The following is a 41,762-nucleotide window of genomic DNA, read 5'->3' as shown; positions in this document are numbered from 1 at the left end:
TGATTATATTAAAAAGCTTAGCGAGTATATTACAGCCGAAATGAAAAGACAGAATGAGAAAGGTGAAAATACCTATTGGGTAGATGATCCAACATTCGGACCATTTAAAGGCATTAAAGAAAACCAGAATTTTTATATCAATAATGACGGCAGGATAGTAATCTGCTTTGATAAATATGAGGTTGCTCCTGGATCATCCGGAAGCCCTGAGTTTGTGATTCCTGAAGAAGTAGTTAAGGATATATTAAAGTAATATGTAGCATATGATACCAAAGCGGAATTTGCTTTAAGACGTGGCTCGAACTTGGATGGGTGGCTATTTTCACCTGAGAGATGTTCATAATCATTACAGGAATACTGGCTTTGTCACAAAATAATATCCACCCTGAAGAGGGTTAGGAGAAGGACAAACAAATAATCAATCACTCAAAAAAATATACATTTGGTCTCTTTTTATCAGATACTAGGTACCTTATCCGTCAATGGATTGGACTTTAAGGAATAGTAACAAACAATTTATGCAACAGATGATAAAAGTGTTCCATAATGGTGAAAAATTGAGATTGGTCTATTTTGATAGCTGCCGCCCAAGCCGCGATAAAAAATAAAGACCAATCAAAATAAGGCTTTAAACGATATGGTCGAAACTCTGAAAACATTATGTACCAAAGCTTTGAAAGACTTTGAATAAAATAAAAGCAAGGGTATTGTCTCTTAGTGATTCTAAGAGACAATACCCTGTTTTTGTTGCTCGTCAAATTTTTAGTGAGTCTACTAATAACCAATGTCCACTGAATGATGTAAGATTAATTTTTCGATAAAATATGTCACTGTACTTAAAAGCAGATGGGAATTTATGGGTGAAAGAAGTCTAATGGTTGTAATTATTTACTGATATATTTTAGTAAAACTTTTTACTCATCCAATAATAATTTCATTTTTGTAGCAGTATCCGTTCCTGATAAAGGGGTATGTACAATCAATTTTAAGCCGGAATTATCAGAAACATCAAAATTACTAACTTCAAAATCTAATATTCCCGCAATAGGATGGTTCAATTGTTTGTATTTTTCACCATTACTTTGGATTTCATGTAAAGGCCACCATAAATTAAATTCTGTGCTTTGCATTTTAAGATCATCAATAAACTGAGCAAGCCAAGAATCTTCAATATATTGCCCACATGTTGAACGGAATCTACCCAGTAAACCCTTGGCATGCAGATTCCAGTCGACAAATAACTGTTTATATTTATTATCTGTGAACATCGCCCAAACTATATTTCGTTCGCGAACATTCATTTCACTAAAATCACCAAATATTAAGAATGCTGCTTTGTTCCAGGCAATGACGTTCCACCGCTGATCCGTGACTAGAGATGGACAGAATATTAAACTATCCAGAACATGTTGAAGTATTGGACTTACTGTTCCTTGGTATCCCGGTATATCTGCTGGAAGCGGTTGGTTTGCTAAACGGTAAAGATGAATACGTTCTTGTTTATCAAGCAATAAAACTTTAGATAGGCTTTCTATTACTTGAGTTGAAACATGAATAGTTCTTCCTTGCTCAAGCCATGTATACCAAGTTATACCAATTCCAGCTAATTGTGCTACTTCCTCTCTTCTTAAGCCAGGAGTACGTCGACGCGTTGCTGATGAAAGTCCTACCTGCGATGGTAAAATTTTTGCTCTTCGCGTTTTAAAAAAATCGGCTAGTTCTTTATATCGATGCTTCTCATTAGTCAAAATCATCATCAATCCTGTCTATTACAATTTATACTAGTATAATTTCGCTCCTATTAACATTATGAGTCTTGTATTATTATAATTCTAGAAAAACTTGTAAGGTAAACAAAAAATGTATTATTAACTGTAGAAGGTTACAGATTCGAGGAGGAAATCTAATGAAAATACAATTACTGAAACTTGTTTGTTTTTCACCTACTGGGACAACAAAGGCGATTATTCAAGGTGTTGCGCGTGGAATAAATCAAAGTACTGTGGAGTTAATTGATATTACCAGACCAGATGCTAGAATACAACCATTGCAAACATCGGAAAATGAATTACTTGTTGTAGCAGTGCCAGTTTATATGGGAAGAGTGCCTGCGCTTTTAAATGATTGGCTGCATGTGATTAAAGCTCGAAATACACCTGCAGTATGTATCGTCGTTTATGGTAATCGTGTGTATGACGATGCACTACTTGAGCTTAAAGATATTCTGATAAAATGTGGATGTAAACCGATTGCCAGTGCAGCATATATTGGAGAACACTCCTTCTCTAGTTCCGAAACGCCAACAGCCGAAGGTCGTCCTGATGCAAGTGACTTAAATCACGCAGAATTATTTGGGCGTAAAATAAACGAAAAACTACTATCTATTTCATCAGTCAATCACATTTCTGATATAAATATACCTGGCAACTATCCCTATGGAGGAGTTACGGAGCTATGGAGTGTTGATTTTATAGCAATTAGTAACGAGTGTACGCAATGCGGAATTTGTGCGGAAGGCTGTCCTGTTGGTGCTATCGATTCAGAAAATAATAATTTGATTGATATGGAAAAATGCATCACGTGTTGTGCCTGCATCAAGAACTGTCCACAAAACGCCCGAACGATGAAAAACGGTCTGGTCAAAGACGCTGCAATACGACTAAATAAACTGTATAAAGAACGAAAGGAACCGGTCTTCTTTCTTTAAATAGTAAACAACAAAGAAACCCGCAATGTGCTTAACCATGCCAAGACCAAGGGCAGTTGGCTCATAATCAGCCGGAGTATGGATGCCCTGGTGTGGCATATACCTGCTTACCTCGGTAAGCGTCGCGCCCAAGGCTGCGTGAGAATGGGAAATCCCTATGATTTTAGACAGACCCGCAATGATCCACATAACCGGCTAATGTCTATGGCGGAGGCAGGGGTAATAACCCAGAAGGGCGACCGCAGAAATAAGGGTAAATCAAAATAAGGCTTAAAATGATATAGTAAAAGCTCGAAACTATATATCAAGGGCTTGAGAGACTTAGTACAAAATAAAGCAAGGGTAGTATTTCTATCAAAAATGCATGCCAAATAATAAAGGACTCGTTTAAGGATTTAATTAAACTACAAGATTAGAACTTAATAACTGAAGAACTGTTCGGTTATAAACAATTCATAGGAGTAACCGAATTCTATTAATGTAGATAATACTTAAAAAATTTATATAAAAAGGTAGGAAAATTTTTTAAGACTCTTTAAAAGTAATGTTGAATAACAGAAGTGTTCCATAATAGTGAAAAATGGTGATTGGTCTATTTTGATAGCTGCAGCTCAGGCGGCGATTAGCAACAGGGGGGAATAAATTAAAGCAACAAATTGGTTGGAAATATCTCCTGGAGCCTTATGCACCAAGGATTTGAGGGTTTAGGCACAAAAATAGTGGGGGTATTGTCTTTTATGATTTAAAGAGACAATACCCTATTTTTATTTATTTCTTGTATTCTGGTGCAAAATATCGATAGGAAAATAGTACACCCGCCAAATGGATATCTGTCGGTATTATTCCGGTGGGACCTTCGCCACTACCTTATCCCCGATCGGCTTAGAATTAAGACCTTTAATTAATTTCGCAACATAATAAGTACATCCAACAATTAAACCGCTTAAGACAACTATTCCTAAATATATTGGATGATAGTAAGAATCTGGACCTCCACGATTCAGAAAAATAGCACCATTGTCATCCCCCTAGGTTAGAATAGGATATAAAGGGTGAAGAGTAGTTGTCTTAATACCTTTTTTTGGTATAATTAAATTGTATAGTGTATGATGTACGTACTGATAAGGCCTAACTAATGAGGAAAATGAGGTTCAAAGTGATGGATAAGTTAATGGAAAAATGCAAAGGGGCGATTGCAGCCTTTCCAGAGATTGAGTTGGTGTACTGGTTCGGATCACGCGCACAGGGAAAAGGGACCCCTCTAAGCGATTGGGATTTCGCAGTTAAATATAATAAAGAAATGACATGGAAAGAACAATTAAATATTCGTTCCATAATTGCTGATACTCTTGAAACGGATGCCATCGATTTAGTGGATTGGGATCAGGCAAACCTACCTTTGCGTTACGCTGTCGTGCAGGAAGGTGTCTTGCTCATTAGTCGTAATGAGTGCCTAAGAGTGGAGTTAGAGACACAAACACGGTCCCGTTATTGGGACTTTGAACCTTGTTTAAAAGAGCATCAGGAAGCATTTTTCCGACGCATTGTTGATAGGGGGTTATGAGTTGGTTAATCGCACAAAGGTTGAACGGCAATTAGAGCTTATCAAAGAATATTTGGATTTCTTACAAGAGCTTCAATCGCTTACTGAAGGAGAGTTTACTGGATCCAAAAGGGATTTTCATAGTGCTGAGCGTTGTTTGCAGTTAGCCATCGAATGCTTGATTAATATTGGAAATCATATTATTTCTGATAAAGGCTTGCGAGCTCCGAAAGATTATGCGGATATCTTTAAGGTGCTTGCGGAAAATAGTATCTTATTAACGGAGGATGGGCTGACCCTAAAACAAATGGTACAGTTTCGTAACCGGCTCGTCCATGTTTATTGGGATATTGAGCCTAAGGTATTGTGGCAGATTATTCAGGAAGAATTAGGAGGAATCGAACGGTGCGCACGAAACTTGGCTAAATATGCCCAAAATCACTGACCTACGAGGAGTAATTTCGTATAGAAATAGCTTTTGAAGCCTTATACACATCCGTCTGGTTTCTTCTCAAATTCGGATTCGAATCCGAATTTAAATTACCGTGGTCGGGTTTTAATCCATAAGAGCGGCCCTTGGGCCGCAAAATCAATGCCATGGGCTGGGAGTGCATTTCCCTCATCGGACACGTCCATTTTCATCCCGGAAAAGCCTTTTTGCCGGAACACCGGGGAACCGTTGACCATATCGATCTGATAACGGACAACCTTTATTATGGATTTTGACTGGCCAAGCTTGGTCTGTCTTTTTATCTTATGCACCTTGTCCGGCAGGGGTTACCCTTGTCTAGGGTATTTATGACAATAATAGCAGGACCGCAAAGTGCCTATGCTTTTTACGGTCCTGCTATTATTTTGTCACCAGTGCGGGCACTTGACAATTGAACTGATAAATTCCAAAAACCTGCAGCACAACATTTTACTGGAGGGAGTGGAACGTGTATATCGAGCGGAGCCTCATTTTAAGAAAGTACTTCCGGAAGTAGAAAAGCCTTCTCCTTGAGATATGTGTGGCTGAGGAGAAAATACCTTTTATCTTAAACCAACTAAAACAATGGGTCAATGCGATAAAAGAGGGCTATACTAAATTCACAAGTCCAACAATTCCAGTAGAACATCATATCGTAAAATTGGACTTAAAGATGAACAAGCCAGTTGCAGGGTTAACAAGACGCCGATTTTCATGTCGTCCTCACATTCTTAAAGCAAGTGTCCGCCAGACACTTCAATGTCCTGGGCTGTGACCCAGCCGAAATCATCGGACAATAAGTTCACAATGACCTTGGAAAGATCTTCGGGTTGGCCGATTCTGCCGAATGCAGATTGCTCAGCCAGCGGCTTGATGAATTCAGGATGTTTATCGAATACTCCATCGCCAAAATTGCTGTAAGTGGGACCAGGAGAAACTGCGTTGACCCGAATTTTACGCGGCGCAAGTTCTTTGGCGACGTAGCGAGTCCAAGATGACAACGCTGCTTTTAACGAGCCGTAGGCGGAGTAACCTGGAAATGATTGGTTCTTGGATGTGCTCGAGGTATTTACAATGGCTCCAGCATCCTCCATGAATCGGACGAGGTGTTGTGTTAAGAAAACGGGTCCTTTGAAGTTCGTATTAAGAATCTTGTCGAAGTACTCTTCGCTCATCTCAATGAACATCATTGGCCCACCGACACCGCCGTTATTGACCAAGTAATCAAAAGTCGTTCTGTTCCAAACTTCTTTGAGGTTCTTTTTCACTTCCTGAACGAAACCTTCGAATGTTGATCTTTGAGTCAGATCCAACTTCAGTGTTACAGCCCGAACTCCCTTATTCTTCTCAATTTCCTTAACAACAGCTTCTGCTCTATCTTTATAGGAATTGTATGTGAGAATGACGCTAATTCCCCGCTTGCCAAGCTCAAGCGCGGTTGCTTTTCCAATGCCATTACTTCCACCTGTTACGATTGCGATTTTCATAAGATCCTCCTTGTTTTTGTTGTTCAATCTTGATTCTATTTTAGCCTTTTCTGATAAAACAAACTAGATCTAAAAGTTCCATTTAATTGCCTAAAAATATCACTAGTTCCTAAAACAACTTGAATTATCCCAAGTCTTTATCTTTTAAAGAGCCTAAAAATGCCTTGGAGTTCGGAATTGTGTTGGAAAATAGGAAGTCAATATGATAGAATATGTGTATGAATAAAGTTTTAGATGAAATTATCGATCTAATGAAAAGAGCAGGCACTCGACCAATCGAAACCGGAGTACCTGGGCTAAGCATGATTATGGGAGACATTCCCACACATCAGCTCGCAGCGCTCTACAAGCCGATGATTGGTTTTACGATTCAAGGAACAAAGATTCTTTTAATTGGGGAACGTAGTACTGCCATGAAAGGGCCTTCATATTACGTGTTACCGGTACATGTTCCTGCAATGGCGAGTGTACATCCAAGCCGTGATGGACGTCCTTACATGTCCCTCGGTCTTGAGTTAAATCAGAATGTTCTTCAGAATTTGCTAAGAGATCTTCCTGAAGATCTAATGCCAACTGCTTCTGAGCATTTCGTAGCTTGTGAAATAGACATCGAACTCATGGAGGCATGGCTGAGGTTATTGCGATTAACAAAAAATCCAAGAGATATTCCAGCGCTTGCACCGGCTTATGAACGCGAAATCCTTTATCGTGTTCTGATGGGATCGCAAGGATGGTATCTGAGACAACTTGGCTTGAGAGAAAGTAATTTTTCTAAGATTTCTCAGACTGTAAAATGGCTTCGCGATAACTATACGAAGCCAATTGACATCGGTGAGATCGCATCAAAATCAGGTATGGCTATCAATACCTTTCACCGTCAGTTTAAACGGGCAACGGGTTTAAGCCCGATTCAATTTCAAAAGCAGTTAAGGCTTTTGGAGGCCAGAAACCTCATGGCATTTGAGGGTTATGCAGTAGCCAGTGCTGCATATCAAGTTGGCTATCAGAGTCCCTCACAGTTTAATCGAGAGTACTCCCGCTTCTTCGGTGCACCTCCAGCTAGGGACACTGAGAAGCTAAGACGAATCGAAAGCACGAGGGATTAGCGATTAGCCAGTCGCTTCTATTAAAGTAATCTAATATTAAAGTGATTTGAGAGAAGAGGGATTACAGATTAAGTGAAGAAACACTTAGTGCTTAGTACACCTAGTGTTCCTAATAATACTGCACTTACTAATTAAGCGCAGCAATATCGGATAGCATGCAGATCGTTCTGACGATGAGTGGAGCATTGACTTGTGTTTTAGGTGATCAAAGAGCCTAATAGTGATGGTCTAATAGGTTAACGTTGTACGAAAGCCCTGCGTCATCCTTGCGCGGGAAATATGATACATTCCTTCGTGTTTAATAAGAAGCCATAATCTCACTGGAAATCACAGCGAGATTATGGCTTCTTAATGCTGAAGAGATGCCTTATTTTGACCACAAAACAACACTTACAGGTTCAACTGGTTTCCAACCCGCTTAAGACCTTAACTTTCTAGGCAAAAGTGAACTCGTTCAACTAAAGTTGAACATCGAGTCTTCGGTGGGGGACTCTACCCCCACCGAAGCGGAGCCGGGGGTACCACTCCCACTTGTAGAAGTGGGAGTCTGACGATTGGATCAAAAGTATGGAATTAGTTCTTTCCCTACTCCCGCATATTGGAATAAGCTCTTATTTTTCCATGTTCACCACCATAATAGGTTTTTCCCAATCCTATTGGTTTGTTCTCATAATCATACAGACTTTGCTCTACGACTAACAAAGGTTCTGATTCATGCAAACATAACGATTTATTAATTTCCGGATTAGACTTTTCAATATAAATACACAATTCTTTTTTTATGGCAAATGGAGAACTTTTCTTGGCAACCATGTCTGGTAAAGCTGCATATTCGATCGCTTTTTCGACAATAGGCCGACCCCGATCATACGGAATATATTTAATATCATAGGCAATTGGTCCTTCATTGGAATACAACAACCTGAGAATAACCACAACTTTATGATCACAAGATATTTGCAGTTTTTGGCATATTGTCGCATCTGGGTCTGTGGCATCTACTCCTAAAAGTTTGCTATAAAGGGTATTTTTACTTCCACTGTTCAGCTCATTAAAAAGTAAAGTGTATTTACTGTGATCTGGTTCAATAATATAATAACCTTTCCCCGGGAATGAAGTAATGAATCCCTCATTATCAAGCATAGATAAGCTTTTTCTGACAGTTAAACGACTGGTACTATATTGTTGAGCCAGTTCGTTTTCAGATTGAAGCATATCACCCGGCTTCAATTCGCCCCGAAGAATTTTATCTTTCAGTTGATTAAAAAGGTACCGATAGATAGGCAAGTTCATACAAATATTTACTCCTTAAACTACGATGCGTTAAACCTCTAAGATTATACCCAGGACAAACATATTTTAACTCCTTCAGGGAGATCTGTTGTATAAGCGTCTACTCCGATGATATTACAAGCGCTAGGACTGACACATTTCCCCCCTAAAATAACCTTTACGTTATCCCTCATCCCGACTTGCCTTAATAGCTCAATCGTTGCGTTAATGCTCTCTAAAGCTATAGTCAACACTCCACTAATCGCCACGATATCCGGCTTCACAGCCAAAATTGCTCGACAAAAGTCTTCAGGTGAAACGTCAACCCCTAAATCCACGACGTTAAATCCTGCCGATTTGAGCATACTGCCAAAAATATTTTTGCCGATGTCATGTAAATCACCAGCTGCTGTTCCAATAATAACAGTGCCAATTTTTTCACTAGGCACAGAAAAACCAGATTTCATTTCATCAAGTTCTAAAATATCCTTAAAGATAACACCTGCCATAATTAAATCTGCGATAAAGTACTCACCCTGCTCGTATAGAATCCCTACCTTGTCCATTCCCAATGATACTTGTTCCTGTATATATAAAGGCCCAAATCCGGCCTGAAGTCTGTCTATGACTACTTCCTTCACCGTTTTTTCATCTAGCTCTTCTACGGCATGAACCAGTATCTCATCCAACTTACTCGCCTCCTAAGATTATTATTAATTTTCTAGAAGCACAGTAATTGCTTATCATTACTTGTAATAATAAGTTCAATAGAATAATACTAACGCTCTTCCTACTTCTTGTCAATTTGAAATAGCTCTCCCTCAATGACAAGTAGAGATAAGTGAAATATGACAAGCTTAATTGTATCAGAAAATAGCATTAATTCCATCTTGACAAATCATAAAAGTCAGAATAATATAATTACATAACTTGTAATAACAAGTTATCATAAGATATTACAGGTGGCTTAGTAATTGAAATTGGAGGTGATTTTTCACTTTAAAGGCACAATTACGATGAGCACATATAGGTAAGAGTTAAGGAAATTAGGACAAATGCATCGTGCCGCAATTTGAGAAAGAGGGGAAATTTTATGTTAGATTTAAAAAAAATAACCCAAGCTTTGGGAGACCTGGACGAAAAAAACCTGCTCGATATGCTTAATGAGTTTATAGCTTCAGGACCAACAGTAGAGGAGGCACGAGAAGTAGTTGCTGCTTGTCAGGAAGGGATGACACTGGTAGGGGATTTATACGAGAAAGGCATATATTTTGTTGGAGATTTAATTTTTTCCGGAGAAATATTAACAGCTGCCTTAGCTTTAATAAAACCTGTCATTGGTGCAGTGAACGGGCCTAAAGTAGGTACTATGGTCATTGGAACAGTTCATGGAGATCTGCATGATATGGGCAAACAAATATTTAAGAATATGGCGGAAGCAGCGGGATTTGAGGTGTTCGATTTAGGGATTGATCAACCTGTAAGTGCTTTTATAGAAAAAGTAAAAGAAGTAAACCCTGATGTTGTGGGCATGAGCGGCGTACTTACCTTGTCCTTGGATTCCATGAAAGATACAGTAGAAGGCCTAAAAGAAGCTGGGCTAAGAGATGATATCAAAATTATTATTGGTGGCAGTCCGGTAACAGAAGCTGCCTGTAAGCGAATAGGCGCTGATGCCTGGACAATCAATGCCGCGGAAGGTGTAAGAATGATTCAAGGGTGGGTGAGCTAAATGAGTGACCAAAGGCAAACGAAATTATTCAAAGAAAAACAAGAAAGAGTTGCCAAAACTATTCGTAGAGAAGAAGTAGATAAACCGCCTTTTATGTTAAGTGCAGATGATTATTATCCATACTATGCCGGAGTCGAAAAATCCGCAGTCACTTCATATGACATGGCTGCAGACATTATTGCAAAAGTAGCCGACGATTTGCAATTTGATACGTCACTTTTTCCATGGTTGCCCGCAAACCTTTTTTATGGACCGAAGATCAGAATCCTTGGTGGGGGAACTTATACTGTCAGAAATTTTGAGAAAATGCAGGATCCGGAGAAAGTCCGTATTATGGGACCTGAAGAATATCCCGAACTAATAAAAGACCCGAATACTTATCTTTTAGAAACAGTCCTGCCTAGAAGATTTGAGGTACTACAAGATATAAAACCTGAAGAAAAATATAATAGAATGGTGGAAGCGGTCCTTGGTGAGGGACAAAAATTTTCGAATTATATGCAAGCGTGTGAGGAGAAGGGTTGTCACCTTACGCTGACAGGAATTATGGTTAACCCGGTTGATTTCTTATTTGACTTTTTTAGGGAATTTACAGGTATTGTCAGTGATATAAAGCGATGTCCAGAACTAGTTCGGGATGCAGGATTGGCTATATTAGAAGCATATAAGCCAATAATTCGTTCGATGTCGCCTGCGAGTGATAAGGCGATTTTTATCCCAATGCATATACCTGCTTTCTTAAGTCCAAGAGATTTTGAAAAAACTTATTGGCCTTCCTTTAAAGGATTTGCTGAATATATGGTAGAACAAGGCCACAATGTTGTTTATTATTTTGAGAAGAAGTATGGACATTTATTTGATTACTTGCAAGAGTTGCCTAAAAAAGGAATTATAGGTGTATTCCAAGAGGATGATATGAGACTTGTAAAGAAAAAGCTGGGCAGTTCAATGGCGGTGGCAGGAGGATTATCAACAACTTTAATGCAACATGGAACTAAAGAAGAATGCATCGATCATGTAAAGGGCTTAATTCAGGATTTATGCCCTGGTGGCGGATATTTTATCACACCTGATACTCCAATGATGTATCCTGTAGATGGACGTCCTGAAAATTTAAAAGCAGTTGCAGATTATATCAGAGACTGTAGATTGTAATTAATTGGTAAGGGGTGGGAAAAATGAACGAGAAAATCACTAACGTACAGGTAATTGAAAAGATTGCTAAGGAAATACTGCAAGCTAAAAGTCAAGAAGAAATTGATGGTTTTGTAAGTATGGTTATTTATGTAGGATTGTTTATTTAAAAATACAAATTGTGTGTGTACACGTTAAAGAGAAATTTACCTACCGCATTATTGATTTACTGCAAAAAGTTGATTGACTTTTGCAGAAAGTGGCGCTTGTATTCTTTAGAAGCAAGCGCCACCTGCACTAACAAGATTAAATAAGGAGGTAAAAGTAATTTGATTATCATTGGAGAGAAAATCAATGGTACGATACCTAGTGTAAAAAGAGCTATTCAAGAAAGAGATGAACAATTTATTCGCGACTTGGCTGTAAGGCAAACTGAAGCCGGAGCCGATTATTTAGATGTGTGTGCTAGTACCGCGCCGGAGGTTGAGGGCGAAACTTTAGTATGGCTTATGAATATAGTGCAGGATGCGGTGGACACACCGTTGTGTATCGATAGTCCAAATCCAAGGGTGATAGAACAAGTATTTAATCAAGCAAAACGATCCGGCCTGATCAATTCTGTCTCTGCCGAAGGGGATAAGTGTGAGGTGATTTTCCCACTAATTAAAGGAACGGATTGGGGAGTAATTGCCTTAACTTGTGACAACCATGGAATTCCATCGGATATTCAGACTAGGGTAGATATAACTAAACTACTGGTGGAAAAGGCACAAAAATATGATATTACGCCCGATCGACTCCATATTGATCCATTGGTGCTTGCCTTATCTACAGATTCCCAATCGTTATTAACTTTTCTCGAAACGATGAAAACAGTCAAGAACCTGTATCCATCGATCAAGGTAACCTCAGGGTTGAGTAATATTTCCTTTGGGATGCCCCTAAGAAAAATTGTAAACCAGCATTTTCTGACCATTGCGCTGTTCAATGGCATGGATTCGGCAATTATAGATCCGTGCAGCAGAGATATGTATACAACCCTTCTTACAACGGAAGCACTAATGGGACGGGACAGGCTGTGCAGACAATTTTCCAATGCTTACCGGAAAAATAAAATTGGACCGATTAGGACTGAAAACTAAATGGACGAGAAAGGTTTTATTGTACTTTAACTCACTTGTATTATCCGACAAACTGGGTATGGGTCAAGTGATAGTTCTTAGAACAATGAGAATTAAGGTAGTAGCGCTCGTTTGTGGGGTACTACTATCTTTGATTTTTGACATCTGTAAAAAATCTGGGGGTGGAATCGTTGAAGCTTCATAAAATAGTGTTTCTGCCTGCAGAGAGACAAGTGGAAGTTGAAGAAGGCAGCTCTTTAATGCGGATTATGAACGAATTAGGGAAGCGGCCGAAAAAGCCGATATCAATAGAAACCACATTTACTCAGTTTCAATTGCTGCCAATACTAGCATGCACCATTTGTTCCTGGGTATAAATCCGCAGAGTATTGCGGTAGCTCCCTATGTTTCCTGCACAAGTGAACCATTCGCTGCAAACAATTTCCTAAAAAATACTATAAACTACGACGGCCGTACAGCGTTCATGCGGGCAACTGCAGCGGAGACCATTCACGGTCGGCCGATCCTTATTACTCAGGATGATATCAGGCAACTTCAGTTGGCCAAAGGAGCGATGGCAGCTGGTGTACGAGTTCTGATGGAAACATTCGGAGTTGACTCAGATGATATAAAAGGAGTTCTTTTGGCAGGTGCGTTTGGCAATTACCTTACTCCGCATAGTGCATGTGTAATCGGTCTTATTCCCCCGGAACTGGAAGACAAAATTAAAATGATTGGCAATGCAGCGGGGACAGGCTCAAAATTGGCGCTCCTATCTACGAGTGAGTTCCGTAGGGTGGTGGTTATCGCCCGAGCGGTTGAATTTGTCGAATTGGGTAGTTACCCAAAATTCAATAGAATCTTTGCAGAATGCACTTATTTTAACATCAAATAAACGCTAGTTACTGTGGGATCTGAAGTTTTACTAATAATGTTTTGTGTATTTTATATTTCCACAAATGAGCTGGGGGGTTAAAAAGCTTAGTTTAGATAATACGTGAGGTAGCTTTCTCGTTAACTTTAAACAGGGACTTTTGCCAGCCGGTCCATCCAATGGTAAGTTCTCTTGACTGGAAAGGCACTGCAACAGATAATAAAAAGTGTTCCATAATGGTTAAAAATTGAGATTGGTCCTTTATGCTAGTGGCTGCTCAGGCCGCTATAAGCAACAAGGGGCAAAATTTAAATGAAAAATAGTATAGAAATAGCTTTCGAATCCTTATATACCTAGGCTTTAAGGGCTTAGATACAGAAATAAAATCAGGAGGCTGTATCAAAACTCAGCCCAAAAAGTCGCCAAAACCATTGGTTTTAGGCGACTTTTTTATGCAAAGAAGCGAGCGGAAATGGTATAATTAAGGGAAATCTATCACTATACTACATGTTATGGAGGGCTTGCCAGTGTCAAAGAAAGGGCAAAAAGTTCATGATAAAAAAGTATTTATTCCCTATATGCAAAACCAATTAACCCTTCCGATAAGTATTGAGAGCCTAATATCAAAAGATCACGTCGTTCGTGTTGTCAATAAGGCTATTGATCAAATGGACCTAGAGCCAATCCTAGCGAAGTATCCTGGAGGAGGCCGCTCAAGTTATCATCCGATCATGATGATTAAGCTTCTAGTCTATGCGTATACCGATAAGATCTATTCGTGCCGAAGAATTGCTAAAGCAGCTCGTGAAAATATTATGTACATGTGGCTTTGTGGTGGTAATACGCCGGATTTTCTGGCCGTTAATCGTTTCCGCAGTGAGCGTATGAAAGATATAATCTGTGAAGTCTTTGCTGAAGTTGTAGCTCTGTTGGTACGAGAGAATTACATAAAATTAGAGAACTACTTTTTGGATGGCACAAAGATTGAGGCTAATGCCAATAAATATAGCTGGGTCTGGGGTAAAGCAACCAAGCGATATAAAGAAGGCCTCATGGAAAAGTGCCAGGAGTTGTTTAACGAAATTGACAAGATCAACGAGAAAGAAAATAACGAATACGGAGAAACTGATCTAGAAGAACTCGGCAACGGAAAACCCATTGATTCAGGGGCCATTGAGGAAACCGTCCGAAAGATTGACGAAAGGCTTGCTCAAAAGTCCCAAGATCAGAAACCCGATGATGAAACAAAAAAACTAAAGAAGGCCAGAAAAACTCTGACTAAGGATTATCTGCCGAGAATGCAGAAATATGAAAGTCAACAAACAATCTTAGAGGAAAGAAACAGCTATTCCAAAACGGACCATGATGCCACCTTCATGCGGATGAAAGAAGATCATATGAAAAACGGTCAATTAAAACCGGGTTACAATGTTCAAATCGGGACAGAGGATCAATTCATCGTTGGATTTAGCATTCATCAGAAGCCTGGTGATACCACGTGCATGAAAGAGCATCTAGAGACCCTCAAGAGCTTATTGGATGGCAATCTCCCCAAGAATATTATTGCCGATGCCGGTTATGGAAGCGAAGAAAATTATGAGTATTTGAACGAAAGTCAGCTAAATCATTACGTTAAATATAACACGTTTCATAAAGAAGCTAGTTCAAAGTGGAAGGCAGATATCTCAAAAGTACAGAATTTCAGTTACATCGAAGATAAGGACGAATATGTTTGTGGCTACGGCAGACCTCTTGTTTTCCTGTACGAGCACAAACGCAAGAGCGACAATGGGTATGAGAGTGTCCTAAGAGTCTATGAATGTTTAAATTGTTCTGGATGCCCCCACAGAGATAAGTGTGTAAAGTCTGAAAAGCCCTTTGCTAATAGGAGAATTAACATAAATAGGAAATTAAACGCATTTAAGAAACAGGCACGACAGAATTTGTGTTCTGAAGAAGGCCTGAAAATGCGTAGTTTACGTCCTGTCGAGGTAGAAAGTGTCTTTGGTGATATCAAAGGCAACTTTGGCATACGCCGATTTCTCTTGAAAGGGTTAGAAAAGGTTAAGATTGAATGGGGTCTCCACTGTATTGCTCATAACATGAGAAAGATGGCCGTGATGATGGGATAAAAAGTGGTGTCTATATTTATTACAACCTAATAAATAACATAGACACAAAAAGGGGACGTGCCGAAACTAAGTTGAACTTAGTTTCGATATATTGCTTCAAGGTTGTTTTGACTCTGTATTAATTTGTAGTAATGGAGGAAGACAATAGATTTTATTGGTAATATTATATGTAACATATGGGATATTGTAGTTGCATGAAATTTCAAATATACTGTTGCTATGAGTTAATATTATTCTAGAGCCTGAGTCTATTGGTTGCAGGAAGGAGAGCCCGTATGGATCTGCTCAAAATACCAGGTGTTGTTTACTGTGAATTTAAAAATAATGGATATATTATCCGGCAAGGGGAAAAAGTGGATTCCATATATTATTTAGTCAGTGGTACTTGCTATCGGACAAGCATCACAGAAAAAGGCGACGAGATCATTTATGGTGTTAAAGAATCAAATAAAAGCCTAGTTCACTCTTTGTTGGGTGTCTTAGTTTTATATTGCGACGGGATTAGCTCGAATCATTTCATTGCCAGGAGTAAGTGCTGTTGCTATAAGATCCCAAAAGAGATATTTCTCCAGTATGTGCAGGATAAACCAGATCTTTTGACTGAATTGCTATATCTGGCAATGTGGGAACTACGAGAGTTGGCGGGATCGTTTCAAGCTAGGCAAGAAGGCAAGGTCGCCAATCGACTATGTAAGCTTTTGTTAATAAAGGCTCAAACCATACAGGGAAAAAGATTGATAAATAAAGGGTACAGTAATTCGGAAATCAGCCGATTCCTAGGTATTCATAAGGTTACGGTCGCTAGAATATTAAGAGTCCTAAAAGATGAGGGCATCATCGATAAACAAAAAGAAGGTATTATCATACTGGATGAAGATCGATTGGACAACTATGCACAGGCTGAGAAAATGATGGATTACTAGATAGAGTAGGAAGATCGTTAGACGAAAGAGGCTGTAGATTTTATGAAATCTACAGCCTCTTTCATTGTGAAACATCTACATTATGAAATCCATTACTAAGGGCATATTTAAGGATTAAGTTGAAAGGTTAACATATGTTATCCTTTTTCCAGAAGCAAAGCTGCTAAGATAGGCTTAACTAATCGATGAGATTAGGAAAATTAATAGTTGAAGAGGAGGGCTGCTTTTAGGCTGAAAAAAGGATATAAGGAAAACTTAAGAAGGATTTCCACTGTATCAGTAGGCATTGCATATTCGAATAAAAGGATGTGATTAAAATTACTAGCACAAATGTAAAGCCAAAAGAGAAAAGCAATATATTATATTATGTCCACTGTGCTATCGGGATTATGATAATGTTCGGTTTTGGGATGTTAGAGCCCTTTGCTCCGGTGACCGCAATAGGTATGCAAGTTTTAGGAATTTTTATTGGTGTAATTTACTTGTGGTCGTTTGTCGGTATCTTATGGCCCAGCTTATTAGGACTGATTGCATTAGGCATATCTGATTATGCAACTATGCCAGAAGTTCTACTTAAATCCTTTGGTGATACGGTCACTATTTTAGTGTTTTTCGCTATGATCCTATTTGGAGCTATTCAGCACCATGGCATCACAAATTATATTAGCAGATGGTTTTTAACCAGAAAAATTATTAATGGAAGGCCTGTCGTCTTTAGCTTTATCTTTATATATGCTACTTATGTTTTGGCAGCACTTTCAGCAAATATTTTACCAGCCTTGCTTTTGATGTGGGCGATTCTTTATGGCGTTTTGGAGAACGTTGGTTATAAGAAGGGTGACGCATACGCTTCAATTATGGTTATTGGTACAATGTTTGGCGCTATTTCGGGTCAAGCTGCGAAACCATTTACTGGGTCAGCCCTTATGGTTGTAGCCTCTTTCGAAAAAGTATCTAAAATGAAGCTCGATTATTTACCTTATATGCTATTTGGCCTGGTTATGTCCACGTTGGCCATTATAGCATTCAGCTTATTAATTAAGTTTGTTTTCAAACCGGATATGAGCAGAATTGCTAATATTAATACAGAGCAATTTGAGAAAGAAAAGCTACCAGCAATGGATTTACGACAAAAAATATTATTTGCATGTTTGTTTGGATACTTAGGATTAATTCTCTTGCCAAGTATTTTACCCAAGACCATTGGCTTTGTTGCTTTAATCAATAAGATAGGTCCTTGGGGTGTGGTCATTGCGTTTATAGTAGGGTTAAGTCTGTTTAAAATAAATAATAAACCAATTATCGATTTTAAAGAGATCACTGGGCGTTATGTTACTTGGGATGTCTATTTCCTGGTAGCAATGGCTATGGTTATCTCTGGTGCCTTAACTCAAGATGCAACTGGTATTAAACCATTTTTGACCGAAGTGTTAAATCCCTTACTGGGAAATCGGTCACCAATCGTTTTTACTACAATTCTCATCATCTTTTCAATGATAATTACTAATGTTGCCAACAATGGTGTAATGGGTGTCTTATTAATGCCGATTGTATACTCTTTTTCCTTACAAAATGGCACCAATCCGATGGCGATTGCAACTGCAATTACCTTTGCCTTGCATGTGGCAATTTTGACGCCAGCAGCTTCCCCATATGCAGCTATTTTATATGGCAACAAAGATTGGGTGGAAGCGAAGGATATTGGTAAATATGGGGCGATCATTGTTGTCACTATGCTCGTGTTATATGTTATTGTAGGATTTCCGCTGTCAAATTTAATTTTTTAAGATAATTCGTAATAAAATTCAAGGAGCGATTAAACATGACGGTAAAATTTAAAGAATTTGAACATATTATTAGTGAACAGTTTCACTCGGAGGAAGCCTTCTTAGCAGAATATCAAAAAGGAAACTATTCTTTTAGTAAGCCTTACGTAAAGTTAAATCCTTATCTCGTTGCACCATTGACAGCTCTTATTATGTTCAAAACAGCAGAGCCTACAGCCGTAGGCATCTCGGTTAAAGGAAAAGAAACCGCTGGAGATATCAACTTCCAAATCCCCGCAGCCACAGACCATATGATTCCTGTTTATGGTCTTTATGCCGGTTATGTCAATCAAGTGGAGTTAGTTTTGAATAATGGGAAGAAAACCACAGTAACAATACAAACCGAAGTGGCGCCCGATTCCGTCAAACTACCAAGCAAAATAGAGACCACGCCAGAATACTTCGGGGACAATATGATGTTTGTCAGCCCCACCTCTCCTGCAAGTACTGCTGCCTATGACTATAAAGGGGATGCCCGCTGGTACGGTACACTAAATACTGCTTTCGACATTAAGAGGGTAAAAAACGGTCGTTTATTGCTTGGGACGCACCGATTGGTTACCCCTCCCTACCATGTTACAGGTCTCTATGAAATGGGGATGATCGGTAAAATCTATAAAGAATATCGACTCCCAAGTGGTTATCATCATGACCAATTTGAAATGGAGGATGGCAATTTACTCATCTTAAGTCAGTACTTACCGAGGGGTACGGTGGAGGATATGTGTGTCCTAGTTGATCGCAAAACTGGCGAAATCCTAAAAAGCTGGGATTACCAAAAAGTATTGCCGCAAGATGTTGCAGGATCGGGTAGTCATTCCAGCCATGATTGGTTCCACAATAATGCGGTCTGGTATGATAAAAAGACAAACTCCTTAACGTTATCCGGCCGCCATCAAGATGCCATTATCAATTTAGATTATGAGAGTGGTACTTTGAACTGGGTTATCGGTGACCCCCAAGGCTGGCCTCAAGAACTCGTTGATAAATACTTCTTTACCCCAGTAGGGGACGGTGAATTTGACTGGCAATATGAACAGCACGCTTGTGTGGTGTTGCCCGATGGAGATATTTTTGTCTTCGACAATGGACATTGGAGATCCAAGGTTAAAGAAAATTATGTAGCGGCCAAAGACAACTTCTCCCGTGGTGTAAGATATCGAATCGATACCGACAAAATGGAAATTGAGCAAGTTTGGCAGTATGGTAAGGAGAGAGGCGCTGAATTCTTCTCTACGTACATTTGTAACGTGGAGTACTATACTGAAGGTCACTATCTTGTACACTCTGGGGGTATCGGCTACTTCGATGGTGAGCCAAGCAATAGACCTCCCGTACAATATGCAGGCATAGATAAAGAAAAGACGGTATTTAACTCCATTACTGTCGAGCTAAAAGACGATGTGGTAATGTACGAGATGCAAATACCAGCAAACTATTATCGTGCTGAAAAGTTAAAGCTATACACCACAGAGGATATTTTGACTCTAGGCAAAGGAGAATTACTGGGGTCTCTAGGTGTAACCGAAGAGTTCTTAACGATTCCACCCGCTGAGGAAGCAGGCATGGTTCCCCAACAATACAATGTCAAAATCGGTCTAGAAGAAGATCGATTGATATTTAAAGCAACCTTTGAGAAAGGTCAAATGGTTTTGCTTCAGTTCGAAGGAGATACAACTCATAGTTACTTTGTCCCCACAACTAAACGACCATTCTTGGCAATGTGTGTAGGTACGTTCCTCGAAAGCGACGATCGGGCCGTCGAATTCCCAGTCAGTAGAGAAGGGTTAGTTGGGCAATTTAGGGTGTCTTTAATTGTTGATGAGAATAAATACGAAACTGGGGTATCTGTTAAGCTCTAAAAGGAACACGAATATAATTATGAAGTGCCTCTTTCCTTCGTTAATAACCGTAAGGGTTTGAGGCACTTCGAGGGTCCCGAATCTAAGTGCCAGCAGTCTGATGATACCATTCTTGCTGCGCAGAACTTGGCAACCTCTGAGAGACTATTATTTCATTTTTACAAACAGGGATATTCATTTTGGAGGGGAACACATGACACAATATGATGTAGCGATTATTGGTGCGGGTCCGGCTGGGATGACGGCGGCTATTTATGCAGCCAGAGCAAATCTAAAGGTAGTGCTTCTAGATAAATTGGCTCCTGGAGGGCAAATTGTCAATACCTTTGAAATCCAAAACTATACTGGGATGGGAACTATTAATGGCGCGGAATTAGCCATTAAAATGTTTGAACATACTCAGGAGTTGGAGGTTACCTTTGATTATGGCACAGTAATGGAAATCCAATCAGAAGGCAACGTAAATAAAATCCTTTGCGAAGAAGGCCACTCCTATGAAGCAAAAGCCGTCATTATCGCTACCGGCACCAAGCCAAGAACTCTCGGAGTACCTGGCGAAGAAAAGTTTACAGGAACGAGTATTAGCTGGTGCGCTATCTGTGATGGAGCCCAGTATCGAGACAAAAAGGTGATTGTTACCGGTGGTGGTAACTGTGCCGTTGAAGAAGCTATCTATTTAGCAGGTTTGGCGGAGGAAGTGACCATTGTAACGCTCTTCAATTTAACGGCAGACCCATCGGCTTGCTCTAAATTAAGAGCTATGTCCAATGTTAGAATTTATGAATTCTATGATATCTTAGAATTCTTAGGTGGAGACAAATTTGAAGGTTTAAGAGCCATATCGACGATGACCGGAGAAGAGGTCACGGTACAAGCAGACGGCGCCTTTGAATATATCGGGTTAGAACCGAAAGCGGGGGCTTTTGTGGGTTTAGGAATAGTCAATGAGCAGGGGTATATTGAGACGGATGCCTATATGGCGACGAAAGTACCAGGGATCTATAGTGCTGGTGATATAACCAGCAAGCACTTGAGACAAGTTATTACAGCCTGTAGTGATGGAGCGATAGCGGCGCAAGCAGTGGCTAAATATATCGAAGACTTACAATAAAACCAAAGGAGAGAGTAGGAAAATGGCAGTTATAATCAGAGAAATTAATGGAGAAGAATTAGACCAATTAATTAGTAAAGGTAAGGTTTTGGTTGATTTTTATTCAAAGGTTTGTGGACCATGCAAAATGTTAAGCTTTGTATTAAAAGATGTTGCCAAGAATGTAGACGATATAGAAATAGTAACATTAGATTTCGATCAAAATAAAGAAGCGGTAAACAAGTACGGTGTAGTGGGCTATCCTACATTGATTCTTTTTAACGATGGTAAAGAAGTAGACCGGTTAAAAGGATTGCAACAAAAACCAATTATTCAGCGAATGATCGAAGGATAGATGAGTGGGCCACAAATACAGTTGACCGTAAGAGTGACCAGTGTTCTACCCGGATATCACTGAAGTTAGGAACCAAATTAACATTGAAGTTCGAGAGGAAAGCCAGTTGCCTACTGCCACCAGTTCTAATTAGGAAAATCCAAATCAAGCGGTTCAAATTAAAATGCGAGTGCAAATTCGAATAGTAGAATTGCACTCGTATTTTAATTTGAACGGATCATTTCCGCCTTCTGAAGTAACTCCGACCTTGTCACACTTGGCTTGGTCCCCAGTATTAAATAGTACAAGAATAAAGGAGGAAGGCAGATGAATAAATTCCTGAGCAAATAGTGTTATCGAACACCTTTTATCCTTTGCTAATGTTGTGGGTATCGGATATGGCTTCAAAGAGATCAATGGACAATCGACGAATTCAGAGGCCATTATGGTGAAAATAGGTGATCCAATCCTTTAATAGCATTAAATGCTTTTAATAACTCTGCATGGGTTACCTACAGCGATTACATGGTCGGGTATATCCTTAGTCACGACACTTCCTGCACCTATAGTTACGTTATCTCCAATTTTTACTCCTGGGCATATTATTGTTCCACCACCAACCCAAACATTATTTCCTATCACAATTGGTTTAGCGTATTCTTTGCCAGTAAGTCTTTCTGTAGGGTCAATAGGATGTGCAGCTGTATATATTTGAACATTTGGTGCTAAAAGTACATTATCTCCGATTTTAACCTTATTAACATCGAGTATAATACATCCATAGTTGGCATAAAAATTTTCGCCAATTTCTATATTATAACCATAGTCACAATTAAATGGTGCTTCGATATGAAACGAACCTTTAGAATTAAACAGTTGCTTTAGAATTTGCTGTCTTTTTTCTTTTTCATTTGGTCTCGTGTGGTTAAATTCGAAAGTCAGATTCCTTGCATAATTTCTTTCTCTAACTAAGTCTTCATCACCAGCATTATAGTGATCGCCTGATAACATTTTCTCTTTTTCGCTTTTTATCATATGCTTCTCCTCCATTGTTAAGTATTAATGTTATTTTTGCTTAAATATGAAACTTTAAACGAACATGGTCTTGTGTTCATCAATATATATGAATCGGCTTGCGATATTATGGCAACACACCAAATATATCGGTAAATCCAATACTGGAAATAGGTGGCCTATGCCCAGATTCCAAAAACGTTTGACAAATAGGTTTTACAATTGTAAAATAATAATGAATTCGACAATTGTAAAATGAGGAGCACTGGAAATGGCAGGTATACAAAAAATCCCCGACAGTGAGCTGGAAATCATGATGACTATTTGGGATGCGGATGAAAAAGTAACATCCGATTATATCATGGATCACCTGGATAAGGCTTGGCAGAAAACAACTGTGCTTAATTTCTTAAGTCGGCTTTGTGACCGCGGCTTTTTATCGTGCCACAAGGAAGGCCGGTTTAATATTTATGAGGTCTTGGTAAAAAAAGACGATTATTTGCAAAAGGAAAGCAAGACATTTTTGCGGAAAATGCACCACAACTCCCTGACCAGTTTAGTTGCGGCCCTTTACGACGGAGAAAGCGTTTCCAAGGAAGATTTGAAGGAGCTGAAAAAGTATATAGAGGAGGCGGAATAAATGCTGAATAATATTTTTCTGATTTCCCTCACCATGTCGGCAGTCATTGTCTTACTGCTCATAATTTCGCCATTTTTACTTAAAAGGTACAGTGCCAAATGGTGTTATTTTGTGTGGCTGTTATTAGCGCTCCGCCTAATAATACCTTGGAGGCTTGAATTGCCTCAGGCGCCTGTCCATCTACCCGCGCCGTCCAACCAAACCATTATTCTTAATCAAGATGGAATGCCCGGTCTGATTATGGGCGACAGTTACCTGGAAAAAGGCAATAACCCTTCTGCTCCTGTTTCTGCATCTACATCTGCATCTGCATTCGTTTCTGAATCAGCTTCTGCCGATTATACCTCTGTCATCACCCTGCAGGAATTATTGCTTGTCATTTGGGCCTTAGGCGCCATGTCCTTCTTCCTGTTCCATATGATCAGTTATGTAATATTCCAGAGAAAAATCAAGCCGTATTGCAGCGAGACTGATCGTACGGTGCTGGACAGTGTTTTAAATTCTATGAAAATAAAAGGGAGGCCACAGCTTTTTAGATGTTCTAAAATAGCAAGCCCCATGCTGACAGGCTTTTTTCAGGCGGCGATTTTATTGCCTGACTTGGATTATACCCGGGAGGAATTGTCTGTCGTCTTACAGCATGAGCTTATCCACTACAAAAGGGGCGATATTTGGTATAAACTGTTTTTGCTTACAGCCAATTCCGTACACTGGTTTAATCCCTTCGTCTATTTCATGATCAAGGCGGCCAACCGGGATTTGGAGTATTCCTGTGATGACATCGTAGTCAGAAACAGCGATCTGAATTTTAGGAAAGAATATTCGTTGACCATCCTGAAATCGATGCAAAACAGCCGGACAACACACTCCATGGCGCTTTCAACGGGCTTTTCAGAGAGCGGCAAGAGTGCCAAGAAAAGATTTGCCAATATTTTTGACAGGAACAACAAAAAAAGAGGCATTTGGGCGCTGGTGTTTGTCCTGGCCCTGGCAGGTGTTACCGGCACAATGGTTGCTTGCAGCAGTGGACAGGTAAGCGTCGATACGCAAGAAAGTAGCGACAATCAAAAGAAAGGAACCCTTGGCCAGCCGGACGGCTATGCCGAAAAATTATATCAATATCAAGGAACTTATACCGGTGATAACTCAACGGTAGCCGCAATTATCCACGCACTTAGCTTTACGGATTTGCCTCTAAAATCCATCGAGCTACAAACGGATAGCGAGCCTTATGGAATTACGGTCAATTATCAGGTTGACAGCCGGGCCAATTATCGTTCTCTCGGAGATATTGAGACCAGTTGGAACAAAAACGCGGCCGTGATGTTCAGCTTGATTCCTAATGCCGGCGAGACTTCGTTCAGACTTTATGATCAATACGGCGATTTTGCTGGGTCTTATTATAACCGGGAAAACTTAAGCGAACGTTACGGAATGGAATATTTTACGGACGATACGGTGAAAGAGGCCGCGGGCAGCCTGGATTCCTTCACCAATTACCTGAACAACGTTTCCACTATAAAAAATGCGGAGGATTTTTACAGCGAAGGACAAAAGCAAAGTATAGAGAGAGAGAAGCAGATCTATTCCGTGATCGGGGATGACCGTCAAATTACTGTAAACAGCGGTACGGGATTTCCGGTTACGGTAACAGATGCTTTTGCCGCCGATCCTCCCATCAAAGAACTAGCAGCTCAAAAAGAAATTTTGGCACAATATACAGGCAAAAAGATCAAGTTTTTAACCTATCAGATCAACAATTTTAAAACAAACGACGTGACATTTTACCTGTTTGCTTTTGACGGGGAGAAAATGATTGCTTATGCCGATTTAAAAACAGCCGCCTCCGAGCAGAATGTCATCAGGATATTAAACGCTTTACAGTAGAGAGACGATGAAGAATCATTATGTAAATTATGTCTAGCAATTTATTCGAAGTGTATCGACGGATTCGAAATCCTCCTTCATACACTGGTGGGCGGCTAATAGCAGTTTGGATTGGGATTGGCAAAAGCAAAGCGTTTTGAACCAGGACAATTATGTAGAACAAATGGCGTGCCGGTGGCACGCCATTTGTTCTACTAGTCAGAAAGTATAACCTTCAGTTGGATACTTTCTGGAAGCATAAGTGCAACTAAGGCGGCCGGCTTCGCTGAGGCTTGGCGCCAGCCAAGTTTTCTTTATTCCATTACAGATTTATGCAATTTTCAAGCAAACAGTGAAAGTTGTTCCATATCCTATTTTGCTGTCTACAGTTATCCCGCCGCCGATAATTTCAATGACTTTCTTAACAAGGGCAAGCCCCAACCCGTTTCCTTCCTGTGAATGTGAGGTGTCTCCCTGATAGAACTTATCAAAAACATGTTTTCTTACGGCTTCATCCATACCGCAGCCACTGTCCTTCACCGAAACCACAGCTAAGCCATTTTCGATTTTCAGTGTCAATGCGATGGAACCGCCCGGATTGGTAAATTTGATGGCGTTGGAAAGCAGATTGTTCCACACAAGCTCCAGCATACTTTCGTCATAGCTTACGATTGTCTCATCTAAATCGGCTGTAAATGTGATGCCTTTACTTTCCCATAAATCCTCAAAAGCAAGGGCACAGCAACGCAGCTGCTCACTTAGGTCATAGGGTGCAGATCCCGGCATGATCGCCTGATTTTCCAGCTTGTTCAGCTTCAGGATATTGGTGACCAGCGCAGACAGCTTCTGCGCTGCAGTCACGACGGTTTTGGCATATTCCCTGCGCTCCTCCGGTGATAGAGTTTCGTGCTGCAGCGCCATAGCGTAGCTCTGGATGACAGAAAGGGGCGTCTTGATCTCATGAGAGACATTGGCAATGTAATCACTTTTCAAGGTTTCGATGCTGGCAAGCTCCTCTGCCATTTTATTAAAGTCATTGAACATCACTTCAATGTAGTCTTTTTTTCCGTCCTTACGCAATGGGGCAACACGAACCGAAAAATCACCTTCTGCGATCTTCCTTGCAGCTTCACTGAGCCGCCGCATGGGGCGGCTGAAAGAGTAGTGGCGCATGATGCCAGTGATCACAGTTAAAATCAGGGCCATCAAAATTAAATAGCCAAATATGGAGTAGGTAGTCCAGAAATCTTCTTTTACAGTGGCAAGGTAAATCAAGAGACCGCCTACGATGAAGATGATGAGCACCAGGAGTATGCCTGCGAAGTCTTTAAAGGATATAAAACTCGTATCGATTCGTTTATCTTCTTTTTTTCGCCTCATTTCAGCACTGCCTTATACCCAAGTCCATGAACAGTAACTATTTCAAAGTCCTTGCAACATGAAAATTTATCCCGCAGCTTGGTGATATAAACGTCCACCGTGCGGGGATTGCTTTCGCTGTCCATTACCCAGAACTCATCCATCAGCTGATTACGAGTAAATGTCCGTTTGGGATAAGACAAAAGTTTGAAAAGGATATTGAATTCCTTAACAGTAAGCCGAATCTCTTCCTCATCTATATATGTCGTCATTTCATCTGCATTCATCAGTAGACTGCCAATAATCAGCTTCTTTTCATTGGCAATGTTGGCTCTGCGTAGCAAAGCACCTACCCGTAGTACCAGTTCATCCATATCAATTGGCTTAACCATATAATCGTCAATGCCAATCCGGAACCCCTTTTGCTTGGCAGATATATCATCACGGGCAGTAATGAACAAAATCGGTATGGTTTTATCCTGATCTCTTACCAAAGATGCAAATTCAAATCCGTCCATCTGAGGCATCATAATATCCGAAGTGATAAGATCTATCATATTGTTCATCATTTTGTCAAATGCCTCCATAGCAGTTTTACACCCGATTGCATGATAGCCATTATCGTTCAGATAGGCACATATGATGTGATTCAATTTTAAGTCATCTTCGACAACGAGAATATTAATCATAACTTTGCTCCTTTAATTAGTTTATCACTTTGAAAAACTCTATTGATTTTAGAAATCTTATTCTATTATAGATCTGAGTTGTTAAAATAATGTTAACAATCCTATCAGATTAGAATTAGCAAGATTCAACATATCCAAATAATCGCATTCATCATCCACAATTAAAATTTTATGATTCATATTCCTGCATCTCATCTCATTCTTAATACACGATAGCAGCCAATTCTAACATAAATCTAACAGATTCTATTTTCTTCATATTAATATTTCTTTAACAATAGTTTACATTTCACAAACATCTATTTTATATCGTAATGTCAATTACACAAAAGTAATTTAGCCAAAAAAAGATATAAGGAAGGTTTATAATGAAAGCAGCTATTTATAAAGGCATTAAAAACGTAACTATTAATGAACTTGCAAAAATGGAAAATATACGTTAAGGTCAGGCATTTTTATATAGAGAAGAAGGAATACGGAGTACGGTGATTGATATACGTATGAAAGATAATATGCAATCAGGCAAATAAATGCTTTTTCAAAAAGTCTGCCATTCGATTACATGCTTTATCAATTTTTTTGGAACGGTAGAAATGGAACCCGTGCCGTTCATTGTCATAATCATGCAATTCTACAGAGACACCAGCTTGCTCCAACAAATGAGCATACCGCACACCCTCATCGTGAAGAGAATCACGCCCTGCCAGAATCATAAGCGCATCAGGCATGCCAGCCAGCTCTTCATTAGATGCATATATGGGGGAAACCAATGGATTTTTCGCATCCTTCTGTTCTATATAACAAGCGTCATATATGCTGGCCTGTTTTGGCTTGATTGCACCATTTGGACATGGCTTGTCATAAGGACTTGTAGATAAATCTAGTGGCGGATAATTCAACGCCTGACATACAAAAGAGAATTCCTTTTTACGTGTAGCCTGCAGGCAGGTAACTGTTGACAGATTACCGCCAGCACTGTAGCCGCCAATTGCCATGTGGTCGGGGTCTATACCATATTTTTCGGCATTCTGGTGTACGTGTTTGACCACAGCATAAGTCTGGTTCACTGCTATGGGGAACGGATTTTCCGGTGCTTTGCCATAATCTATAGAAATTATTTTGCATCCAACCTTCTTCAGATAAATCAAGTTCATAGGCTCATCACTGTCTGCATCCATCAAAATAAAACCGCCACCATGCAAATCGAAAAAGATTGGTTTTACTGTTTTGTCCTCGAATCCGTACCACAAAGTACGCACCGGGCCCACTTCGGTCTCAAGAATAACTTCTTTTCCTGCGTGGGTGGATTTGGGGCCAAATATTTTCATCAGGAAATTGGTGAAATCCCGGGACTTTTTCACTTTATTAATTATTTTTTCTCTTGAACTTTCTTTACGCATGATTGTATATCCTTCCTTTTTCACAGGATAAATTCCGATTTATCGGGTTGTTAACTAAATAATTTATATGTCACATTATCCTACCAATCCGACATAGCTCTTAGGAATATTATACCTATTTGACAACGAGAATATTAATCATAACTTTGCTTCTTAGTAGTTTATGACTTTAGAAAACTCTATTGATTTTTGGAATTTATTCTATTATAAATCTAAGTTGTCAAAATAATGTTAAACAATCCTATTAGATTAATATTTCTTTAACAATAGTTTAACATTTTACAAACACCTATTTTATATCATGATGTCAAATGAATTACACAAAAGTAATTCAGGCAAAAAAGATATAAGGAAGGTGTTTTATAATGAAAGCAGCTATTTATAACGGTATTAAAGACGTAACTATTAATGAACTTGCAATGCCGGTATGTGGAGAAAATGACATAATCGTTAGAAATCTGTATGCGAGCATTTGCGGCTCGGATATTAGCGCTTATTATCACGGAGGTGATTCTGTTCGCATTTTTAAAGGCTTTGAATTTGGCCACGAAATGGTTTCCGAAGTTGTCGAAGTTGGACAAAATGTCAAGGGGATTGAAATTGGACAAAGAGTCTATCCTTATCCTTTAGAAGCCAAAAATGATAGATCAAGAGCAGCAACTGTAGGCGGATTCTCTGAATATGTTCAAATACCTAATTGCGAACTAGGAAAATCCGTATATCTTGTGAACGACAAGATTTCTTCCAAAGTTGCGGCACTCATTGAACCATTTACAGTGGGAACCTGTGCTGCGAGAAAAGCAAATCCACAGCCTGGTCAAAAGGCTATTGTGTTTGGTGCTGGAGCAATCGGAGTAGCTGCCGCCATTGCCCTGAAACATTATGGCGTTGAGAAAGTAATGATTGCAGATCTGTCTGATTTCCGCTTGGATAAAGTAAAGAATCTTGGTTTTGAAGTTTGTAACAGTGCAAAGGAGGACATCATAACGAAAGCAAAGACTGTTTTCGGAGAAGTTCCTGGATACCCTTCGTCATGTGCAGATGTAGATATTTACATTGATGCTGTTGGCGCAAGTGTCGTCATTGAACAATGGCAAAACATGGCAAAGTATGGTAATAAGCTGGTGGTAGTAGGCGTTCATCATAAACCAGTACCGATTGACTTTACACTGATAACTTATAAAGATGCTCAGATATTGGGATCAGGCGGCTACCATCCTCAAGATGTTGCAACTGTGTTTGAAATTATGGAAAGCGGGAAATTTAACTTGGAGTCTCTTGTTACCCATGAATTCAATCTGAAAGATATTGTGGAAGCGATAGAAACAGCAAGCAAAACAGAAGAAGCATTTAAAGTTGAAATCAAGTATTGAATTGACTATGACCTTATTATTCTTTAAGTATCAAGTAACGTGCATGATTAAACATTATAGATAAAGTGAGGGGTAAATATTATGAAAAATGTATGTGTAATCACTGGTGGCGGAAGTGGAATGGGATTTGCAGCTGCTAAACTGGCGGGAAAAGATCATTATATAATTATTTCAGGAAGAAATGTTGAAAAATTACAATCAGCAATTGATGAGTTAAAAGCAGAAGGAATTGAGGCAGAAGCTTTTGCTTGTGATGTTTCAGATTTTGAATCGGTTACCAGATTGGCTGAGCGTGCGGCTGAAGTTGGAAAAATTGATGCTGTCATTCATTCAGCAGGGTTATCACCGCATATGGGTGAGGCACAAAAAATTATGGAAGTTAATGCACTTGGAACTATTAATGTGAATGAGGTTTTTAGTGCTAAAATGGGAAAAGGAACCTGTATTCTGGATGTTGCATCTACTTCGGCATACATGTTGCCAGATGAGGCTTTACCTGTATCGAATTATGAATTAAGTTTTACAGATAAAGAGCAATTTATAAAAAAGATGGTAGACGCAGTAAAGCATTTTCCAGAACATATGCATTCCAGTATGGCCTATCCCATATCTAAAAATTTCGTAATCTGGTATGCAAAGAAATGCGCAGCGTTATATGGAGACAAAGGAATCCGTGTAGTATCAGTATCTCCAGGAAATATTGAAACACCGATGGGAAAATTAGAATCTGAAGAAGGAGATAAATTTACAAAATGTTGTGCAATTAAGCGATTTGGCTATGCCGAAGAAGTTGCATATCTGTTGACTTCTTGTATTGATAAAAGAAATGGATTTTTAACAGGTACGGACATACTTTGTGATGGAGGATTAGTATCTGGTATGAAATCAATGAAAAAGTAACTCTCAAGAAAGAAAAGTAAACAAGTAAAGCGTAAACAAATCTTATATAAGTATTAAAGGAGAAATAATAATGAAACTTAAGGAAAAAGTTGCAATAGTAACAGGAGCTGCTTCAGGAATGGGAAAGTCCATTGCCATTCTATATGCTCAGGAAGGAGCAAAGGTGGTAGTATCTGACATTAACTTGGAAGGTGCAAAAGCAACTGTAGCTGAGATTGAGGTAAATGGTGGATCTGCTATGGCAGTATTAACCAATGTAACCAAAGAAGAAGACATACAAAACCTAATTGATACTACCGTTAAAACTTATGGCACAGTTGATATTCTAGTCAACAATGCCGGCATAATGGACAATATGGCTGCGGCTGCGGATGTTACAGATGAACTATGGGATAGGGTATTTGCAGTTAATACTACTTCAGTGATGAGGGCTACCAGAAAAGTGTTGTCGATATTTTTGACTAAAGGCGCTGGGGTAATTATCAATATAGCTTCAGTAGGGGGCCTTCGTGGCAGTATAGCTGGTGCTGCCTATACTGCTTCCAAACATGCAGTAGTAGGCTTCACCAAGAATACAGGTTTCCAATATGCAAAAGAAGGCATCCGCTGCAATGCCATTGCTCCAGGGCCAATAAAAACCAATATCAATGCAACTATGGGCAACGTTAATCAGAGGGGTGCAGCAATATGTAGGACCGGAATGAGTCTGATTCCGCGACTAGGTGAACCGGAAGAAATAGCCGGAGCTGCTCTGTTCCTGGCTTCAGATGATTCCAGATTTGTTAACGGTACAGTTTTGACTGTTGATGGCGGTTGGACTGCTTATTAAAAGTTGTTTTATGATTTTTATTGATAAAAATATTTTGGACGTTTTTGTCATTCCGTTCGCAATATTTTTCTTAAAAAACAAAGCCTATCAAACTTTCATAGCACAATTACATCATCAAACTGATAAGGGGCGAGTTTATTCGTCGGTTCAGGGCGCTTGGCTAAGGGATGTTGAGCGGCTTCAGGTGATACTATTCTTTAGTCCCTACGACAACTATCGTAACACCGGGAATAACTGTTAAGGAGTAGTAAAAAACCATTTATGCACAGATGATAAAAATGTTCCATAATTATTAAAAATTGATATTGGGCCTTTATGATAGTGGCAGCTCAGGCTCAGGCGGCGATAAAACATCAAGTGAAATAGTATTGACTTAGCTTTCAGCCTTAACATCAAGGCTTTGAAGGTATACGTACAAAATAAAGTATGAGTATTGTCTTTTATGATTTTAAGAGACAATACCCTGATTTTAATTTTTTGATTCTGGTACAAAATATTAATAGAAAAATAGGTATATGGAACACACTTTTGAAACTAATTATGGAACACTTTGTGGAATAGTAGTAAATTTGCGCTAGGTCGGAAGGAATTCATCTCATTCCAATCGCCGATTTTCTAACTCCATAAAGATCTAGATTGAGCAATATTCCTTTGGCAACCGAACTACAAAAGAGGTTTCTTTTCCCGGAATACTAGAGACTTTGATAGTACCTTTATGGCTTTTAACAATCCAATTTGCAATAGAGAGGCCAAGCCCTGTACCTTCAATACTTTTTGCTCTGGCCTTATCAATTCGGTAAAAACGCTCAAAGATTTTATCTGAATGTTGTTGTTCGATTCCTTCACCGGTATCAGATACTGAAATTTCGACAGCATTTCCGATAACCCTCCCCACTAATCTCACTTCACCCTTAATTGGGGTGTGTTTAATGGCATTGTCAACTAGAATAAGTATGAGTTGGCCTATTCTTTTTTCATCCCCATAAAAGTCCACTCCTGGCTCAACCTCTATCTTTAGCTCTATTCCTTTGTTGTTTGCCATAGGTATAAGTGGTTTGACAACCTGGTGAATAGCTCTGTCTAAAGAGAAAGTAATTTTTTCAAGTATCTGTTGGGCAGAATCAACTCTGGCTAAGAACAATAAGTCTTCCACTAGTCTAGTCATATGAGACGCTTCAATTTGAATATTATTCAACCACTCTTCCTGTTCTTCGACGGTTTCTCTCGGATTACCCATCACTAATTCAAGGTTTGTTTGGATTACTGCCAGGGGAGTACGTAGTTCATGTGAGGCATCTGCTACAAAATCCTTTTGCCTTTGCCAAGACTTTCTTATAGGTATTAATGCTTTTTCGGCTAAGTAAAGGCTAGAGTAAAACGCTAATCCTAAGCAGATAATACCGGTCATAAAAAGAGCTGCCAGTAAGAACCTAAGAACCATAAATTCTCGTTTAAGACCTACAAATACTACCAGCAAACCCGGTTGTTGTTTTTGGGGGACTTTGAGAAAGGTAAAAGAGAGCCCGTGCCAATCAGAATCTCCCTTACTATCTTTCCTCTTTAGAACTCCTTGAGCCAACTCCTTTAGTTCCTTTGGGCCAAAGTGTGGGTTAGTTGAAAAGGTTTGCGTAATTTCGCCGGATTCTTTAGTCTTAATATAAAAATATTCTGTTCTATTGAATTGTTCCAGTTGTTCCGCTGAGTCGGACTCAATGGCAACAGCGATATTTTGCACTAATTGTTCCGATTGATTGAAGATTTGATGTTCCATGAGAAAATAGGTACTTATTATAAATAGCAATAAGAGAATTGTCATAATTAAAATGTTTGATAAGGTAAGCCTTAATCTCAAAGAATCAAATAGCTTATCTCCTTTAAACGTAGCTCTTAATCTTAAAGAGCTGATTTTTTTATTCCCTTTAAACAATAACCTACACCCCGAATCGTTTCTATTGAAAAACATTTAAATTTAATTTTTTTCCGTAAGAAGTAGATATATACTTCAACATTGGACAATTCTACGTCCGAGTCTAATCCCCAAACCCTATCTAAGAGTTGATCCTTGGTTATCACCTGATTAGGGTTACGCATGAAAAGTTCAAGTAATAACGATTCCTTTAAGGTCAATTTAACACTATCCGTTCCGTATGATACCTCACAAAGGAGCGGGTCAAGTACCAATCCGAATACCTCAATTCTATCCCCAGTTATTTGAACTCCTTTTCTTCTGGCCAATGCTCTTATACGGGCTAACAATTCCCCAGTTGAAAATGGTTTTATTAGGTAGTCATCAGCCCCGGCATCAAGTCCATCTATTCTATCTTCGACTGAATCTTTCGCTGTTAACAGGATAATGGGAGTCATAATCCCTTTATTTCGAAGATCTTTTAAAACCTCTACCCCCTCTTTATAGGGCAGCATCCTATCTAGAACAATTAAATCATATACCCCAGTTTCGGCCATTGCTTGACCTGTCTCCCCGTTATAAGCCAAGTCAACTCCGTAATTATTTTTTCTTAGGATATAGGCTAAGGGACCAACTAACCTTTTTTCATCATCGACTAGCAATAACCTCATAGAAATCACCTCTTAATAATCTTAACCTACCATTCTTAAAATATCATTAAAAATTATTATTTTTTAAGCTAATTTAAAGTTTTGGAATTTATACTTGGGTTAGAAAATATAGGAGGGATACTTTATGATGTTTAAAAAACTAAAAAATCTTAACAAGATGTGGTACCTATTACTAGTTTTGATCCTATTATTAGGAGCGGGCGGTGGTTTAGCAGCAAAATATTACCTTAGACAAGCAAATATCGGAGTGCAAACGGCAAGGTCAGTGGAACAAGATTTGCTGTACCTGGATAGCACCTCAACTTTTAAGATGTCACCGGACCAAGCTAAAACAATACTACCTCTAATTGAAAAAATGTCTACATCTGATACAAATAGTTCGCCCTCAATAAATGATCTCGCAAAACAGGTTTATGAAATCCTGACTCCTGTCCAATATCAGACGTTAACAGACCATGGTAAGCTTGGAACAGGTAAAGCTGAGAGTGATGGCAAAAAGGGGAATAGACGGGGGGATAGCCGTGGGTTCGAAAAAGTAGGATTTAACATCATCGGTATAGGTGATCCCAAAGCCGACGCCCTTTACGATATAGTTATCAAAATGTTAAAGGAACGCAGTGTTGAAATAATCAAAAATCCAGTTTCGTAGTTTCAACATGGATTAAATCCTGGTACATAAGTGACGGGGTTTAAAAAAAATGCATTGAGAAAATAAAAGGGATGTACCTGAACTGAAATTCAGAACATCCTTTCATTTTTGCATTATTATTTCCTAGCATGGGCTTGGTTGAATAAAACTTACCTTAGAGGAAATTCGAATAGATTTTTAAGGGAAATTAAAGGTTAGTGAATTAGAATTACCTCCAAGGTAAAGAGAGGTTTTAAGAAGCCTTTTAGATACCATAATCGATACTTAGGGGGTATTAAAATGAGGCCATTGCGTGTATTGGTATTTTCCGCTACTTATGGGACGGGTCATGTAAAGGCGGCGGAAGCCCTAATTGCAGCTCTTCGAATGAATGAACCTTCAGCCGAGATTATTCACGAAGATGCAATAGCAGTAATTAGTAGGGGTTTAAATCAGTTGCTCCGAAGTTCTTATATTGGAGTTATTAAACACGTACCAAAGGTTTGGGGTAAGTATTATTATCGCACACAAGAAATAGCAGATGATTCCCTTCTTCAACGTTTTCTGAATACGTTTGGACGAAGACAATTTATCAATTATATTCGGGATTTGGAACCCGATGTTATTGTATGTACTTACCCGACCGTTGCAGGGGTGCTTGCCCAGTTAAGGATGAAAGGGGAACTGGGCATTCCTATTGTTACCGTTGTAACGGATTATACTGTTCACAGTCATTGGATTCATTTCGGGGTGGATTGTTACATTGTAGGTAGCCCCCAAGTAGCAAGGGGGTTGATGAATAGAGGAATAAAGGCTTCCCATATTCAAGTGTCGGGAATTCCAGTCAATCCTCGATTTGAACGTGAAGCAGACAAAGACGAAAGACTTTCCAAATTAGGATTGGAGAAAGACCGGTTAACTTTCTTAATTATGGGTGGAGTCTATGGAGTCTTAGGTAAGGCGAAATGGATGTGTAACCTCGTTGCTAATCTTGAGGGGCCGGTACAAGCGATTATAGTTTGCGGCAAGGATCATAAACTCTATAAGTCTTTAGATTCTGTAGTCCAAGATGCACGTAATCCAGTGGTAAGGTTTGACTTTATAAATTACGTTGATGAGTTGATGAGTATAGCCGATATCATTATCACAAAGGCCGGTGGACTCACGGTTTCGGAGTCGTTGACCAAACAACTTCCTATTATTGTTTTCAAACCTATTCCCGGCCAAGAAGAAAACAATGCTAATTATATTGAGGAAATCGGTGCGGGACGTATTGCTCGTACGGATGAAGAGCTTATAAGCATACTTAATGAACTGATTACGAATCCACAGGAAATAAAGAAGATGAGTAACGCTGCAGCTCAAATCTCGCCGCGACATTCTGCCGAAAAAGCGGTTAAAGCCATATTAGAGTTGGCAAGAGATTCGCCGCATCATATCAATGGCGTTGAGCTGGATTTATTAGAAGCGGGATGCGGGGTGTGAAGGTGAGAAACTATTTGGCTAGAGGATTTTGGATGCTTCTAGTACCGCTTATTATGTTATTCTACGGGCCACTCAACCATGCAAATGGAAATGTTTATTCTCTTGTCACTGTCTTGGATCAACATATTCCTTTTATAAAGTATTTCATTGTCCCATATTTAGCATGGTATCTTTTAATGTTTGTTGTCTTGGCTTGGCTTATGAAACGAGATAATGAGCTATATATTTTGAGTTTAGCCTCTATATGTCTCGGTCTATTCCTGAGTTTTCTGGTCTACACAGTATTTCAGACTACGGTTCCTCGTCCAGTCATTTTGGGTCAGGATTTATTCTCGAATTTAACCCGATTTATGTATGGGATGGATAATCCATATAACGCTTTTCCGAGTATTCATGTAATGACAGCGTACATTGCTTTTATGGCGAGTGGTAAGGTCAAAGGTTGTAGCAAGAAAATATTGCTAGCGAGTCAAATACTTTCTGTGCTTGTAATATTATCAACTGTTTTTTTAAAACAACATACAATTATGGATGTTACTGGGGGTATTTTCTTAGGGGGAAGTCTATTCAAATCAATGACATTGCTTCAGGGTCTAAAGCATCAGAGATTAATAGCTCACGCACCCATGGGCATAACTTTAAAACCACAAGAAGATAAATATGGTACAGGTTATGCAACGAAGGTAGGACATGCGTTAAGGTAAAAGGAGTTGACAACAACTAATCATTGCCCTTGTCGGTTACATTTCGGTTAAACATAAGAACATACAACAATAATTGACCATACCGTGATTTTATGGACACAGAAAACGTTTGATAAAATCACGGGGGCGTTCATAAAAAACCGCTCAAAGCCAACGTATTTCATTACGTTTTGTGCCTTGAGCGAATCGAAAGGAATGGATATAAAAATGAAAAAGGGATTATTAACCTTAGTGGTATTTCTAATGCTTGTAATGGTAATGAGTTCGTTAGCAGGATGTGGGAATACAAATGGGAACACAAACGCTACAGGCTCAAGTAATTTAAAACAAATAAAAAACGTTACAGCAATCACTGAGGTATTTGGGGACGGGCAAAAGGTAAGCGCTGTAGCGGTGGAATACGACAAAGACATTGATAATTCAAAGCTTACAACTTCAGATTACTCAGTAGACAGCAAAACAATAACAAAGGTGTATGCTAATACTGAGGCGGCTAAGGCATCCAAAGGCGTAAACGGAAAGTATGTAATTATTGAGCTCTCGACGGATATTTCGCCCGATACAAGGAATGGTCCCGGCAATGGTGCCAATGGAGCCGGTAACGGCCAGAATGGCAATGCCGCGCAGGGTGCTTCTCAGGGTGCCAACCCGCCCCAGGGCGGCGGTGGTCCCAGCTTGGGCTCCGCAGCAAGCGATTCATCCGAAAGCAAACCCTTGACCGTCAATGTGACACAGAACGGCGACATCGCGACGACGGATGGACAAACCTACAAGGCGGATGCCGGCGTGATGACGAACAGCAAGGACATCAACCTGGTGGTGGAGGACTTCAAGCAGCTTGTTTACACGGATCCGAACTACAACAATGAAAAACTGATGTACAACCTGTATGTGCCGAAGAATTACGATCCGTCCAAGAAGTATCCGCTGGTGCTGTTCATGCATGATGCCGGCGTTGTCAGCAACAACCCCACGAATACGCTGACGCAGGGCTTAGGCGCTGTCATCTGGGCCACACCATCTGAACAGGCAAAGAACGAATGCTTTGTGCTTGCACCCCAGTACACCTCTGTTATAGCTGATGACAGTTCTACGACCACTGAACTAATGGACATCACAGTGGATTTGGTCAAGGAGCTGGAGAAGCAGTACAGCATCGACCCCAACCGCCTCTATAACACCGGTCAGTCCATGGGCGGCATGACCTCCATCGCTATGGACATCAAGTATCCGGACATGTTTGCGGCGTCTCTGTTGGTTGCTTGTCAGTGGGATCCGACCAAGGTAACCCCGATGGCGAAGGACAACCTGTGGATCATCGTCTCCGAGGGTGATAGCAAGGCTAGCCCGGGCATGGACGCCATCACTGAAGCATTGAAGAAGCAGGGTGCTACCGTAAGCAGCAAGGCGACCTGGAACGCAGAAGCCAGTGCAGCGGAATTATCAACCGATGTTAGCAACATGCTTGCTGCGGGCTGCAACATCAATTATACGGTCTTCAAGAACGGCAGCCATAGGTATACCTGGCAGTATGCCTATACGATTGAGGGTGTGCGGGACTGGCTGTTCAAACAGGTGAAGAAGTAATCACCGTCAATTCCCCGTGCCTGCGACAGCATGGCGGAAAAGGAGATGATGATCACATGAAGAGGATTCTAACATTACTGTTGTTATTTTCTGTGGCCATATTGGTTTTGGCATCCTGTTCCCAGAACAGCGCAAACCAGGCCGCGGCCGGTCCGAATACCGTTGCCAGTGGCACAACCGGAACGGGTGATACGGAAAATTCGCATGTCAAAAGCATAACGGCCATCAACAAGGTGTTTTCGGATGGCATCAAGACTGTAGCCGTTGTGCTTGAATACGACAAGAGCATCAGCACCGCAAAGCTTTCGGCCTCCGCTTTTGCGGTGGAAGGCAAGACCGTTACGAAGGTGTACGCAAACACCGAGGCGTCAACGGCCGCACAGGGCGTTGACGGCAAGTTTGTCATCGTTGAGCTTTCGACCGATTACCAGATTCCTGTCGGCGCGGCTGCCACTTCATCACAACCTGCAGGCAATCCGCCGGCCAATGGAGGGAATGCCCCCACCGGTCAGGCAGGCGGCGCGCCGGGAACGGGAACGAGCCAATCCGACAGTGCAGCGCCCTCCATTACCCAGGAGGACAAAACGAAGCATCCCGGATTGTTGCTTTCCACAACGAACGGTGGGGACGGTATTTCTGTCTCCTTCACCCAGACAGGCAGCATCTCAACGGTTGACGGTGAAACCTATAAAGCAGGAAACACCGCGCTGAACAACCAAGAAGACATCAACCTGATTGTGGACGACTTCCTCAAGCCCGACTTCAGTGAACCCAACTACCAGCAGCATTACAAGTTCAATCTGTATGTCCCCAAGGATTACGACAAGAGCAAATCGTATCCGCTGGTGCTGTTTATTCAGGATGAAGACTCACTGAGCAGCAAGCACGCGGGTTCCCTGACACAGGGCCTTGGCGGCGTCATTTGGGCGGACACCGCGGAACAAGCAAAAAATGAATGCTTCGTCCTGGTGCCCAGTTTCCGGGATACCATTGTTGGCGACAACACAGTACAACGCCTAACCTGGACATGACGGCGGATCTGATCAAATATCTGGAAACGCAATACAGTATCGACAAAAACCGGATATACAGCACCGGCAGAAGGTAGCATTTGACGCTTACAATATTAACTGCAACAACTATTTTAAACTGAGAGATATGACGATAGCTATAGCCGGTACTGTAAAAGAGTTTGAAGTAACATAATTTATTTAAGATTCCAGTGCAGAAAGTCTTAAAACGAAATTAAGTTTTCATTCATCGTACTAAATCGCATTGAAAATCAGTTGGATGATTAATCCCTATTTACAGAACCCCGATCACAAGCGGGTTTAAAGGTCTCAGTCATTTGGCAGAGAATAGAGACGAGCAACTATTTCCGACGATCCTGAAAACTTATTTTACAATTTGGGGTTTCTGCGCTGGAATAATTTAACAGATAATAAAAAGTGTTCCATAATGGTTAAAAATTGAGATTGGTCCTTTATGATAGTGGCTGCCCAGGCTGTGTTAAAGAACAAAGCCTAATCGAAGTAAGGTTTAAAATAGTATAAATAAAGCTGTTGAAGCCTTATGTATCAAGGGCTTGATGAGTTATATAAAAAAATAAGGCAAGGGTACTGTCGCTTAGTAAGATTAAGAGGCAGTACCCTATTTTTATTGATTTCTTGTACTTCTTTTTTAGTTGATGAAGTGAACTTAGATTGTTGGAGAAAAAGAATGCATACGGTTCATGACAAGCAACCGTGAGGTTGCTTATAATTGATGTATGTGGGACAAAGACGCTATATTCAAAGCACTCAGCGACTCGACTCGACGGCTGATATTAGACGAGCTATCCGAACGCAACGAGGTGACGTTGTATGAACTTACGGTACGTCTAATTACGAAGCACAATCTTAACTTTTCGCGACAGGCGATAGCTAAACATCTTTCTGCCTTGGATGATGCAGGGCTCGTAAAATCAAAACGAAAGGGGAAATATCGAGTACTTAGTTTCAACAACGAACCACTTAAAGACTTGCTGAAAGGATGGATAAAGTAATTTTATAAAAAACAAGTAACAAAATCGGAACAGAAATTTTGACGAGTGTGTGGGCTGTTTTTGCTTGCAGCCAGATGTTAGCAGACCACCATACGCCGCATATATCAAAGGAGGCAAAACAGTATGAAAATCATTGTTACCAGTATATTCGTACAAGATCAAGACAAGGCACTGGAGTTTTATTCAGAAATACTAGGCTTTGTAAAAAAGCATGACGTTCCCGTTGGAAAATTCAGGTGGATAACGCTAGTTTCTCCCGATGATCAAGACGGTACCGAGCTTTTGCTCGAACCGAATGACCATCCGGCCGCCAGAGAGTACCAAAAGAAGATATTTGCCGAGGGCTTCCCAGCAACAATGTTTGGCGTTGCAGATGTTCGTAAAGAGTACAAAAGATTAATGAAACACGGCGTGAAGTTTACTATGGAGCCGATAGAAATGGGCGAAGTCACAATAGCTGTATTTGACGATACATGCGGCAACCTTATTCAGATAGTGCAGAAGTAACTTTATGTCGAAATAGAAGCAACTAGTTCTAAACGACTTTATTGTTATGTTTTAAGGTCGGTGAACACATTTAATGTAATTATGGAACAATATTCAAGTTTTATAATTAAAAGATATCACGCTCTTCAATAGAATCACTTATTCAATGCTATCATGAAACATATCCTAAAAAAACATATAAAGGCAGGAAAACTTTTTAGTTGTGTTGAATTACAAGAAGTGTTCCATAATAGTGAAAAAAGTGATTGGTCTATTATGATAGCCGCAGCCCAGGCGGCGATAAGCAACAAGGGGCAATAAATTAAAACAAAAAATATTATAGAAATAACTTTCTAAGCCCTATAGATCAGGGCTTAGAAAGTATACGTGCAAAATAAAGTATGGGTGGTATTGTCTTTTAGTGATTTTAAGAGACAGTACCCTATTTTCAAGCTGTTCCATTTTAAGAATCAAGTTGAATTCGGTTATCATAGATAGAGGCTGGTTGTGTAATTTGAACACAACCAGCCTCTTCGTCTCTTAGAAGAAATTTTAACTTTCTTCTAAAT

39 protein-coding genes and 1 pseudogene are annotated in these 41,762 nt (G+C 39.9%); 29 read left to right on the top strand and 11 right to left on the bottom strand.

Going from position 1 to position 41,762, the window contains the following annotated elements:
• Positions 1-253: RsiV family protein (locus E4K67_RS27935; RefSeq protein ID WP_135552761.1), on the top strand; the 253-nt coding region annotated here is incomplete at its 5' end.
• A gap of 661 nt (positions 254-914) precedes the next feature.
• Here E4K67_RS27935 and E4K67_RS27930 read toward each other — a convergent pair.
• Positions 915-1,754, bottom strand: a complete 840-nt coding sequence (locus E4K67_RS27930) for a helix-turn-helix transcriptional regulator (protein ID WP_135552771.1) — start codon at positions 1,752-1,754, stop codon at positions 915-917.
• A 152-nt stretch (positions 1,755-1,906) separates the two neighbouring features.
• Between E4K67_RS27930 and E4K67_RS27925 the strand changes: the two genes are divergently transcribed.
• From E4K67_RS27925 to hepT, 4 genes are all read left to right on the top strand, one after another.
• Positions 1,907-2,707 carry an EFR1 family ferrodoxin gene (locus tag E4K67_RS27925; protein WP_135552759.1) on the top strand — a complete coding sequence of 267 codons (801 nt, stop codon included), beginning with the start codon at positions 1,907-1,909 and terminating at the stop codon, positions 2,705-2,707.
• A 27-nt stretch (positions 2,708-2,734) separates the two neighbouring features.
• Positions 2,735-2,974 carry a hypothetical protein gene (locus E4K67_RS27920; protein ID WP_135552757.1) on the top strand — a complete coding sequence of 80 codons (240 nt, stop codon included), beginning with the start codon at positions 2,735-2,737 and terminating at the stop codon, positions 2,972-2,974.
• 892 nt (positions 2,975-3,866) lie between these two features.
• On the top strand, positions 3,867-4,271 hold the full coding sequence (mntA, locus tag E4K67_RS27915; protein ID WP_158408598.1) for a type VII toxin-antitoxin system MntA family adenylyltransferase antitoxin: 405 nt from the start codon (positions 3,867-3,869) through the stop codon (positions 4,269-4,271).
• Position 4,272: 1 nt separating this feature from the next.
• Positions 4,273-4,695, top strand: coding sequence for a type VII toxin-antitoxin system HepT family RNase toxin (gene hepT, locus E4K67_RS27910; RefSeq protein WP_158408597.1), 423 nt, complete (start codon positions 4,273-4,275; stop codon positions 4,693-4,695).
• Positions 4,696-4,790: 95 nt separating this feature from the next.
• On the opposite strand, the gene E4K67_RS30340 is transcribed toward hepT, so the two are convergent.
• Together E4K67_RS30340 and E4K67_RS27900 are read right to left on the bottom strand one after the other, a co-directional pair.
• The gene (locus E4K67_RS30340) at positions 4,791-5,012 is read right to left on the bottom strand and encodes a DUF1659 domain-containing protein (protein ID WP_199242674.1); all 222 of its coding nucleotides are present in this window, start codon (positions 5,010-5,012) and stop codon (positions 4,791-4,793) included.
• Positions 5,013-5,450: 438 nt separating this feature from the next.
• A complete protein-coding gene (locus tag E4K67_RS27900; protein ID WP_135552751.1) occupies positions 5,451-6,206 on the bottom strand; it encodes an SDR family NAD(P)-dependent oxidoreductase in 756 nt (251 codons plus the stop codon).
• A 218-nt stretch (positions 6,207-6,424) separates the two neighbouring features.
• On the opposite strand from E4K67_RS27900, the gene E4K67_RS27895 reads away from it, so the two are divergent.
• Positions 6,425-7,312 (top strand): AraC family transcriptional regulator, encoded by an 888-nt coding sequence (locus tag E4K67_RS27895; RefSeq protein WP_135552749.1) that lies wholly within the window; start codon positions 6,425-6,427, stop codon positions 7,310-7,312.
• A 585-nt stretch (positions 7,313-7,897) separates the two neighbouring features.
• On the opposite strand, the gene E4K67_RS27890 is transcribed toward E4K67_RS27895, so the two are convergent.
• Positions 7,898-8,605 (bottom strand): GntR family transcriptional regulator, encoded by a 708-nt coding sequence (locus tag E4K67_RS27890; RefSeq protein WP_135552747.1) that lies wholly within the window; start codon positions 8,603-8,605, stop codon positions 7,898-7,900.
• A 44-nt stretch (positions 8,606-8,649) separates the two neighbouring features.
• Positions 8,650-9,273 carry a cobalamin B12-binding domain-containing protein gene (locus E4K67_RS27885; protein ID WP_135552746.1) on the bottom strand — a complete coding sequence of 208 codons (624 nt, stop codon included), beginning with the start codon at positions 9,271-9,273 and terminating at the stop codon, positions 8,650-8,652.
• Positions 9,274-9,677: 404 nt separating this feature from the next.
• On the opposite strand from E4K67_RS27885, the gene E4K67_RS27880 reads away from it, so the two are divergent.
• From E4K67_RS27880 to E4K67_RS27835, 11 genes and pseudogenes are all read left to right on the top strand, one after another.
• Complete coding sequence (locus E4K67_RS27880; RefSeq protein ID WP_135552745.1) at positions 9,678-10,316, top strand: cobalamin B12-binding domain-containing protein; 639 nt, start codon at positions 9,678-9,680, stop codon at positions 10,314-10,316.
• A complete protein-coding gene (locus E4K67_RS27875) occupies positions 10,317-11,471 on the top strand; it encodes a uroporphyrinogen decarboxylase family protein (protein WP_135552744.1) in 1,155 nt (384 codons plus the stop codon).
• A gap of 23 nt (positions 11,472-11,494) precedes the next feature.
• Positions 11,495-11,620, top strand: coding sequence for a hypothetical protein (locus E4K67_RS31235; RefSeq protein WP_274594918.1), 126 nt, complete (start codon positions 11,495-11,497; stop codon positions 11,618-11,620).
• A 159-nt stretch (positions 11,621-11,779) separates the two neighbouring features.
• On the top strand, positions 11,780-12,592 hold the full coding sequence (locus tag E4K67_RS27870) for a methyltetrahydrofolate cobalamin methyltransferase (RefSeq protein WP_135552743.1): 813 nt from the start codon (positions 11,780-11,782) through the stop codon (positions 12,590-12,592).
• Positions 12,593-12,848: 256 nt separating this feature from the next.
• A pseudogene (locus tag E4K67_RS27865) lies at positions 12,849-13,466 on the top strand (ASKHA domain-containing protein); the annotation flags it as partial.
• Positions 13,467-13,972: 506 nt separating this feature from the next.
• Positions 13,973-15,577 carry an IS1182 family transposase gene (locus tag E4K67_RS27860; protein WP_135552742.1) on the top strand — a complete coding sequence of 535 codons (1,605 nt, stop codon included), beginning with the start codon at positions 13,973-13,975 and terminating at the stop codon, positions 15,575-15,577.
• 275 nt (positions 15,578-15,852) lie between these two features.
• Positions 15,853-16,500: a Crp/Fnr family transcriptional regulator gene (locus E4K67_RS27855; RefSeq protein ID WP_135552741.1), complete on the top strand. Its 648-nt coding sequence runs from the start codon at positions 15,853-15,855 to the stop codon at positions 16,498-16,500.
• Between the two features lie 395 nt (positions 16,501-16,895).
• A complete protein-coding gene (locus E4K67_RS27850; RefSeq protein ID WP_243454669.1) occupies positions 16,896-18,287 on the top strand; it encodes an SLC13 family permease in 1,392 nt (463 codons plus the stop codon).
• 35 nt (positions 18,288-18,322) lie between these two features.
• A complete protein-coding gene (locus E4K67_RS27845) occupies positions 18,323-20,188 on the top strand; it encodes an aryl-sulfate sulfotransferase (protein ID WP_135552740.1) in 1,866 nt (621 codons plus the stop codon).
• Positions 20,189-20,381: 193 nt separating this feature from the next.
• Complete coding sequence (locus E4K67_RS27840; RefSeq protein ID WP_135552739.1) at positions 20,382-21,299, top strand: NAD(P)/FAD-dependent oxidoreductase; 918 nt, start codon at positions 20,382-20,384, stop codon at positions 21,297-21,299.
• Between the two features lie 22 nt (positions 21,300-21,321).
• On the top strand, positions 21,322-21,633 hold the full coding sequence (locus E4K67_RS27835; protein WP_199242673.1) for a thioredoxin family protein: 312 nt from the start codon (positions 21,322-21,324) through the stop codon (positions 21,631-21,633).
• Positions 21,634-22,092: 459 nt separating this feature from the next.
• On the opposite strand, the gene E4K67_RS27830 is transcribed toward E4K67_RS27835, so the two are convergent.
• Positions 22,093-22,647, bottom strand: coding sequence for a sugar O-acetyltransferase (locus tag E4K67_RS27830; RefSeq protein WP_135552738.1), 555 nt, complete (start codon positions 22,645-22,647; stop codon positions 22,093-22,095).
• Positions 22,648-22,897: 250 nt separating this feature from the next.
• On the opposite strand from E4K67_RS27830, the gene E4K67_RS27825 reads away from it, so the two are divergent.
• Positions 22,898-23,266: a BlaI/MecI/CopY family transcriptional regulator gene (locus E4K67_RS27825; RefSeq protein ID WP_135552737.1), complete on the top strand. Its 369-nt coding sequence runs from the start codon at positions 22,898-22,900 to the stop codon at positions 23,264-23,266.
• Complete coding sequence (locus E4K67_RS27820) at positions 23,267-25,153, top strand: M56 family metallopeptidase (protein ID WP_135552736.1); 1,887 nt, start codon at positions 23,267-23,269, stop codon at positions 25,151-25,153. It abuts the gene before it with no gap.
• 309 nt (positions 25,154-25,462) lie between these two features.
• On the opposite strand, the gene E4K67_RS27815 is transcribed toward E4K67_RS27820, so the two are convergent.
• The 3 genes from E4K67_RS27815 to E4K67_RS27805 all read right to left on the bottom strand — a co-directional run bounded on the left by E4K67_RS27815 (position 25,463) and on the right by E4K67_RS27805 (position 28,580).
• The gene (locus tag E4K67_RS27815; protein WP_135552735.1) at positions 25,463-26,512 is read right to left on the bottom strand and encodes a sensor histidine kinase; all 1,050 of its coding nucleotides are present in this window, start codon (positions 26,510-26,512) and stop codon (positions 25,463-25,465) included.
• Complete coding sequence (locus E4K67_RS27810; protein ID WP_135552734.1) at positions 26,509-27,180, bottom strand: response regulator transcription factor; 672 nt, start codon at positions 27,178-27,180, stop codon at positions 26,509-26,511. Before E4K67_RS27810 ends, E4K67_RS27815 begins: the two co-directional genes overlap by 4 nt.
• Positions 27,181-27,698: 518 nt before the next feature.
• Positions 27,699-28,580, bottom strand: coding sequence for an alpha/beta hydrolase (locus E4K67_RS27805; protein ID WP_135552733.1), 882 nt, complete (start codon positions 28,578-28,580; stop codon positions 27,699-27,701).
• A gap of 365 nt (positions 28,581-28,945) precedes the next feature.
• Here E4K67_RS27805 and E4K67_RS27800 point away from each other — a divergent pair, with 365 nt between their 5' ends.
• From E4K67_RS27800 to E4K67_RS27790, 3 genes are all read left to right on the top strand, one after another.
• Positions 28,946-29,953: a zinc-dependent alcohol dehydrogenase gene (locus E4K67_RS27800; RefSeq protein WP_135552732.1), complete on the top strand. Its 1,008-nt coding sequence runs from the start codon at positions 28,946-28,948 to the stop codon at positions 29,951-29,953.
• Positions 29,954-30,034: 81 nt separating this feature from the next.
• The gene (locus tag E4K67_RS27795) at positions 30,035-30,853 is read left to right on the top strand and encodes an SDR family oxidoreductase (protein ID WP_135552731.1); all 819 of its coding nucleotides are present in this window, start codon (positions 30,035-30,037) and stop codon (positions 30,851-30,853) included.
• Between the two features lie 70 nt (positions 30,854-30,923).
• Positions 30,924-31,682, top strand: a complete 759-nt coding sequence (locus E4K67_RS27790; RefSeq protein WP_135552730.1) for an SDR family oxidoreductase — start codon at positions 30,924-30,926, stop codon at positions 31,680-31,682.
• Positions 31,683-32,313: 631 nt separating this feature from the next.
• Here the strand turns inward: E4K67_RS27790 and E4K67_RS27785 are convergent.
• Both E4K67_RS27785 and E4K67_RS27780 read right to left on the bottom strand, forming a co-directional pair.
• Complete coding sequence (locus E4K67_RS27785; protein WP_243454668.1) at positions 32,314-33,609, bottom strand: sensor histidine kinase; 1,296 nt, start codon at positions 33,607-33,609, stop codon at positions 32,314-32,316.
• Positions 33,576-34,259 carry a response regulator transcription factor gene (locus E4K67_RS27780; protein WP_135552728.1) on the bottom strand — a complete coding sequence of 228 codons (684 nt, stop codon included), beginning with the start codon at positions 34,257-34,259 and terminating at the stop codon, positions 33,576-33,578. Before E4K67_RS27780 ends, E4K67_RS27785 begins: the two co-directional genes overlap by 34 nt.
• Positions 34,260-34,383: 124 nt before the next feature.
• Here E4K67_RS27780 and E4K67_RS27775 point away from each other — a divergent pair, with 124 nt between their 5' ends.
• The 7 genes from E4K67_RS27775 (at position 34,384) to E4K67_RS27745 (ending at position 41,214) form a co-directional block, all read left to right on the top strand.
• Positions 34,384-34,908: a hypothetical protein gene (locus E4K67_RS27775; RefSeq protein ID WP_243454667.1), complete on the top strand. Its 525-nt coding sequence runs from the start codon at positions 34,384-34,386 to the stop codon at positions 34,906-34,908.
• Positions 34,909-35,187: 279 nt separating this feature from the next.
• Positions 35,188-36,372 carry an MGDG synthase family glycosyltransferase gene (locus tag E4K67_RS27770; RefSeq protein WP_135552727.1) on the top strand — a complete coding sequence of 395 codons (1,185 nt, stop codon included), beginning with the start codon at positions 35,188-35,190 and terminating at the stop codon, positions 36,370-36,372.
• 14 nt (positions 36,373-36,386) lie between these two features.
• Positions 36,387-37,076 (top strand): phosphatase PAP2 family protein, encoded by a 690-nt coding sequence (locus E4K67_RS27765; protein WP_243454666.1) that lies wholly within the window; start codon positions 36,387-36,389, stop codon positions 37,074-37,076.
• Between the two features lie 207 nt (positions 37,077-37,283).
• Complete coding sequence (locus E4K67_RS27760; protein WP_206752233.1) at positions 37,284-38,663, top strand: alpha/beta hydrolase-fold protein; 1,380 nt, start codon at positions 37,284-37,286, stop codon at positions 38,661-38,663.
• A 56-nt stretch (positions 38,664-38,719) separates the two neighbouring features.
• Complete coding sequence (locus E4K67_RS27755; protein WP_135552726.1) at positions 38,720-39,694, top strand: hypothetical protein; 975 nt, start codon at positions 38,720-38,722, stop codon at positions 39,692-39,694.
• Positions 39,695-40,431: 737 nt separating this feature from the next.
• On the top strand, positions 40,432-40,707 hold the full coding sequence (locus E4K67_RS27750) for an ArsR/SmtB family transcription factor (RefSeq protein ID WP_135552725.1): 276 nt from the start codon (positions 40,432-40,434) through the stop codon (positions 40,705-40,707).
• 123 nt (positions 40,708-40,830) lie between these two features.
• Entirely contained in the window at positions 40,831-41,214 is a 384-nt protein-coding gene (locus E4K67_RS27745; protein ID WP_135552724.1) for a VOC family protein, read from the top strand.
• The last annotated feature ends 548 nt before the right edge of the window (positions 41,215-41,762 follow it).

The sequence above is a fragment of the Desulfosporosinus fructosivorans genome, from assembly GCF_004766045.1.
GTDB lineage: Bacteria > Bacillota > Desulfitobacteriia > Desulfitobacteriales > Desulfitobacteriaceae > Desulfosporosinus > Desulfosporosinus fructosivorans.
Note: the sequence above shows the minus strand (reverse complement) of the source record. Positions and strands in the feature narration are given on the sequence as shown.

Coding starts and splice junctions, on each gene's coding strand:
- E4K67_RS27930 (WP_135552771.1), bottom strand. CDS start 1,754: ATGATTTTGACTAATGAGAAGCATCGATATAAAGAACTAGCCGATTTT.
- E4K67_RS27925 (WP_135552759.1), top strand. CDS start 1,907: ATGAAAATACAATTACTGAAACTTGTTTGTTTTTCACCTACTGGGACA.
- mntA (WP_158408598.1), top strand. CDS start 3,867: ATGGATAAGTTAATGGAAAAATGCAAAGGGGCGATTGCAGCCTTTCCA.
- E4K67_RS27900 (WP_135552751.1), bottom strand. CDS start 6,206: ATGAAAATCGCAATCGTAACAGGTGGAAGTAATGGCATTGGAAAAGCA.
- E4K67_RS27895 (WP_135552749.1), top strand. CDS start 6,425: ATGAATAAAGTTTTAGATGAAATTATCGATCTAATGAAAAGAGCAGGC.
- E4K67_RS27890 (WP_135552747.1), bottom strand. CDS start 8,605: ATGAACTTGCCTATCTATCGGTACCTTTTTAATCAACTGAAAGATAAA.
- E4K67_RS27880 (WP_135552745.1), top strand. CDS start 9,678: ATGTTAGATTTAAAAAAAATAACCCAAGCTTTGGGAGACCTGGACGAA.
- E4K67_RS27875 (WP_135552744.1), top strand. CDS start 10,317: ATGAGTGACCAAAGGCAAACGAAATTATTCAAAGAAAAACAAGAAAGA.
- E4K67_RS31235 (WP_274594918.1), top strand. CDS start 11,495: ATGAACGAGAAAATCACTAACGTACAGGTAATTGAAAAGATTGCTAAG.
- E4K67_RS27855 (WP_135552741.1), top strand. CDS start 15,853: ATGGATCTGCTCAAAATACCAGGTGTTGTTTACTGTGAATTTAAAAAT.
- E4K67_RS27850 (WP_243454669.1), top strand. CDS start 16,896: ATGTTCGGTTTTGGGATGTTAGAGCCCTTTGCTCCGGTGACCGCAATA.
- E4K67_RS27845 (WP_135552740.1), top strand. CDS start 18,323: ATGACGGTAAAATTTAAAGAATTTGAACATATTATTAGTGAACAGTTT.
- E4K67_RS27840 (WP_135552739.1), top strand. CDS start 20,382: ATGACACAATATGATGTAGCGATTATTGGTGCGGGTCCGGCTGGGATG.
- E4K67_RS27835 (WP_199242673.1), top strand. CDS start 21,322: ATGGCAGTTATAATCAGAGAAATTAATGGAGAAGAATTAGACCAATTA.
- E4K67_RS27830 (WP_135552738.1), bottom strand. CDS start 22,647: ATGATAAAAAGCGAAAAAGAGAAAATGTTATCAGGCGATCACTATAAT.
- E4K67_RS27825 (WP_135552737.1), top strand. CDS start 22,898: ATGGCAGGTATACAAAAAATCCCCGACAGTGAGCTGGAAATCATGATG.
- E4K67_RS27820 (WP_135552736.1), top strand. CDS start 23,267: ATGCTGAATAATATTTTTCTGATTTCCCTCACCATGTCGGCAGTCATT.
- E4K67_RS27815 (WP_135552735.1), bottom strand. CDS start 26,512: ATGAGGCGAAAAAAAGAAGATAAACGAATCGATACGAGTTTTATATCC.
- E4K67_RS27810 (WP_135552734.1), bottom strand. CDS start 27,180: ATGATTAATATTCTCGTTGTCGAAGATGACTTAAAATTGAATCACATC.
- E4K67_RS27805 (WP_135552733.1), bottom strand. CDS start 28,580: ATGCGTAAAGAAAGTTCAAGAGAAAAAATAATTAATAAAGTGAAAAAG.
- E4K67_RS27800 (WP_135552732.1), top strand. CDS start 28,946: ATGAAAGCAGCTATTTATAACGGTATTAAAGACGTAACTATTAATGAA.
- E4K67_RS27795 (WP_135552731.1), top strand. CDS start 30,035: ATGAAAAATGTATGTGTAATCACTGGTGGCGGAAGTGGAATGGGATTT.
- E4K67_RS27790 (WP_135552730.1), top strand. CDS start 30,924: ATGAAACTTAAGGAAAAAGTTGCAATAGTAACAGGAGCTGCTTCAGGA.
- E4K67_RS27780 (WP_135552728.1), bottom strand. CDS start 34,259: ATGAGGTTATTGCTAGTCGATGATGAAAAAAGGTTAGTTGGTCCCTTA.
- E4K67_RS27775 (WP_243454667.1), top strand. CDS start 34,384: ATGATGTTTAAAAAACTAAAAAATCTTAACAAGATGTGGTACCTATTA.
- E4K67_RS27770 (WP_135552727.1), top strand. CDS start 35,188: ATGAGGCCATTGCGTGTATTGGTATTTTCCGCTACTTATGGGACGGGT.
- E4K67_RS27760 (WP_206752233.1), top strand. CDS start 37,284: ATGAAAAAGGGATTATTAACCTTAGTGGTATTTCTAATGCTTGTAATG.
- E4K67_RS27755 (WP_135552726.1), top strand. CDS start 38,720: ATGAAGAGGATTCTAACATTACTGTTGTTATTTTCTGTGGCCATATTG.
- E4K67_RS27750 (WP_135552725.1), top strand. CDS start 40,432: ATGTGGGACAAAGACGCTATATTCAAAGCACTCAGCGACTCGACTCGA.
- E4K67_RS27745 (WP_135552724.1), top strand. CDS start 40,831: ATGAAAATCATTGTTACCAGTATATTCGTACAAGATCAAGACAAGGCA.